The organism is Emticicia fontis, from assembly GCF_054779675.1.
This window is the reverse complement of the sequence record NZ_BAAGXU010000037.1, coordinates 230,686-287,680: the sequence shown is the minus strand read 5'-3', so window position 1 is coordinate 287,680 and position 56,995 is coordinate 230,686. Positions and strand designations below refer to the sequence as shown.

Below are 56,995 nucleotides of genomic sequence, written 5' to 3'. Positions count from 1 at the left end.
GGCTTATGTGGTGCGAGGTCTGGGTCTGTTAACTAAAGAAGAAGATATTGAGAATATCATCATCGAAACGGTAAATGGCACGCCTATCTATGTAAAAAATGTCGCACAGGTAACCGAATCGAACTTTCCAAGGGTAGGACAGGTAGGGCTAGGTGATGATGATGACGTGGTAGAAGGAATTGTAGTGATGCGCAAAGGAGAGAATGCCAGCGAGGTGCTAGCCAGAGTAAAAGAGAAGATTGATGAACTGAATAACAAGACTCTGCCATCGGATGTAAAAATGGTTACGTTCTACGACCGTGATAATCTGATGAAATTCTGTACTGAAACCGTTCTGCACAATCTGGCAGAGGGGATAGTTCTGGTAACAGTCATTGTATTGTTATTTATGGCCGACTGGCGAACGACTGTGATCGTATCTATAATTATTCCATTGGCGCTGCTGTTTGCGTTCTTCTGTCTGCAGCTAAAGGGTATGTCTGCCAACTTACTTTCGATGGGCGCTGTCGATTTCGGAATTATCATCGATGGAGCAGTAGTGATGGTAGAGGGGATATTTGTAGCGCTCGACCATCTATCTCATAAAGTGGGTATGGAGAAGTTTAACAAGCTTTCTAAAATGGGGCTAATTAAAAAAACCGGAGCCGAAATGGGGAAAGCCGTTTTCTTTTCTAAACTGATTATCATTACCGCCCTGATGCCTATTTTCAGTTTTCAGAAAGTAGAAGGCAAAATGTTTAGTCCATTGGCCTGGACATTGGGTTTTGCGCTTTTAGGTGCTTTAATATTTACTCTCACATTAGTGCCTGTTTTATGTTCGATTTTATTGAAGAAGAACGTTAAAGAAAAGAATAATCCTATCGTACGTTTCTTTGATAAAGGTATTTCCTCGTGGTTTAACTGGACTTATGCCCATAAGCGTTTAAGCGTGTTCATATCCTTTATTTTTATGGGAGTTACATTTGCATCTACTGTTTTGTTAGGAACAGAGTTTTTGCCGCAATTGAATGAAGGAGCCTTGTGGGTAACAGCCAAAATGCCCATGAGTATGTCGCTCAACGAAACGGTAAAAATGGTACATACTTTGCGTGATAAGATAGAAAGATACCCCGAAGTAAACGCGGTATTGTCACAAACAGGTCGCTCGAATGATGGCACAGACCCCTCAGGATTCTATTTTGCTCAAATGCAGGTAAACCTGAAACCAAAAAAAGAATGGTCAAGGAAAATCAGCCTTGATGGATTGATTGAGGAAATGGATAAAGAACTAAGACAGTTTCAGGGTGTCAATTATAATTATTCACAGCCAATTATCGATAACGTAGCAGAAGCCGTAGCAGGTATCAATGCCTCTAATGCCGTAAAGATTTTCGGGAATAATCTGGAAGATTTGAATAAGTATGCCGATGAAGTGCTGAATGCCATTAAGGACGTACCAGGGATTAAAGATGTTGGTATTTTGCGAAATATCGGGCAACCCGAAATGCAAGTAAACCTGAATATGAAGCGTATGGCTTTCTATGGTGTACAAACCAGCGATGCACAGGCGGTAATAGAAATGGCCATTGGGGGCAAAACCGCTTCGATTATGTATGAAGGCGAACGCAAATTCGACATCAGAATCCGCTACCTGCAAGAGTACCGCAAAGACGAAAACGATTTAAGCAGTTTGCTGGTACCCACTACCAGAGGTACCAAAGTGCCATTGAAAGAGATTGCCACTATTGAAACTGTAACCGGCCCAGCCTTTGTATACCGTGATAAAAACAAGCGCTTTATTGGCGTAAAATTCTCTGTTCGCGAACGTGATTTGGGCAGTACCATTGCCGAAGCACGTGCCCGTGTAGCAGAAAAAGTAAAACTTGACAGAGATACCAACATTGAATGGACAGGAGAGTTTGAAAATCAGGTACGCGCCAGTGAACGTCTGGGGCAGGTAGTGCCATTGTGTCTGGCAGCTATCTTCGTGATTCTGTTTATCATGTTCGGCAATGCCAAAGATGCGGGGCTGGTATTAGTCAATGTACCTTTTGCTTTGATTGGGGGTATTCTGGCGCTACATACAACAGGGACTATCTTTGGGATTTCGGCAGGAGTAGGTTTTATTGCTTTATTCGGGATCTGTGTTCAGAATGGGGTAATTCTGATTTCGGTCTTTAATAAGAATCTTTCTTCCCGAATGTCGTTGGATGATGCTATCCGGGAGGGAGTGAAATCCAGAATACGTCCGGTGGTGATGACAGCCTTGATGGCTGCTATTGGTTTATTACCTGCGGCTATTTCGACGGGTATTGGCTCAGAAACGCAAAAACCATTGGCAATTGTAGTTATCGGAGGATTGATTTCAGCAACGATTTTAACATTGCTTATTTTCCCGATTATCTACCGATTCTTCTATCGCCACAATGTGCATACGCTGAAGGATTTGGAGTAAAGCAAATGTTTTTAATCACGGAGATTAACTGTGTGACCAACTCCTAATTAATCTCCGTGATTAAAATTCAATATTTCATTTAATACTCTTTCACTACTGATACATAATAAATGGCAACTCAAACACCAATCAAGCCGTATGATAAATTCCTTACAATATTTTCGATAAAAATGGCGTAATTTGTACAATAATGTTGATTCGTTCATTCAATCTCCATATATAGGCCATTCAATAATTGAAAAGTATGATTAATATTCTTGCCTTTTGTCTAAACCTTCTGATATTTCAGAAGGATACTTCCGGCATTACTTATGAAAACTATCAGAGTGCGATTAACGGTTTTAAACCGCTTTTGGTTGATATTCGTGAATATAGAGCAACACCTGAAGAAGCCCGCAGTCGTTTCCAGCAAATGATGCATATTTTTAAACAGGCAAACCCAGCAGTTTCTTATGATTCTTCGCAGGTGAGTATCTTTTTCCCATTAATGGGCTTTGATTACCGGGCTGTTGGCGGAAAAAACGGCAGTGGTTTCCATGCATCAGGTTATGATTTATTCGACCAGAATGCCAAAGGCAGCCATCCGGCACATGATATTTTTATCAAAGACAAAAATCAGGATTGTAAAGACGATAGAACCGGAGATTATGTAAGTATTTTATCTGTAAGCGATGGTGTTGTGATAGGTACAGAAAACAACTGGCAACCGGGAAGCGAATATAGAGGGGGTAATTATATATGGGTATATGATACTACTACAGGCGGACTCTGGTACTACGCACACCAGAAAGAAATCTACGTAAAAACAGGCGACATGGTGAAAGCAGGGCAAAAAATCTCTATCATTGGTCGCACAGGCTATAATGCAGCCATGAAACGTTCGGACACGCATCTGCACTTGACTTACCTGAGAATCGATGAAGAGGGCAATCCAACTCCTATTAATACATATGGTTGGCTAAAAAATGCCGCTACTCTTCTCGACCCTCGAATTGCCGCAGATTTAAAACCGCTGGCTTATCATTGGAATATCAGACCGATGAAGGTGAAGGCTAAAGTTTTTCCAAAAATTATCTATGAATTAGCATCCAAAGAAAGTAGTTCAAGTGTTGATCGTTTATATTTTCCTTCTAAGAATGAGAAGAAAAAAAGACGCTCGAGAGTTTAGTTCTTAGTTAACGTAAAACTTATGAGGCGCCTGTAATGGAAGATTTTGAAATAAAATATGAAGTAGAAAATGCACAATCTTATCTTGCCAAAGGTCAGTCGCCCATACAGGTACGCAGGGCTTTGATTGAGAGCGGGATTGAGAAAGAAATGGCTACTAAAATCTCAAAAGAGGCGTATATCAGATTTCTACAAAGCAATGCTAGGACCAAAATAATCAGAGGTAGTATCTGGTTTGGTGCCGGATTAGCCACTTCAATCATTCTCTTCCAGATTGGCAATAAATTCTCCTATCTGGTTATTGTAGGTGCCATCTGGGGATTGATTCAGGTTCTTTCGGGAATCTCTAATATCAAAAGTACTAAGGAGCTATCGAACAATTTATTTATATAGATTCTGAACCGAAACGTGACCAATCATAAAATCAGCGTCTAACATATTGTGTGATGCATTAAATTGCATTTATGAACAAACATTCGAAAGAGAGAGGTCATTCACCTCTCTTTTTTCTCTCAATCAATCGTCCTTTTTCATTGCTTCTAAATCCGTAGAAAATATTTAATACACCAGGAATCGCGCATACAAAAATAGCCCTCGGTAAGAGGGCTATCTAGTATTCTTTTGCTGATATTTTAAACCGCGAGTAGTGGTGTTTCTTCCATCAGGTCCCTTAATGTGGTGTGTTCATAAACTGCCAGGTTGGCGTCTCTTACTTTCTCCATAATCGGTCTGATGCGGCAGGTTACTTCATCTGTACAATCATCACATTTACCATAAAAGTGTAATGAAACGCACAACATCGGTGCGATAGGCCCGTCTACAATCCGTACTATTTTGGCTATTGTTACTTGCTCAGGTGGAAGCCTTAACTGGTACCCCCCTCCTTTTCCTTTCTGGCTATGCAATATGCCGTTGTTTCGCAGTTCGAGCAATATGGCTTCCAAAAATTTCTTTGGAATATTTTCTTTTTCGGCTATTTCAGCAATAAGAACCGGTTGCTTTGATTCGAACCTTTCCGAAAGGAGTTTCAAAGCTTTTAGTGCATATTTTGCTTTTTTAGAAATCATTTATTAGTATGCTGACGTGAGTTTTGCTTGATTCTTTTTCGGCACATATTTACATATATACTCAGATGAATCAAACAAAAGTAAAATTTTTTCTTGGTTTTGCAATAAATCTACCTATTCAGCTTCATTAAAATCATATGAAGCCCATATTTATAGCTAAGATAACTATTTTTTTACTGAATAACTACTTTTTGCCCGCACAGGCATCCCAAGCAAAGCCATACCTTCCAGCCTTATATCAACAGTTGTTTCTGCATTTGTGTTGAAAAACGAAAGCGTGGCTTTACCGTTTGCACTGGTTTTTACGGTTGGAGCCCAATAAATAGTAGACCTGTAATCAGGTCGGGCATTTGCCTGAAAATCCTCCATACGAGCTTCGGTATAATTAGGCGAATAAAACTCTTTGGCTACCGAATAGCCATTTATCTCAATCACTTCTATGCCTAGCGAAGGGCCATTACTACTAGGGCTTCCTCGTTTTGTTAAAACTGATATGACCCCATTCCCTCCTCTTGACCCATAAATAGCTGCATCGGCACCTTTCAATACATCAATCCTGTCAACATCAAAAACCGGAATATTGAGCAAGGTCATTTTATCAACGGCCATTCCATCTAATAAAAACGTTGGTTCAGAAGAGCCAACAAATGAACTAACCCCTCTTACAATGACTGATGGGTCCATTCCGCTACCTGTAACCTGCACGCCTGGTATCCTTCCTCTCAACAAGTCTATTACATTACCATAATTTCCCATATCAGGAGTAACTTTCAACGTATTAGACGCATGAGAGTATAATACTCTGTCTTCTCTTTCGGCTTGTCTTTTGGCTTTTACAGTCACTTCTTGCAGCATTTTTTCTCTACGATCTTTCAATATTTTTTTAATTTCCAGGTCTTCTTTCGTTCTTTTCAGATAATCAGCTAAATCGTTTTCATCAAACATAATCGGATTAAACGGAATAGGATTTCTGTCTAATTTGGGTGGCTGTGGTTTATTGATAAAAATCTTGGTATTACGATTCAATTTTCCAGCCACTGCCTGAACCAGTATTTTACCTGTGCCATTAAAATCAAGGTTATGCAATCCAAAAGTTCCGTCAACGGCCGCTTCACCCATACCAAACTGACGATTATCGTCTTCTAGCCACATCATGAAAGTGAGGTTCACAGGTTTTTCAAATACCTTCCCATTTTGCCTTGTAATTTCACCAGAAATGCTCAGGCCGTTCTCTAAAGCAAAACGTGGCTCGGCTAAAGTTGGTTTCAGAATATCGTCCCATTTAAAACGTCTCCAGCCTTGGGTCATCAGCAGAATATCCATGTGTCGACGCACCTCTGGTTTGGTCTGAGAGAAATAATAATCCGGCTGTTCTACCTTGCCTCTTACATCTGAACTTAATAAGAGATAAGTAAGGATATTTTCTTCATGTTGAGGCATTAATACTTGCTTGCCATCTGACACAACGACCGAGAAGTTACCAGCCACTGGTTGCCCGTCCATATCTTTGGCCTCTATTTCCAGTTTTACTTCTTCTTTAGGTAAATAAACCTGTTTATTAGGTGTGATGCTCACATTGATAAAGTCTTCTTTATAGACATAGACCAATCGCTCACACCTTGGGCGACCCGTTTCATCAAAAACAGTAAATTGTGCAACTCCTTCCGGGAATTTGTCTTTAGGAATCTTCACCAACATGGCCTTATTGCTTGCCGGAGTCCGGGCTACGTAGCAGATTCTTCCCTGCGATTGCCCCACTACCACAATCTCGCCACTGCCTTTGGGTTTATTATAATTGTTTCCTACATATAGCCGAATCGTGCTTTTATCAACCACTGCTTCTACACCCATTACATATCCTTGTTTCTCAACAGCCGGCATAGGCACTTCTTTTTCGAAGATATTGCGGTATTTGATTTTTGCTGTATAGGTTTCTTCCGGCAAAGCCTTGAAATTGAAAACACCCATTCCCAGATGCTCACTTTCAAAAGTCATTACGGTATCTCCTTTCCCTGATACAATAATTCCACTCACGTCTATCCCATTCCCTACTCTATCGGTGGCCTTGAAAGCCATTTTATTATCCATGCCCTCTACAATCTGTCCGCCTTCAGGGAAAAACTGGAATTCTATATCCTGCGGATTGAATTTGGTTGGCTGAATATCTTCACCAATTTTAAGTACTTTAAAATCTTTGCTGAACATCAGGTTTTCGTCAAAATTTCGCATCCAGTTGGTATAGGCTCTTAAGCTATAATACCCTGAATGTAGGCTATCAGGCAAATCAAAATCACCTGCAGCCATTCCACCTTCCAGTTTCAGCATTTTCTTACTGATTACCATCCCTAACTGATTATCAATCAATTCGACATTGAGTGGAATACTTGCAGTATCTAACACATTGGTAGCTGCTTCTATCAGGTATGCTTTCAGCCAGATGGTTTCTCCGGCAGTATAGTAGGGTTTGTCGAGATGCAGATAGGCTTTTTCTTGTGGATACGTCCCAGCATATTTGTTAAATTGATTCACGATGCTTTCAGCCAGATCTTCATTGAAGGTAAAGGCAAAAAGCATGGCGGCAGCAGCAAAAATCGACAGTAGTTTTTTCATAGTCATCAGGTTGAATGTGTGTATATTATAAACTTTTTTAGTCGGCAAATTATTACATTTTCATCAGCGCTATATAAGTTTCAATACCATTCCAGATATTCTGAATCCGGATATTTTCGTTCTCGGCATGCTGGTTATTGTCGTGGTTGGCAATTGGTACCGTAATAGTAGGTGTTCCTAAGTACTTTTCAAACAAAAATAAGGGTAAACTTCCGCCCAGACTCGGCATGAGTACAATTTCTTCTTTTACGGTCGATTGTATGGCCTTAATTACATTCTGAGCAATCGGTAAATCCATTTTAGTGCGCTGAGCATTATAGCCTTTTCCTACTTGTACACGGGCAATCATCGGATATTTCATTCGCTCTTCGTCAGTGATACTTTCATTCTGTGTTACATAATACCCTTGTGCTTTTATATGTTCTATTACCTTCTTTACCTGTCTCTGCACATCATTACCTAAAACCAACCGCAAATCTAAAGCCGCAGTAGCCGAAGTAGGAATCACATTAGCGGCCATCTTACCCACATTGGCACTGGCAATGCCATTGATATTAAGGGAAGGCAAATTGATTAATTCTACCAACGATTTCCCTCCACCTTCGGGTTTCATAAAACCTAATTCGTTTCGCATTTGGTCATCAACAGACGGAACACGGGAAATGGCATTCCTTTCGGTTGCGGTAAATGGTACTACATCTTCATAAAATCCTTTAATCAATACCTTTCCTTCATCATCTTTCATAGAGGCTAATAACCTAACCAGCATCATAGCCGGATTAGGCGCCCAGTTACCATAATGCCCACTATGCAAAGGTCTTTTAGAGGCATATACTTTCACCTCCATATTTACATCTCCTCTCACACCAAATACTACCTGCTTGCGGCCTGACTGATGCACAGGGCCATCGCAGATAATCCAGAGGTCTGAACGGAGTTTATCGGTGTGTTTCTCTAATATTTCGGCCAGATGGGTAGAACCGGCCTCCTCTTCTCCCTCAAAAAAGAATTTAATATTGACTGAAGGCTGGATATTCAGGTTTTTCAATATCTGATATGCCGATAAAATGGCAAAAACACCTGCTTTATCGTCAGAAGCACTCCGGCCATAAATTCGCCATTCGGGGTTAATGCCTTCTGTGGATTTAGGTGTAGGGATAATCTTGCCTCCTTTTTCTAAGGGCGCATCCAGAAATACTGATTTGAACGGTTCAATACCTTCTGCCCATTGGTTTGGATTGACAGGTTGCCCATCGTAGTGCGCGTAGAATATCACAGTTTTAGTAGCATCGGGCACTTTTACTTCACCATATACTGCCGGAGGCACACCTTTGGTTTTGGCATCCAGTAATTCTGTTTTTATTCCCCTCTCCTCCATCATTTTTACTATATACGCAGCCGTTTTCTGAATACCTACTGTATCATAAACTACATTAGGAATTGACAACAAACCCATGAACTCAGTCAAGAAAGTGTGTTCGTTGGCCTGGCGGTATTTTCTAACCTGCTCGATAAGTGGACTTTGGGCAAAAATGGGCAATTGAGCCAACAATAAGAGGGCAAAAAGGCAACGTTTCATAAATATTCGTTTGTGTGAAGCAAAAATAGAAAATTGGTTTAGAATTTGCTTGATAATCATTAAAATGTATGCATAATTCATATAGTCATTTCTGCATCTGTTTTGCAAAGAAGAAGCCTAAGAAAGAGCAGATAAACAACTGAAAGTCAATTACTTAAAATCCTGATATATTTTAAACAAAACCAGGTTAAACTGTCCTTTTTTTAGCAATTAGGGACCTTTATAAGATACGGTAGTTCATATATAAACGGCAATGCTTTGAGATTCAATGAGTTATATATCCGTCTGAAAATTTCTTTAGATTCTTCTTGACTGGTATTATTTTTTTCACTAGGTTAGTTCAAAGATTAGTTCTTTGAAAACTCAGATTCATGGATTCAGTTATGACAAAACACAACTTAGATGCCTGAATTGATGAATTTGGACAGTTAATTTATTTTTTAACTTTAAATGAGTAAGTTATGAAGATTCATGTGCATGCAGTACATTTTGATGCTGACCCACGATTGGTTGGTTTCATTCAAAACAAGTTAAATAAATTAGACACCTTTTACGACCGTGTAACCAATGCCGAAGTGTTTTTGAAATTAGGAAAGGGTGAAAAAAGTAAAGTTCATAAAAAGCACATCGAAGTTAAACTAAACGTTCCAGGCCAGACAATTTTTGTAGAAGAAAAAGGAGATACATTTGAAGAAGCTACAGATTTAGTATTAGAAGTGTTAAAATCCCAGATTAAAAAATTTAAAGACAAGAAAAATATAGTTGAGCATAAAAAACCTGAATTAGAAACCGTAACGGAAGAGTTGGTTGAAGATGAGTATTAATCAGGTTTTCAGATAAAAAGCGGCAGTCTCTCAGGAGGCTGCCGCTTTTTTTGTGGGGTTTTCCAACATTTACTTCAACTTAAATACCCCTTTCAGTGTAACACCATAAATAGCGCCATCGCTGTCAATAGTCCAACTTGGGGTAATGGCGTTTGGGTTCTCAATATCCCATTGATTGTTTGTACCTAAGCCTAGATAGTAGTCGGGCAGGCTCACTGTCCAGAGCAGCGTTCCGGTTTTGCCATCAAAACCCTGCAAGCGGGTATCTTTCCATTGATTATTGTCACTTAACAGACGTTCGCCCACATAAAAAACTCCACCGGAAGAGGCCATTAACTGAGCGTTTTGTGGTAAGGGTCTAAGCCATACAATATTTCCGTCAGCAAGGTTAAAACTCACCAACTCACGTGTATTACCAGTTTTTAGCTCGGCTATTAACCTATTACAAGCCACTACACGACCAGCTACTTCCATCATCGAACCAGACTTATTTGTACTGGTTGTCCACAAAATCTTGCCGGTGTGCATATCAAGGGCTCGTAGAGCTGAGGTGTATTGTACTCCTCCTCTATCGGCTCTAATTCTGATTATTACTTTGTCATCTGCTACCATAGGAATACCATCGTCTGACCGATAGGTTTTACTGCCTCGTTTGGCCATGTCGGGCTGGTCGGTATGTCTCCAAAGCGTTTTACCTGTTTTTAAATCAATGGCGTGCAATTGCCGGGTTGGTGGCTCAGTCTGGTCTTTGCTTCTGGCCGTTTGAAAAAGGATGCCGTCAGAGATGGCAGGTGCGGTGAAAGTAGGTGTATAGAATGGATCGAGCTTATCTGGCATAGCCAGCCGGAAATCTTTGTTTTGCCAGAGAACAGTGTTCAAATCTGCACTAAGGGCACTGATATAACTATACCCTTCATTTGAACTTTGATTGAGTACAGTAAAGACTCCGCCTCTACCTCTTGTAGGTCCTATTTTTACAGGTACAAGTGTTCTTACAATACGGCCTGCTTTTACGTCTACGACATAATAGTCTGTGGGTTTTCCATCTTCGCGTGGGTATATCATGAGTACTTCTCCTGAAGGAAGTTCGTAAAAAGTTATATAGCCCATAGACCCTCTGCGATTGCCAGTAGTGCAAATATTGCTGATTCGCCAGACTGTTTTCCCTGTGTTTTTATCTATTGCCGATAATCCTGCATTGCCATCATTGTTGCAGCTGCCTGTCAATATCAGATTACCTACCAGAAAAGGTGGCCAGACACCCCACCATCCCGGATTTGTTTCCCATTGTTTTTGTGGTGCTCCCAAAATTGGTGCCGCCTGAAAAGCCCGACTATTGCAACTTGTGCCATAGGGAGTACTCATTTTAGCCGCATCATCGCATACAATACATGGCGTAGCATTTCTCAGCCTTGCAATAGCTGCCTCCCTTGCTGCGGGCGAATCGTCAGGCACTTGTGCTATCAGCCTTGCTTGTGGCAAAATGCCAGATAGGAGGAGGAACAAAAACAGAGAGCGGAAAACATGGAAAAGATTCATGGCAAAGCAGGGATTTTATCAAGTTGGAGATGCAAGTCGTTATGATATTGGTCAGATGCTGAAATAAGTTTGTGTAAATTTATTCCAGAATTATACAGCTTTAACTAAACCTCTTCTGCCTTCCATAATTGCTGCAAATCTATTTTTGCTTTCAAACTTTCTGAATTAAATTTATACAAAGTGAAGATATAAGAAAAAATTAATAGGGTTATGAGGAATAGTGTGATAAAATCAAAAGAGTTTATTGAGAGGTTTTTAAACAATTGAATTCCAATGAGTATACTCCATATACCTAGCGCTATCATTTGAAGAATGGGAAGTCTCATTTTGAGACTTATCCTCCTTTTATCAAGGTCATTTTCAACCTCGCCGATAACCATTGGGATATTAGTTCTGATATTAGTAATTCTTCTTATTTTAAACCTGAGCTTGTCTATTGTCCCTTCATAAGGTCTTTCTCTTTTTTCATAAGAAATTAACCTGAATCCGAAAATATCTTCCGGTTCGATAAAATCTGTCAATCTACTCATTATCTCTTCTTGAGTCAGTTTTGTTTGCAGGGTAATTGTTTCAAAGGGTAGAAATTTCATTTTTTAGACACAATTATTGGTTTATAGAAAACTTTAGTTTCGGGTATCAATATAAGTGATAAAATCCAGACAATAATTAATAATAAATTAATTCAAAACAATTTCTTCTTTATCATATAAGCAGTTCAAAATCATTTCGTTATCTTTCGGAAGATTTCAGTTTATTTCTATTATTTATGAGCAGAAAAAAAGACATTCCACGTCTTGCGTGGTTCATCTTGCCTGCTGTTGTAGGTTTAATACACTATTTTCGTCCTTCGTACAACAACTACTCCATTTATAAGGGTGTATTCTATCACCTTATTGCCCAAACTAACCTCTATAGCCTTTATCCAAACGAATATTTTGACAGTAACCATTACGGGCCTTTATTTGGCTTGATTGTGATGCCATTTGCTGTTTTACCGGATTATATTGCACTTGTTCTCTGGACAACCTTTCATGCTTTTGTGTTATACATGGCTTTCAAGACACTTCCGCTTAAAGATAATAATTTGTGGATAGTGCTGATGATTTGTATTGTTGACCTGAATACCTCTTCGCACAATGTTCAGGTGAATCCGAGTATTGGTGCATTGATTATTCTCTCATGGTATTTTGTGAAAGAAGAAAAAGATTTCTGGGCGCCTTTATTTGTGATGATTGGCTTATTTGTGAAACTCTATGGTATTGTGGGTCTGGTTTTCTGGCTATTTTCAAAGCATAAATTCAAATATATTTACTCGTCAATCTTCTGGGCGGCAGTACTTTTTGTATTGCCTATGGTTATCAGTTCTCCGGCTTTTGTAACTCAATCTTATGCAGACTGGTATAATAGTCTGGTTGAGAAAAACCTCTCTAATCAAACCGGAAGCCATGGTATTGGCAGTTATCAGGATGTGTCGATGATGGGTTTATTCAGACGTGTAGGTGGACTCAACCTTTCTAACCTGATTTTTATTGTTCCGGGTCTGCTTTTGCAATTAGCCCCTTTGTTACGGATTAATTATTACACTAATCTCGTTTTCCAATTACGTTATCTGGCTACTATCCTGATTTTCGTAGTTATCTTTTCTTCTTCTTCCGAATCCTCTACTTATATCGTAGCCGTTTCGGGGGTGGCCATCTGGTTTATTACACAAGATTACCCCATTAAGCGTTGGGTATGGGCATTGTTTGGCACTGTGCTTGTCTTTACCTCGCTTTCAGCATCAGACCTTTTTCCTTCCAATATACGGCACTTATTTATCATTTATTCAATCAAGGCATTTCCTTGTTGTATCTTATGGTTTGCGTGCATTTACCAATTACTAACCGACAAACACTCCCTAACCGACAAAAAATGGATATTTCAAGATTAAAAATCTGTATTCTGTCAGCAGCTTATAACGAAAACGAAAACGTTCTCGTTTTTTACAATGCCGTTAAAAGTGTCATTGACAGGCTGCCTTACACTTTTGAATTCTGCTTCGTAAACGATGGTAGTACTGATGGTACTTTGCGTATTATCAGAAATCTGGCAAGCGAAGATAGTTCGGTAAAGTATCTCTCATTTTCAAGAAACTTCGGTCAACAGGTTGCCCTGAAAGCAGGTATTGATTCGATTGATGCTGATGCCATCATCATGATGGATAGCGATTTGCAACACCCGCCTGCGATGATACCGGTGTTGATTGAAACATGGTTACAGAAGCGAGTAAACATTGTGAATACGCTTCGGGAAGAAGACCGTGATTTATCATGGTTTAAGAAGAAGACAAGCCAGTATTTTTATAAAGTATTAAATAACCTGAGTAACTTATCTCTAGAACCAGGACAAGCAGATTTCCGACTGATAGACAGACAGGTTGCACAAACCCTGAAAAACTCGAAAGAGCAGGATGTTTTCTTACGTGGCATGATTCAGTGGATTGGCTATAAGCAAATCAATATCCCTTATAAACCGCATAAACGTTTTTCTGGTGAAAGTAAATATACCTTCAAGAAGATGTTTAGGCTGGCTATGGCGGGTATTACCTCTTTCAGTGTAAAACCGCTTCATGGAGCTATTTATCTGGGTCTTACGATTGCCCTTGCGTCTTTTTTATATCTGCCTTATGTATTGTATAGCTATCTTAGCGGACAAGCAGTTGATGGCTGGAGCTCAGTATTGATGACCATTGCTTTTTTTGGCGGATTAAACTTATTTATTTTAGGAATTATTGGTTTGTATATCGGCAAAATCCTTATTCAGAATAAAGAGCGCCCATTATACATTGTTCAGGAACATAATATTTATGAAAACAGCTATTCTCAGTTTTGATGTAGAAGAATTTGATATGCCTTTTGAGTATGGCGGTAAGCCAGCCATGGAAGAGCAAATCACTACCTCAAGCACGGGTCTGGAGCGTGTAACATCCATTTTAGACAAATACGAAGCGGCAGCCACTTTTTATTGTACAGGGGTATATGCCAAGGCACAATCTGAGAGTATCAAGGAATTGAGCAAGAAGCATGAAGTGGCTTCGCATAATTATTACCATTCGAGTCATAAAACCGAAGATTTAAGAGCTTCTAAGCAGGTTTTAGAGATTATTACGCAGAAAGAAGTGAAGGGTTTCCGTATGCCGCGCATGGCACCTGTCTCAGATGCTGATTTGCTGGCGGCCGGTTACACCTATAATGCTTCTTATAACCCAACTTACTTGCCGGGCAGATACGATTACAGACATATCCCGAGAACAGTTTTTCAGCAGAATGGCTTGGTCCATGTACCGGCTTCAGTATCGCCTAAATGGCGTTTGCCTCTGTTCTGGATAGCCTTTCATAATTACCCTTTAGCCTATTTCTGCTATTTATGTAAAAAAGTAGCTGAAGCAGATGGGTATGTACATCTCTATTTCCACCCCTGGGAATTTACAGATTATACCGATTTACCTAACGGGGCTCAATATCCTTTTTATTTAAAGAGAAACAACGGGCAGAAAATGCAAAAGCGATTCAATGAGTTGATGGCTTTTTTGCAGCGTGAGGGGTTTTCTTTCAAAACCACTTCGTGGTTAATAGAACAATCCAATTTGTTTCCTGAGCTGGTATTAAAAAACGCATAGGCTTGGCCTATGCGTCTATTTTAAAAATCTCTTTCAGTTCCTTAGCTTCTTCTGGCTTCATTCTGCCTGCCAGAACTAATCTCAATTGTCGGCGACGAAGTGCGCCCGCATATAATTCTTTTTCTTCGATGGTTTCAGGTTCAACTGGTGGTACTTCAATTGGTCGACCTACCTGATCGACAGCCACAAAAGTCATAAAGGCTTTATTGGTGTAGACTTTTGTTCCTGCCGGAATATTCTCTGCCCACACATCAATCCCTACTTCGAGCGATGAATTGAATGCTCTGGTTACTTTGGCCTGTAAGGTAACTACTGAGCCTAATGGGATGGCTTCTTTGAACGAAACATTATCAACCGATGCGGTCACAACAATCCGATTACAGTGTTTCTGAGCAGCAATAGCGCCTGCTATGTCTAATAATCTCATCAGGTTTCCTCCCATCAGATTTCCCAGTGTATTGGTATCATTCGGAAAAACCATCTCTGTCATTACTGTAAGCGACTCTTGTGCTTTTCTGGCTTTTTGCATAAAACTATTCTAATATGATTTGTTGATTAATATGCGTTTACAGATTATTAAGGGCGATAGACACGGATAAACAATTCGTTTCCCGCTCGCGGAGGAATTGAGTTAGTGCATCTCTCTAAAATAACAGGTTGAAAATAGGGTGCAAACATAGCCAGATATTCTTCTTTTGAACCACCAAAAGGCGGGCCTCCTTCAAACGGAAAATCAAAAATCACACCCACCAGTTTGCCACCGGGTTTTAGCAAATAATGCATTTGTTCGGCGTATCTTGGCCTTAAAGAAGGGTCAAGTGCCGATAAAAAGGTTTGTTCAATAATCAGGTCGTATTGCCCCTGATGGAAGAAGAAATCCTGATGAATTACCCGACAGTTACCATTTTCGATGTAAAATTGTAAATTTCTTTGCAAACGTTCTACTAAAACTGCCGAAATATCAATCAGCGTAATATTCGTGAAACCATGTCGAATCAGATATTCGGCCTCATAAGAGTTTCCACAACCCGGAATCAGGATCGCAACTGACTTATCTGTCAGCTGGTCAAAGTACTCTTTTAATGGGGTAGATACATAGCCAATATCCCAGCCTGTTTCTCCATCGGTATAACGCTGGCTCCAATAATCATCATTCAACAAAGCATCCATTTGTTTTTTATTTTATTGAGTATGAACCGTAAATAGTGGGTAAATGTTAGCACAACGAGCCTATTATTAGCATATTTACCCTAAATACAAATATATCAATAAAATGAAAGCCGTTGCCGACTATCTACGCCAGACTTTACAAGAAGTTTTACCTGCCCTGCAAGCTATTTCAGAAGAAGATGCCAGTATTAAGCCTCTACCTCATAAATGGTCAAAAAAGGAAATATTAGGCCATCTGATAGATTCTGCCACAAACAACCATCATAAATTTGTGCGGACTATGGCGCAGTCGCACGTAGAGTTTGTAGGTTATGCACAGGATTTCTGGGTAGAAGAGCAGCATTATAATAGTAGAAGTTGGCAGGATATTCTCAGATTCTGGTATGCTTATAATCTGCATCTTTCCCACATCATCGAATCCGTGAATCCGGCACATCTGCAAAATACGATAAGCATCGAAGGAAGTAAACCTTTTACTTTAGCTTTTATTATGGAAGATTATGTGGAGCATTTGAAGCATCATTTAAAAGTGGTTTTGCCGGAGGCGAATATTACGAGTAAGTTTGAGAATATATATAATGCATAGGCCACCGTACTACGTGTATCCTCCTCGAACGAATATGCGTGTAGTACGGTTAGGCACTGAAAGAACTATCTACCCCTTTCTTTTGGTATTATAAAATTTAAGACCTCTCAGTGCTTAACCGTGCCACCCACGCGGTGGCCGGAGCTTTTACGGATGAGTATACGCGTAGCACGGTAGATCAATGGTCATAACTTGCTACACGTGTAATCTTCCAGACTCCATTTTTCTTTTGCCAGATATGCATGAATTTAAAAGTTCCGCAATCGTCTCTGCCATTTTCTTTGTGGCAGAAAGTATGTTCACCTATCTGAATAGCACCGTAATCTTTAATGGGATAGACTTCCATACTTCCCTCAACCAATTTTCTGTTTAATCCATTATTATTGGCAAAGAGATTCTTAGTTGCAGCAATATTTTGTGTATAATTGGTGAGTCCGCCTTTGTCATGATAAAATTCAAGGCTTTCATCAAAAGTGTTTTTTATAGTCTCTTGGTCCTGTGCATTAAACGCGTTAAACATGACGCTATCCATATGAGCAATTTCATTGTAGAGGACATCACCTTTAGGGCTTAAGGCGAATTTGGTATTTACCAGATAATCCAGTTCCTGTATCATTTTCCATTTACCATTCTGCTTTTGCCACACTCTGGAAAATTTTGATTCTTCTACCAGTTTCTCCCCCATATAAAAGCGTTGTACACCTGTTTGTGTAGTCTTTTCTTTACTGACGCTGATTACCTGTAAACTACCTTGAACTAATTGTCTTTTGAGTTTAATACCCTTCTCACAAAAGTTTTTTTGTATCCCCGATTTGAATTCAATAAATGTCTGACCTGTTGTAACGCCCATGAGGCCGTTATCATGATAAAACATAAAATCTTTGCTTAAGATACCGTCGAGTTTATCTACCTCGCAATCATATACGACTTTGAACAGCATGCTGTCTTTTCTAGCTAATTCATTAAAAACAGCTTGATTATTAGGGGTTGTTTGCGCTTGTAGATGTGCTGAAGGGAAAAGAAGATTCATCAGGCAGATTACTGCCCATAAGGTACTGTGCTTTTTCATTGTATAATTTTGTGTTTTAAAAAATTAATCTTTAATCTTTCTGTCAATAAGAAAGTGAGCAATCAGGCTAAGGCCGCCGAATAGGAATATCATGGAGAAAAAGGCTACTCCTCTGTTTATATCAAGGTTATCATTAAGAATATTACCTATCAGAATACCTATGGCAACTCCTACAGCCAACATTCCGAATTTAAGCGTTTGTAGCTGTAAACGGCCTCTTGAGTTAAAGAGTTTTGAAGCATCTGCTCCACGCTCTATCATCAACATCCGTTCACGGTTGCGAGCTGTCAGATAAACATAGACTATACCGAAGATTCCTGCAAAGGCAGCAATTGATACCAGTGCGTCTCTTAATATTTCATCCATTTTTATAGTAGTTTTAAATAATTATTGAACCAATACCCATAAGACATGAGCTGATGAAGTTTGGTTACAGAATTTTCCAAAAATTAATTCTCTAAAAAAGACGCATTATCTGTAACCACCGTCTATGGATTCTTGTCTTACTATACAACAAAGACTACCTTATAATTAATGTATACAGAAGAGCAAGCCTATATAGAGCGAGTAAAAAAGGGAGATTCGGCTTCTTATGCATTTCTTGTGAATAAATATAAGAATATGGCTTTTACGGTAGCCTTAAAGATTCTGAATAACCGGGAGGATGCGGAGGATATTCTTCAGGAAAGTTTTCTGAAAGCCTACCAGCAGATTCACACATTTGAGAATAAATCGAAGTTTTCAACTTGGTTGTATACGATTGTTTATAGAACAGCACTTAATAAATTGCCCAGAAACAAAGTAGAATTGCTGACGATTGATGATGAAGCCCACCAGCATTATGCGATTGATGAAACAAGTCCGCCGTCGGTATTGTTGGAAACAAAGGAAGAACAGCAATATGTAAAAGAGGTGATTCAGCGATTACCTCAGATAGAGGCATTATTGATTACCTTGTATTATCTGAACGAAAACTCGCTGAAAGAGATTGAGGAGATAACTGGGTTGGCTGTAAACAATATCAAAATCAGGTTGTTTCGGGCAAGAAAAAAACTAGAACAAGAATTACATTTTTTGTTATAAACACTCAGGAAGATGGCGCAGGATAAAAAAGATAAGCTAAAAAAACTGATTCAATCGGTAGAACTAGACCAACCAAAAATAGATTTTACGGCTATAATCATGCAAAAGATTGAAGCAAAGGAATCGCTTGTGACTAATCCTGCTTTAGACTCTTTATTGGAAAAGCATCTGATTGAAACGCCTTCGGTTGATTTTACTCAAAAGGTAATGCTAGGCATAGAGAGACTTGATAAGAAGGTAGTTTACGAGCCTATTATCAGAAAAAAGGTCTGGTATGGCGTAGGGATAGCCGCCGCTTTGGTTATAACTTTAGTTAGCTTTTTAGGTAAGCCTTCTGAGACTACTGTTCAATCGCCTCCTCTAGCTTCGCATATCAATCAGGTTACAGGTCATATTATTACACAAATCAATTCTCTTCCTATCTTCGCATTGGCTTGTTTGTTTGCGGTTAGTGCGTTGGTTGTGTTAGAATATATGTTTTCGAATAGGAAGAAATACCAAATGTGATTTGAGTGATAATCAATTTTGTAGTCTATTGAAATATAGTTAACCGAGACAAATTCTATTCAAAATGGGCTCTGCTAACCCTGCCATGGCCTTACTCGGACGAGTATAGCCATGACACAGTGGGCTTAATCTTCTAATACACCCATTAATCCCAATTCATAATCTTCTATGGCCTGTTTTAATTCGGCTGGATAATTCATTACAAAAGGCCCATAAGTAGATAGTGGCTCCATGATAGGCTCACCTGCCAGAAATAATAATTTACCTTTGGTGATGGCTTCAAAATCAATCCCCTCGCCTTCATGGTCGAATGTGGCCATATTCAGTTTCTCTATATTAGTGCCGTTGGATTTTATCTCTCCATCAAGTACATAGACCAAAGCATTATAAGAGCTCGGTAATTCAAAGAAAGTTTTGGCTCCTGCTTCAAAATGCACCATCATTGCCAATATCGGTGAGAAAGTAGAAGCCGCTCCTGTCTGTCCTTTATAGTTTCCTGCTACCAGTTGTAACGCTAATCCGTCTTCTTTGATGACAGGCATTATATCTGTGGTCAGGTGCTGATATTTAGGTTCAGTCATTTTATGCGCCCGAGGCAAATTCACCCACAATTGTATCAGCTCAAAATTACCCCCTTCATGCATAAATTCTGCTGATGGGCCTTCTGAGTGGATAATTCCCTTTCCTGAAGTCATCCATTGCACATCTCCGGCATTTAAGAATCCTTCGTTACCTAAAGAATCTTTGTGATGGATTTTACCCTGAAACAAAAAAGTAACGGGCTCAAATCCGCGATGCGGGTGAGGACTTAAACGTGGTTTGCTGGCATCAGGGCTATGATAAGTTGGCCCTGCATGGTGCAATAAAATAAATGGGCTCACCTGCCTGATATTGGTGGTAGGCAAAGGTTGTTTTACTCGCATGGGTCCCATCTGGACTTCATTTGCAAAACTGCTGTTCTGAACATTACGAGCTTTCATTGTTATTTATTAAGTGTTTCCTTAACACTAAGCATGGGGTTGTAATACTTGTTCTTCTTGTCTGGCTGTCACTTTATTTACCAGCCAGATGAATTCGTTGGTAAATAATTCAACAGATTTGAAGAATGTCGGGTCGGTTAAGTTTCCTTCGACATCGAATTTCTTGTCTACGGTAGGCACAATTAACATATGTGGAGAAGCAATACCAAATAAAGCAGCTACCAGACTTATTACCTGCTGACTTGCTCTCATACCACCCATCACTCCCGGTGAAGCAGTTACGATTCCAAAAGGTTTATGTAATTGTTTTGGAAAATGGTCTAGTAAATTCTTCATGGCTGGTGAATAACTACCGTTATATTCGGGTGTTACCAGAATAAAGGCATCTGCCGAAAACACACGTTCTGCTAAGTATTTCCAGTCTGTAGGAGCTGCGTCGATGGAAGTCCATACTTTTTGCACAAAAGGTAATTCATACTCTCTCACATCAATAATGCCTACTTCAGCATCAGTGATTGTACTTAAATGTTTTTGTAGGTAAGTGGCTACTCTTGCCGTAAGGCTTTCTTGTCTTGGGCTTCCTGAAATAATTTCAATTCTCATTTTTCTCTGGTTTAAGGAGCATAATGCTCATGTATCGGTTTAGAATGACATCGGAACATCTATCAAGAGAATTTCCGATTCTGTATTGGCTTTAATTATAATTTCATTGGTTTCGCTGATACCTAAGGCATCTCTGCGACTTAATACTTGTCCGTTTATTTCAGCTTCTCCCTCAATCACAAAGGCATAGACCCCATTGGTACTTAATTTTGGAGCATAGTTTAACTCTTTTCCTTGTTCAAGATTGGCCAATGAAAACCAGGCATCCTGATTCATGCCCATGCCACCGTCTTTAGAACCTAAAGGTGATATCAAGGTCTGAAACTTGTTTTTTCTACCTTCAACCGGAAAAGCCTTTTGGTCATAACGTGGTTTAATATCTTTCAACTTAGGAAATACCCAGATTTGCAAAAGCCTGAGTGCCCTATCGATGTTTTTATTTCGTTCAGAGTGATAAATTCCCGTACCAGCCGACATCACCTGCACTTCTCCTTTGCCAATGGCTCCGGTATTACCCATACTATCTGAATGTTCCAAATCTCCCGAAAGCGGGATAGTCACAATCTCCATATTATCATGTGGGTGCATGCCAAAACCTCTCCCACCGATTATCATATCATCATTTAATACCCTCAATGCACCGAAATGCACTTTTTCAGGATTCTGAAACCCCGCAAAACTGAAAGAATGCCAGGCATCTAACCACCCATGATTGGCATGCCCTCTTTCACTCGCTTTATAATATATTGTTTTCATTTTTTCTATACATTTACAATTAATGTATATACATATATATTTGCGAATTAGTTCATTTTCATTCACTAAATCACTCAATCCTTCTCACCCCTTTATTGCCCGATTCAAGAATTCAACGAATGGGTGCATGGCTTCGAAGCCTGATAAGATAGTAGAGGCAAAGTCTTTTTTGAGTGCCTCTGATACATCGAAGGTATTGGAAACAGTGAAACTCTTGAGTTTTAAGAGTTCTATGGCAGGATTAGTTTCATCATATCCTTTCGGCGGCCGAATGGTAGCGGCTTCTCTGTCAAGCCCGTTAGGGAAGTATTTTCTAAAATTGTCAGCGTCGATGATGGTCTTAATTTCTTCGTAGTTATAGTCAATTTCGTCACGAATTTTCTTCAGGTCGTTAGTCTCTGGCATCCATACACCACCGGCACAAAAACACTCACTGGCATCGATATGGAAATAATACCCTGCACCATGTGCTTTTTTACCGCCTCCGTTAAACCAGGCACCAAAATTAGTTTTATAAGGCGATTTATCTTTTGAAAAGCGCACATCGCGGTTGATACGGAAGATACAATCTTTTACCTGCAAATTGCTTTCTTCGATGCCTTTATCAAATGTGCTAATGCCTTTGATGAGGTCTCCTACCACTTCACCAAAATTTGCTTTGGCGGTTTCATAAGTTTTGCGGTTGGCATCAAACCAGGGTTTGTTATTATTGGCCTTTAAATCTCCTAGAAATTGTAATGTTTGTGGATGAATCATAGCTTGTAGTATTAAGTTCATTTACAGAATCATTTCATCAATAGTAAAAGTTCCCGACTACTTTACTTCATTTATTAAGGCTATTTTATGCTCAAAGTCGCTTATATTCTGCAAAGTGGTAATGGCAATTTGAGTCAATGCTTCCTCAGTCAGGAATCCCTGATGCGAAGTAATCAGCACATTCGGAAAAGTCATCAACCGAGCCAGGGTATCATCCTGTAAAATCTGTTCTGATAAATCGTTGAAGAAGATATTTTCTTCCTGTTCATAAACATCAATGCCCAGATAACCCACTATTTTGTTTTTGAGTGCTTCTACCACTGCCTGGGTATCAATCAATGCACCTCTGCTTGTATTTATCAACATTACTCCTTTTTTCACTTGTGCCAAAGCCTCTGCATTTATCAGATGCCGGGTACTTTCTGTTAATGGGCAATGCAAGGAAACTATATCAGACTGTACCAATAATTCTTCAAAACTTACATAATTTACACCCGCCGAAGCCAGATGTTCATCCGGAAATTTATCATAGGCTATCACCTTACAGCCTAATCCTAACATAATTCTCGAGAAAACTCCACCTATTTTACCTGTGCCTACTACGCCTACGGTTTTATGATATAAATCGAAGCCTGTAAGTTTTTCCAAGGAGAAATTGCCTTCGCGCACACGGTTATAGGCTTTATGAGTTTTTCGATTCAGGGTCATAGCCAAAGCCAATGCATGTTCTGCTACGGCATAAGGAGAATAAGCAGGTACGCGCACTACATTGATATTGGCATTTCTGGCAGCTATTAAATCTACATTATTAAATCCGGCACATCGGAGAGCTATTAACTGAACCCCTGACTTTTGCAAGGAGTCTATCACCGAAGCATTCAGTTTGTCATTCACAAAGACACAAACTGCGTCGGCTCCTTCTGCCAGACGAACGGATTGTTCGTTTAAGGCAACTTCATAGAAACTAATCTGATGTGCCTGATTATACTTTTCAAAAAATTCTTTGTCATAAGGTTTTGTACTAAAAAATGCGATCTTCATGATGATTTCGGTTGTGTTTTACCTAATTGATAAGCTAATGTAAGATGATGAGAAAAACCTAAAATTGAGTGACTACTGGCAGCGTAATCAAAAATGAACTGCTTTGCCTGAAAACCAATCCCAAAATGCACGTTGCTCAACTTAGAAGTTATGCCTGTACGAAGATAAAAATTTTTGACTATCTGATATTCCAATCCTACTTTAAATAAAGTTGGTAGGAGTATATCTTTTTCTGCTTCTCCTATCAAAAGCAATTGTTTGGTCGGTTGATATGATAAACCTAGACGAAGTAAAGTAGGCACACGTTGTGAGAGATAAAGTCTGGCCGCCGTAAGGTTATATGCATTAAAACCTATAAACATCGTAGAACTCAGTTTGGCCATTACGCCGAATTCAGTCAACAGGGTATTTTTGACAGAGAAATTCTCAACAGCCGCTTGCAGGTAAGATACTTTTACACCCAAAGAAACTCTGTTGGTGCTTTTGGCTAATGCCAGACCCAGTTTTTCTTCATGATAGAGTTTATCACCAAAACGCTCTACTGCTAGCCCTACATTAACCCATTTCGTATTGTAGTTGCCTCCTAGAGAAAAAGTATTGAGCCCGGCAACAGTGTAGCGGTTATGATAGGACGTACTGATAAAATTATCAGTCAGAAAGCCTAATCCGGCTGGATTATTAAAGATAGATTGTTTGTCGGCGATAGCTACGGTGGCATTACCTATGCCCCAGCTTCTGGCTCCTATCGGAAATGGCTCACCCGAAGCCTGACATTGAGGAATAAAAAAAAAGGAAATGAAGCAAACGAGAATCAGGCTTTTGCACTGAAACGATAAAACCCCATATTTTACTTCTTTCTTAGCCAAGGCAGCATACGATTTTGAAGCAAAATACGGGGTTCAGAAGAAAAAGGCAAATCGTAATTGATTAATTAAATCTGCGCTTTACAATTTCTATAAATTCTTCGGCCTCTGCCCCTGTAATATCCCATAGGTAGCGTGGCACATATTTTTTCAAGATCAACTCTTTGGCTTCGCTGAAATCCTTACACAATTCAATTTCATCCAATGCATTCGAAAAAGCCTGTATATTTCCACCAAATAGATTATTGGTAAAAAGGAATCTTTGATTCAAAGATATAGCACTATTGATACCTTCAATACGATTATTCTGATGGTGGTCAAGAATCGTTCTGTTGGCTTTAGTCTGGTCGTTTAAGCTTTTTTGTTCACTTGCCAGTCGTTCATTCAATCTCATTTCTTCCTGCTCTTTTGACGGCGACTTATCATAAGGGAATTCATTTACTTTCGATGTTACTGTATTCAATTTCTGCTCGAATACAGGTACAGGCCTTTCAACTACTACCTCTTTGGGAGGTTCCGGCTTTGGAGGCTCTACATATTTCGGTAGCTCCACGTAGGTATTGTATTCCGGCGCTTTAGGTTCAGGAATCACTACTGGAGGAGGGATTACTACCGGAGGAGGTGTATATGGTTTTTCTTCTGCCACAGGCTTACTCAATTCTAAATCAAAGAAAGAAGAAGAAGCCGGATTGCTGATTATCTCTGAAACAGAAACAGCTTTACTGGGTACCAATTCGTCAGGAATGGCTACTTTCTGCCCAAAAAGCGCCAAATATTTCTCAGGATTTTCCGCAGTAATCGGCATCTCATCAATCCATGCCATGGCTTGATTGGCAAATACAAATTCCTTTCCGTTCAGTTTTTCAACAAGTCCGGGAATCACTTGCTTATTAATTTGAATATATTTAGAAAGGGGAGCGACGTTTTCCTGCGTAAATCTGAAATTAGGCAGGTCGCGCATCAATTCTTTATAAAAAGTCTGTGGTTCAAGAATTAATACAAGGGTTTCTCCTACCGAATCGACCAATAAAGACTCAAATTGCTCACGTTTCACAGAAATAAATTGTGAAACTATATTCATAAAATTCTTTAATGCTTGTTGTACCTCCGGTGCAGTAAAATCAAAATATGGGCTACGTAGGCGCTGCGTATCTCCCTGCCATTTCTCAAACAAAGCCCTTATAGTCAATAGGTTAACCTGTTGCACATTACATAAAGAAAGTATTTGCTTACCCGAAATCGTATTATTCTGGGCAAAAAACTCATCACACACACGGGCTGCATAAGCCTTACTGTACCGTTCGACGGCGGACAAATTCAATTTGTTCGACATTCTGAAATTTATTTGTTTTGTAAGTTAAATAGCTTTAAATTATGACTGGAAGCTAAGGTTAGCACGTCATGTGGAAGCATCATTTCTGCTAAACAACAGTAAATTTACTACAACTTTTTTGCCAGTTTTACATAGAACGAAAAAATTACAAAAATAATGTTTATTGAACCAAAAAGAGGTAGAGGACAAGGACATAAGACAGGCTGGGTTGAAGTAATTTGTGGCTCAATGTTTTCGGGTAAGACAGAAGAGTTGATTCGCAGACTGAACCGTGCGAAGATTGCACAACAAAAAGTGGAGATTTTTAAGCCTTCTATTGATGTTCGTTACCATGAAGCCGATATAGTTTCCCATAACCAGAAAGCTATCCGTTCTACACCAGTAAACGCATCAGAAGAAATTCTGCTGATGTGCAGCGACTGTGATGTGGTTGGCGTTGATGAGGCACAATTCTTTGATATGGGCATTGTTGAAGTGGTCAATAAACTAGCCGAACAAGGTAAAAGAGTAATCGTAGCAGGTCTGGATATGGATTCGCGTGGAATACCTTTCGGCCCGATGCCTAATCTGATGTCTATTGCTGAGTATGTAACTAAAGTGCATGCAATATGCGTAGTATGTGGCGATATTGCCCACTATTCATATCGAAAAACAGCCGATGGGCCACAAGTATTACTCGGAGAGTCTGAAAAGTATGAAGCCCGTTGCCGTCGTTGTTATCATTTAAATCTGTGAATAGTATTTAAAGAAAGATTTTTGTAGTTTTGCGCTCTGAAATTAAAGAATAAAGTATAAGTTCCCGTAGCTCAATGGATAGAATGCGAATGGTCGCCCCGTCAGATTCCGGTTCTGATGATGGGGGTTTGGACTTGATAAGCATATTTTAGTAAAATTAAAAATTATAAGTTCCCGTAGTTCAATGGATAGAATGTCAGATTCCGGTTCTGATGATGGGGGTTCGAATCCCTTCGGGAACACAAAATATAGTCTGTTCTGCTAATTTACTACTCTCTTCTTTTTTGTCTGAAAAATAATATCAGATAAGCGCCCACTGTAATTAATAAATAAATAACCAACTGTAGGTTATCGATAGGATTTGTTACTTTTCCTTCAATAATAAAAATTCCACTTCCATTCTGGCTCTCATGTCTTGGAAATAGCACCTGCGCAAAATTCCATCCCCAATGCAAACCTATCGGTAAAGCCAGATTACGGGTATTTATATATGCCTGGCCATAAAGTAATGAACCAACACCTGTTGAGAGTATCATCAATACTATTTCATTCAGGCTCATACCTATATGAAAATGCATAAATGCAAACGGAAGAATAATTGCCAACTGCGCTACCCAATCTCCATAATGATTCATCAATATCTGGAAAGGATAACCCCGATAGGTAACTTCCTGGATAATTGAGGATATTAAAAAGATGATTGCTAAGGTCAGTAGATTAATTACACTGAAATCATGATTGAATCGCCAGTGTTGACCAACTAACAAAATAACAGGAACAGCCACCATTAATAGCATAATTATGCCAATTAAAGTACCCACAAACAATTGCCAATAATGCAGCTTACTTTTCAGGAGTAGATCTAAATTTCCCCAGGTTTGACCAGATAACCTTAATAATAGCCAGGTTGCTAATAACGAAGCGACAAGATAAGTAAAGAAACCATCCAGTTCAGGAACAGCCCAGGCAATGGCGGTAACAGACCAGATAATAATAAAATAGATGGTAACTTTAACCCAGGGTGTTAGGAAGATATTCTTGAGAGAGTTCATGCTTTTTTCATATAAATAGAAAAGATTATTTAGCACCACCCAATTCTTTTCTACCAGCATTTGTATATCTCCAATCAATCACTACTTTTTTGTAACAAATATTCTGGCAATACGCATTTTATATTCTGAGCTTATTAAATAGGTTTTCACGATAGCTTAGTCCGATAGGAATCTCTTCTTGCCCCATATCAATCATGTTACCCTGAATTGCTTTTAATTTGCTGATATTTATAATAAAAGAGCGATGTACACGTACAAACTGTTGCTTAGGTAACCTATTCTCAAATATTCTCAAGTGCATACTTGCCAATAGTTTTTTATCTGTGAGATAAACCATACAATAGTCTCTTTCTGCCCTAATATATTGAATATCAACGTAATTTACCTTTACTAACCTGTTGTCTTGTTTAATAAACAGATAATCCGGTTCTTCTATCAACTGATTAGCAACACTCATTCGCTCCAATACTTTTTGAGTAGCCTGATAAAAGCGTTCAAATGTGATTGGTTTTAATAAATAGTCGACACAGTTTAATTCAAATCCTTCCACAGCATATTCTGAATAAGCAGTAGTCAGAACGATTAATGGCGGTTTTCTTAAAGAGCGAAGAAATTCAACTCCAGTGATAACTGGCATCTTAATATCCAGAAAAATCAAATCTATCTGAGATTTATATAAACTTTCATAGGCTTCATTTGCATTCTGGCAACTATTCAGCAAGATTAGTTCAGGTACTCGTTCGGTGTAGGTCCGTAAGAGTTCACGGGCTATAGGCTCATCATCTACAATCAAACAATTTATTTTCATGTCAATTGAATCATTAATTTTACTGAATAAATATTCTCCGCAATTTTTAATTGGTAATCATGTAAATCCAGGTACGAGATAAGAAGTCTTTTTTGCAAATTAATCAACCCGATCCCTCCTGCCTGTGCATTCACATAATCTGGGTCAAAATTATTTTCAACAATAAATACCAACTCCCCGTTAAGCACTTGTAGTTCTATTTTTATATAAGATTGAGCCTCATCTGTGCAAAATTTAAAGGCATTCTCTACCAATGGCATTAATAGCAAGGGGGTAATAGTATAAGCCTGATTATCTATAGAAAAATTAAATTCCACCGCTATTTTATTTAATCTCACTTTTTCTAAAGCTATATAATCCTGAAGCAGTTTTATTTCTTTTTGCAAAGGCATTGTTTCTTTATCCGAATCATACAAAATATAGCGCAATATCCCTGAAAGCCTTGCAACCAAATCAGCTGATTTCTCTTTATTATCTGTTAAAATCAGCCCATAAATATTGTTCATGGTATTGAACAAAAAATGCGGGTTAAGCTGAGATTTTAAAAAATTCAGTTCCAGTTGTAAATTTTCTTTAGTCTGATTCAGACTTTTGATATGAATACGATAAAACTTTAAAGCAAATTTAATTAGTAGTGGTAATCCAAGGGTTAATAGCAAGCTAATAGGTAAAGCTAAAGTAACGAGCCGTATAAGCAAATTATTAAGAATATCAGAGTTCAATAACTGATAATAGCCAATTTGATTTTGCTTCAATAAAAGCAGGCATTCTTCACATGGTTGGATGATGAGTCGTTCGAATATTATGTCACATAAGGCATAAGTAGTCAGAATGAATAAGAAAGCGAGCAAGCTTGCTATGTATCGTTTTTTGGATAGGAGCTTTCTCCATACAAAGTCAACCAGCAAATAATAGCAAGTAGCGGATAATATTATGGTGTAGAAATTTATAAAAAAGAGTGTACCTAACGGAAATCCATTATGCACATTAAAGGTAATTTGAGAGAGGTAAAATCTAACACTAAAAAAGACTGACCAAAAAAATAAATGCAGACCAAACCTTAAAGATCTGGTTGGGTAAAGCAGATGTTGAAAAACAGAACTTATCATTGTATAAAGTTCTTATTTTATCGTTCAGTTTACAAAATATTCTACGAAGATAGTCATGCAAGCAATTAACGCCGCTTTTCAGGCAACCAATACCTATCCCTTCAACAACCCCCGAATAGCCACCAGATGCGAAAACAACACTATCGGTACAATACAAGCAGGCAACCAGTTGAAAGGAAAATATAAAACGGCAATGTTCGGTTGCTCAAAGGCTAATTGCTGAAAAGGAAATGGGGCAGATAAAATGGCAGTGCTGACAATATTTATCAAAAGCACCAGACAAATAAAATTCCAGACGAGCAGAATGCCCGTGCCGATATAATCTTTTACGTAGAGATAGTATACAATTGGCGCAGTAATACCCGATATAATATCAAAATTCTGTCCTTCAAAAGTCATGATTTGGGGTATTGTTTTATGTAAGAATAGCCAGAATAAAACCAGTTCTACCGGAATCCTGACTATGTGAATGATTGTCAGCGTTTTGATATTCAGACCGTCTATAAAATGCCTTCCGCTTTTGGTAGCAAACAAGGTGATGATTAATACCAAGGGTGGCGCAATTGCTAAAAGGAATTTTGGTGGCATAGATTGGGTATTGGTATAGAAGCCCCTAACACCTAAAAGAGTCTGTATAATTAACCAGACAGTGGCTATAATAAAAATACGAGTGGTATATTTTGAAGAAGCCTTAGCTAAAAAAAAGACAGACAAAAGAGTACTAAACCCCATTACAAGCGAGATATAAATAGGAAGATTTTCCATTTGCATACAATATTTAATTTATGGCAAAGAAACAGTAGAAACATGAATTAATTCTTGTCATTTGGCAAGTTTTTCAACCTTTACTCTTGTTTTTTGCATACTCTTTTCTGATTCTGCTCAAGGAAGTGTCAGTTACACCTATATAAGAAGCAATCATTTTTAGAGGCACGTGTTTAAAAATCATGGGGTTAGCTTCCATTAGTTTTGCATATCTGGCCTCTGCGGTTTCTTGCAGGGTGGAAAGCATTCTTTGCTTGAGTTGTGCATAGGAATTTACCAGAATCATTCTGCCAAATTCACGAAAATAAGGCATGGCATGAAAAACGTGTTGCAATTCATCAAAAGTGATATACCAGACTTTGCTATCTGTCAATGTCTGAATATATTCCTGCGCAGGGATTCTCTTAAAAAATGATGATATATCACAAACGATTTGTTTGGGCGAATATAAGCCTGTAGTTACTTCATTACCCTTATGGTCGTAAGTATAAGCCCGCATAAAACCTTCTTCTATAAACCCATAAAGATTACATATCCGGCCTTCTTCCAATATAAAATCATTTTTCTGAAACTCTCTGTATTTAAAATACTCTACTACCGAAGCCAATTGCTCTTGCGACATCGGATAGATTTTCAAAATAAACTCGCTGATTGAGGCTTTTTCGGCAGGTATCATGGGTAATAAGGCTTAATCTTTGCAAGTTAAGCAACAATCCTAAAAATGCTATTGCAATGCTATAAGCAACCCGTTTTAATCTTTCTGCGTCTATCTCAACAAATACCCTTTTTAACACCAACATGAAAAAACTGCGATTCATATGGCCTATGGCCCTGATACTGCTTTGGGTTGCAGCCTGCAAGCCAAAAGAAGAAGTAAGTCCTACTGTCGCTACCAATCCTGACTGGACAGCCGAGTCACATGGCAATGAGGTTGCTCCCAACTATGCCTTAGTCTTTCCGCAAGAGGCTGTCAATTCTTTAGAAATCACCATCCGCAAAACACAATGGGATAGTATCAGAACTGATATGAAATCTAAATTTGGCAACGACTTTGGCACTGGAGGTAACATTAGCGGTGGAGGCATGGGAGGTGGTATAGGCGGTGGTGGAAATGGCGGCGGCGGTGCCGTTTCTTTTGGCACAGATGAGCCTAATTACTTTGCAGTTATGATGAAATTCAACGAGAAGACCTGGACAAATGTAGGTTTTCGGCTGAAAGGTAATTCGAGTTTGGCTTCTATCTGGCGTTCGGGTATTTATAAGCTCCCTTTTCGTTTGAATATGGATGAGTTTGAAGACCAGTTTCCTGCTATTAAAAATCAACGTTTCTACGGTTTTCAGGAATTATCCATGTCGCCCGGCTATGGAGATAATTCTCTGATACGAGAGAAAGTAGCTGCTGATATTTTCCGTGAAGCTGGCGTGCCTGCTGCTAGAACGGCTTTCTATAAAGTATATATTGATTTTGGCGAGGGCAAAAAATATTGTGGCATCTACACAATGGTTGAGGTAATAGACGATACCATGGTAAAAGACCAGTTTACCGACGACCCGCAAGCCAAGGGTAATATTTATAAGCCGGAATCTACCTTCCAGTCTTTTACAGAAAGTCAGTTTGAGAAAAAGAATAATAAGACCGAAGCCGATTATAGTGATGTAAAAGCATTTATCACTGCGCTCAATGCAACGAATCGAACCACAGATGCATCTACCTGGCGGGCGAATCTGGAAAAAACTTTCAATGTTGACCATTATCTGAAATATCTGGCAGTGAACAATACGATTGTAAACTGGGACGTATATGGAGCTATGGCGCATAATTATTACCTGTATAATTCGCCGACAAAAAAGCTTACCTGGATTCCGTGGGATCATAATGAAGCCATGAAAAGCAGTGGGAGAAATATCGTTTCATTAGCTATGACAGAAGTTGCCAGAACATGGCCTTTGCTCAGGTATGTGGCAGATGATGCAGTATATTTTGCTAAATACAAACAATATGTAAGCGAGTTTACCAGCAATGTGTTTACAGTAGCCAAAATGGGTACGCTTTTTGACAAATATTCTAACCTCATAGCTCCTTTTGTGAACGGAACTGAGGTAGAACAGAAACCTTATTCTAATTTGACGAGCACAGCATCTTTTCAAACTGAAGTGGCAGCACTCAAAACGCACGTGAGTACACGTAACCAAGCTGTAGTAACATTTTTAAAATAGTAGAATTTTCCGTAGATTAACAGGCTGTTTTTAAATGACGAAGACCTTATATGATTGACCTACAAACATTTGAAAGTATCTCTTTAGCTGAAATTGAGGCTGTAAAGCTACTCAATAGGATAGATAGCAAGTATATTTTTCATAAAAATGTATTGTCAGAAATTCTGGAGGAAATCAAGCCTTATTATCATATTCTGGAAATCAATCAGAAGCGCTCGCATAGTTATGAATCTCTGTATTTTGACACTGACGACTACGAACTCTATTACCAGCACCACAATGGCAAGCCGAATCGTCTGAAAGTGCGCTACCGTCGTTATTCTGACACTGGACTGGTGTTTTTTGAGGTAAAAAAGAAAATCAGCAATAGTCGCACCATTAAATTCAGAGAAGAACGCATCAGCCTGAATAAAGAATTACAAGACGACGATTATCAGCTTTTTAATCGTTTTCTGCAAGACCCGGCGCGCCTTCACAACCAGCTCTGGATATATTTCGACCGCATTACCTTAGTCAGAAAAGACTTCACCGAACGTCTGACTTTAGATCTGAATCTGGTGTTTCAGAAGAGAGAATTAAGAAAGGCAAATCAGGGATTGATAGTAGCCGAAATCAAGCAGGATAAAGGTTCGGTTTTTAGTCCGATCGTACAGAGTTTCAAAAAAAGGCATATCGCACAATCTAATTTCAGCAAATATTCAGTTGGAATTGCCACTCTGGAAAACGTCAAACGTAATTCTTTTAAGCCAGTTCTGCGAAAGTTGGATAAGATATTGAGTGATTTAGCGAATGAGTGATTTATTGATTAATTAATAAATTGCTGAATGAAAAACTGGTCTATTATAGTCTCAATTACTCTTTCTATAATACAAATCACTGCGTTGTTACTTCCTAATCACTCAATCACTAACTCGCTTAATCACTCAATAAAATAATCACAAAACCACTCATTCACTCAATAGATTTTTATGGAAGAACTCGAAGGCTCATCGCACACCATTAATCAATTTTTAGGAGATAGTTTAGCCATAGAATTTGGCGTAAGGTTTCTCCTGAATATGATTGTTATTCTGATACTCGTGCGAGGTATTTATTACAATCGTTATAAGAATAAAGACTTTGTTTTTACCTTCTTTTTATTCAATGTTGTTAATTTTCTGATATGTTTTCTGCTCAGCACTACCAAGCTGAAAATGGGATTTGCCTTTGGACTTTTTGCTATCTTCTCAATTATCCGATATCGTACGGTAACAGTACCTGTGCGTGAAATGGGTTACTTTTTTGTCTGTGTAGCTATTGGCCTCATTAATGCGCTCACACCGCTTAATATGAGTCATTATGAATTGATTTTAGCTGATATAGTATTGGTAGCTTTAACTTTTGGTTTAGAGCACGGCCTGAATATCAAACATGAGAATTTCAGAGAGATACGCTATGAGAAAGTAGAGCTGGTAGTGCCCGAGCGTAGAGAAGAAATGATAGAAGACTTAAGAAAAAGAATAGGCTTACCGATTCATAGAATAGAGATATTGAATGTGGATTTCCTGAGGGATGTGGCTCGTATTCATGCCTTTTATTATTCAAATGAAAACGAAACCAAAAGTGCAGCTTATGGAGGTGGCGATAGCGATGATTAAGAAAGGGCTCCTGATTATTCTTGTATGTATATGTACAACCGGCGCATTTGCTCAAAAATCAACACAGGATTTTCAGACCTGGTATGATGCTGAATTAAAACTGAATCTGAAAAAAGGTTGGGAACTGAGCGGGCAATATCGGACGCGCTTTGATGAAAATTCTTCGCACTACAAAGGCTCTTATTTCTTTCTGAGTGGAGAAAAGAAACTTAATAAATATTTCAAAGTATTGGGTAATTACCGTCTGGCTTTAGTGAATGGGAATAACTACCATCGCCTTTTGATTGGCGCAAATGCACAATTCAAGGTGAATGATTTTACTTTCTTTACCCGCCCAATGGCGCAGACACAGACAAAGTATTTTGCGGGTGATGATGAAAACAGAAACGGCGTTACCAACTATCTTCGCTTGCGAACAGGTGTAAAGTATAAAATCAGCAAACATTGGGATACTTATGTATATGCCGAGCCTTTTCTGCCTTTTAAGGAAGGGAAACTTTCTGAAATAAACTTCTGGCAAAACAATGCAGGGATTTCTTATGAATACAAGAAAAACAAATCTGTAACTTTGTATTATAGCTGGCAACCCGAAGTCAATAAGAAGCACCCCGATACCATCAATGTATTAGGTTTAAGTTTTGATTTTGAGGTGAAGCCCAATAATAAGAAAAGTAAGAAAGAAAAAAAGTCGAAAGATGGCTGATGCACCAAAATTAGAAGTATGGCTCCGTGGAGCTCTTCCGTATATTCCTGCCTTATTACAACCCATTGCACATGCAATATTGCAGGCGCAGGAAGAAGTGCATGCCATGCTGACTGATTTTCCCGATAGTCTTTTGTGGGAACGCCCCTATAATGTAGCCTCTCCGGCTTTTCATCTGCAACACCTCACGGGTGTTTTAGATAGATTATTCACGTATGCGCGCGGAGAATCATTAAGCACTACGCAATTAAGTGCCTTGACAGCAGAAGGGAAGTTTAATGAAACGATTACGGCAAAAGAACTAGTATCAGCACTCGACTGGCAGATTGAAAAATCGATTGAGGCACTAACCAATACTGACCCAAATACTTTAACACAAGCCCGCGAAGTGGGCAGGGCAAAACTACCTTCAACAGTTATAGGACTATTAACCCACTCCGCAGAGCATACGACCAGGCATGTTGGACAGCTACTTGTTACAGTTAAAATCTTGATGAATAAGATAGATTAATCACGAAATCAAACTAAAGATTCCTCAGGTGTTAGCAACCGGGATTTGATAACAAACCTGACACCCAAAGGAATCTCTAAAGAGAAACTGGCACCTCTTCCTTTAACTACATCCAAAGTCAGGTGTGTATGTTTCCAGTACTCAAACTGATCTCTCGACATATAGAACGGGCATCCGGCTACATAGCCTAGTAGCACATCATTATCATCAATATACATTTCGCCTTTCTGAAAACACATGGGCGCCGAGCCATCACAGCAACCTCCACTCTGATGAAATATCAGGTTACCGTAGTCTTTCTTTAATTTATCGACTAGTTGAGTGGCTTCCGGGCTTATGTCTACTCTTTGTTGATTCATGGTATTTTTGTGCTTTAAGACGAAACCCCACCCCTAACCCTTCTCTCCATTATTGGACAGAGGGGTTGGGTGAGGAGTTTTATCAAAAGAATCCTAATTTATTCTTATCATAAGAAATCAGCATATTTTTAGTCTGGCGATAATGTCCTAGCATCATTTTGTGGGTTTCACGGCCTATACCTGATTTCTTGTAGCCACCAAATGGTGCGTGAGCCGGATACGCATGATAGCAGTTTACCCATACCCTACCCGCTTTAATTTCTCTTGCCACTTTATAGGCTTGATGCGTATCACGCGTCCAGACACCCGCTCCCAGACCGTATAGCGTATCATTGGCAATAGCCAGCGCTTCGGCTTCATCTTTGAACGTAGTTACACAAACAACTGGCCCAAAGATTTCTTCCTGAAAAATGCGCATTTTGTTATTACCTTTAAATATAGTTGGTTGGATATAGTAGCCGCCTTCTAAACCTTCATTATATGCTGTTCCGCCACCTGTTAATACTTCTGCCCCTTCTTCCTTGCCGATTTCGATATAATTAAGGATTTTCTCGTACTGGTCGTTCGATGCCTGTGCGCCCATCATAGTTGTTGGGTCAAGCGGATGACCTAATTTAACAGCTTTTGTCCTTTCAACCACTCGCTCAATAAAGGCATCGAAAATGCTTTCTTCTACCAATATTCTTGATGGACAGGTACATACCTCTCCCTGATTCAAGGCAAACATTACGGCCCCTTCTAAACATTTATCAAAGAATTCATCATCAGCATCCATAATGCTTTTGAAGAAAATATTCGGTGATTTTCCACCTAATTCTAAAGTAACCGGAATGATGTTTTTAGACGCATATTGCATAATCAATTGTCCGGTGGTGGTTTCTCCAGTAAATGCAATTTTATTGATACGAGGGTTCGAAGCCAATGGTTTACCTGCTTCAATACCAAAGCCGTTCACCACATTCAGTACACCCGCAGGAATAATATCTTGTATCAATTCCATCAATATCAGAATCCCCACAGGTGTTTGCTCAGCTGGCTTCAACACTACGCAGTTACCTGCGGCCAATGCCGGAGCCACTTTCCAGGCTGCCATTAATAAGGGAAAATTCCATGGTATTATCTGACCCACCACGCCCAATGGTTCTAAGATATTCATTGAGACTGTATTTGAATCCAACTCACTTACCGAACCTTCCTCAGCTCTGATAACCCCTGCGAAATATCTGAAATGATCAATCGCCAATGGTAAATCAGCAGCCATCGTTTCTCTCACTGGCTTGCCATTATCCCAGGTTTCTACTTTTGCCAATACTTCTATATTTTTTTCCATTACATCGGCAATCTTCAATAAGATATTGCTTCTTTCAGCAGCTGATGTATGATTCCAATGCGGAGCAGCTGCCCAGGCAGCATCTAAAGCTTTCTCAATATCTTCTTCTGTTGACCTTGCCACCGAAGTAAAAACTTTGCCATCAACCGGAGAAACATTGTCGAAATATTGTCCTCTAACAGGTGGTACCCATTGACCACCGATAAAATTCTCATATTGATTTTTAAATTTCGGAGCTGCCAAATGCACTCTCTCTTTTTCAAGCAATTCTGACATAGTTTTGGTCGTTTAATAGTGTAAGAGATAAATCCTGTGCAAAACTATCTTGTCAAATTCATATTTATTTCACCTTTTCTCCCAAAAAGATGAACTATCCTCTCATTATTTAAATGGGTATTTTTTTATATTTATTAATATTCTATATTTGAATAGTGATATTTTAACCCATGAAAAATGATGGAATTAACAGAATCATTTTTGAAGAGCCGGAGAATTGAGACGTTGGTAGAGAACAGGTCTATTTTCACGTTAGACCATACCGAACTGAGTATTTTTGAAACACATCAGCAAGCGGCAGATGTGTACCTGAAATTTTCAGACCCCGTGCTGGCCAGTATGCTGACAGGGAAGAAAGTGATGCACCTGAACCAGCATATGGATTTTGAATTTCTGCCGGGTGAGTCGGTTATCTTGCCTTCTGACGAGGTAATGTGTATTGATTTTCCGGAAGCGACGATGAAGAATCCTACCAAATGTCTGGCGATGGCATTTGAGCAGGAAAGACTGGATAAAATTATTGATAATCTGAATGAGCTCAGACCCAAAATAGATAATCAGGAATGGAAGTTTACAAACACTAATTTCCATTTCACGAATGATGTAGCTATTCACCATATTCTGCAACGCCTGATTTTCATCTTCACCGAGCAACACCCATCAAAAGATATTTTTGCTGATTTGATGATTCAGGAACTAATAATCAGAATTGTTCAGACGGAAACCAAGACTTTTTACTCAAAAAACTCGCAAAAGCTAGCTTCTAATAATCGCATTGCCAATGTGGTCAATTTCATCAAAGAAAATATAAGAGAGCAGATACAGGTGGAGCAATTGTGCAAAATTGCCTGCATGAGTGAGTCTAATTTTTATCGGGTATTTAAAGAAGAGTTAGGTATTTCGCCAATCGAATTTATTATTGAAGAGCGGATAAAACTGGCTTCGAGCCTGCTTAAAAATCCTGAATTCAGAATCAAGGATGTATACTTTGAAAGTGGCTTCAACAGTCTTTCTTATTTTAACCGGATGTTTAAGAAGAAATTCAAGGTATCGCCCAGCGAATATAAACATCAGGCTGCTACGATTGATTAAAACAATAATGAGCCATTGGTTACCCAATGGCTCTCATAAAAGTGTGCTTCATCAGCTTTATAATATACTCTTAACCCTTCTATTGAAAATGGCTTTCAGAACAAAATAAATTACCAAAGCTGATAATACACCTGTCAGAAAGTCTGTTACTGGCACCATAATAGCCGTATATATCATCATGGCCAACTCAAATTTGCCCGTATGCTTCACTTCTTTTATTTCGGCAGGCTTTATCATATTACTGGCTACCCAGATGAGAATACCACCGATACAGGCCATAGGAATCAGCTCCAGGTATTGCGCCAGATAAAAAGCCATGGCTAATTTCAGAATCGACTTGAAATAACCCGCCAATGGCGTGGTAGCTCCTGCCTTTATGCTGGTGGCTGTTCGGGCCAAAGCCCCTGTGCATGGGAAACCCTGAATCAATGGCGTGATTATCTGCACTAATCCTTGTCCGAAAAACTCCTTATCAGGATTAAACGGTGTTCTTGTATTCTTTGCCAACCTATCTGCCATTGAGGAACAAAGGACACTTTCTACACCCGATACGAATACGATGGCACCTACAAAATAGAAGATGTCTATCATAACCCGTGTAGTCATATCTGGTAAGGATGGTGGTGTAAACACAAAGAAATTATTAGGGATAGACCCATAAATATCTTTTACTAAAATAACTCCTTTATCAGCGAAGACAGTAGCAGATAATAGTGTGGATACTCCAATGGCAATAATTGGCCCAGGAATAAAAATTGAAATACGTAATAGCCCTTTGGCAAGAGTAAAAGTTAATAAACCCAGAAAAATCGACCAGAGATTGACCTTAGTAATATTCTTAAAAGCACTTTGCAGATTATGCAGAATTCCTCCCTTTATTTCCTCATCCTGCCCAATCAGGTCTTTGAAAGATTCAATACCTAATACATCTTCCAGATTGGTGAGTGCAATGGCTACTGCAATACCCACCGTAAAACCTACGATGATGGAATTTGGCACCAATTTGGCAAAGCGGCCAAAGCCATAAATCCCCATAATGATCAGGATAATGCCTGCGATAATTGAAACCAATACTAAAAAACCATGCGCCACCTCAAACGTTCCTCCACTGGCTGGGCCATATTTGGTAAACAAGGCCGCAATTACCGGAATAAAAGCTGCCGTAGGGCCATATACCTGATATTTTGAACCACCAAAGGTGCGTCCGACCAAACAAGCCATTGCTCCGGCTATAATCCCGTTTTCGGGTCTCATGCCCATTGCCATAGCAAAGCCCATTGCCATCGGGATGGCCGTCATAGCCACAATCAACCCGGCACTGAAGTCTTTGTAGGCTACTTTAGCCCAGTTATTTTTGTTAATATCTTCCCAGCGGGAATCAAAGAAAGTAAAGAACAACTTTATCCTTCCAAGCGGTGTGGTAGGAAATGAGGTTTTGCTCATGGTATTTTATTGGTTAAATAGATATTCGAGATGGTCTTTCTCTGAAACATCGCTATAATCCTGAGACCAATCTATTTCCTGATAGTCAAGGAAAGTCTGTCTGATAATGCTTACCAGATCAAAAGCCTTTTTAGGCATTTTTAAGCGATATGTTTGCGGAATATAAATAGCATCAACCTGATTGTTTTCGACGAAGTGTCGCAGACCTCGACGACTACGGTTATGAAAAAGCTTAATTTCTAAGTCTGAAATCTGATACTCAAATCTGTTTCTTAATACCTCAAGTGCATTTTTAAATTCGGGCGTAATCTTGCTGGCTATTTTACTTTCAGGTCTGTAAAATAATAATTCTGAAATAGAATCGTCCAGAAACTCTGCGTAGATAAGTATAACTTTGTGTGGTTCTCCGGAGCTTTTTTCAAGCGCAAATTTCAAGGTATTCAGCGAAGCTACGCGGAAATCAATTGGAATCAATATAGTCTTTTGCATGCCTAATGAATATGATTATTAGGTGCAAAATTCTATTAACCGTATTAGTCTGGTCTAAGAACCAAATTAGAATTCAATAAGAGAGATTAAAATCAGATTAGAAAATCATTTAGTGAGTTTAGCCAAAGGGAAATTGATTTGCACACTTGTGCCCTGTCCGGGCTTTGAAGTAACCAGAAGTGTACCATTATGAAGTTTGATAATGTTTCGAGACAATGGCAAACCAATACCATACCCCTCAAACAACCGGGTATTAGAAGCCCGGAAGAACGGATCATAAATAAAAGGCAGTTCGCTTTCAGGGATACCTATACCCTGGTCTTTAATAAACAATAATACCTGTTCCTGGCTGGCGCCAATATGAACTGACACAGGCTTATTTTGTGAATACTTACAAGCATTGTTCAATATATTAGCTAATGCCAAGTGTAATAATTGTCTATTACCACTGATTTTGAGTTTCTTAGGGTCTTCAGGCAATAGACTCAAATCCAGCATAATTTTGTTATCAGGATTCAGACGGTCAATCAGTGCTTTTACTTCCCATATCAATTCATCAGTCCGTACTATTTCAAAAACTATTTTCTTGCCTTTATAGCCCGTTTGTGCCAGAAAAAGTAAAGACTTCGTTATTTCATTCAACCTTTCTGCCTGTGTCACCACGTTCTGCAACACCTTCTGATATTCTTCGGGTTTGCGTTCTTTAATCAGAGCTACGTCGGCCTCACCCATAATGGCTGTCAGTGGAGTTGCCAATTCATGAGACGCATTACTGATAAAGTTTTTCTGGGTTTCAAAGGCAGTTTCTATCCGGTTCAACAAATCATTAAAAGTACTCGCTAATTCACTGATTTCATTGTTATTCTCAGGTTCTTTGAGCCGCATGTGGATATTCTCGGTACTGATTTGTTTTACCTTATCAATCATCTCTTTGATTGGGTCAAAGAAATGTTTGGAGAAATAAATGGAAAGATACACTGTAACTATTACAATAAACAAAAATCCCCAGAGGAGTATATTTCTTAGAAAAATCAAATGGTGAGAAACGAAACGACTATTGGCCGAGACAATAGATAGATAGGTAGCCTTATTGTGCTGAATTCTGAGCCCTGCATAAAAGATACTCCCATCCTGATGCCTTGCTCTGCCATCTTTTACCAATGCCTCTAACAAAGATAATGGGACATGATGTGTTTCAGCCTGTTGTTCTAATGAAACCATGGGGTCAATTTTAATGATGTATTCTTTTTCTGACTCCAGTCTTTCCAGATGCTGTTCTCTCACTTTCTTAAAAGCTTCGGCATTGGCACTATCAATTTTCAGGTTGTATTTGGCGCCAATATTCGCGCGGGTTTCCAGTCGTTTGTAGAAGTCAATATAAGAATATTCGTTGAGAAAGAAGTAAATACCGATGCCAAACAATAGCAAAAGGGCACTATTGAATACTATCAGAGAAACAGCTATTTTGGTTTGTGTTTTCATGCTTCTTTCAAAACATATCCCATACCGATGACCGTATGGATGAGTTTCTGTTTATTTTCGGTGTCTATTTTCTTACGCAGATAATTAATATATACATCCACTACGTTTGTTCCCAGATCGAAGTTAATATCCCAGGCACTTTCCAGTAAATCCATTCTTGATAGTACTCTTCCTCTGTTCTTCATGAGGGTTAAAAGCAGGCGGTATTCGGTGGCAGTCAGCGAAACTGGCACACCTCCCCTTTCAACGGTTTTGGCATCATCATTCATTTTCAGATCTGCCATTGTATAAATATTCTGTGCAGATTCGCTCACTACCTCATGCTTGCCAACTGACCTCCGTAAAAGAGCTTTTATTCTGGCACTGAGTTCGATAAACTTAAAGGGTTTTACCAGATAATCATCAGCACCTGTGTTTAGGCCTAATGCAATGTTTTCAGAGGTTCCTAAAGCCGTCAGGAATAAAATAGGCGATTCTATATCCTTGGCCCTGAGTTCTTTGCATATCTCCAGGCCATTTTTATCGGGCAGCATAATGTCGAGAATGATTAAATCAAATTCGTTAGCCAAGGCCATGCCAAGACCCGTTGTGCCATCTAAGGCTACCGAGACCTGATAATTCTCTTCTGAGAGACCACTTCTGATAAAACTCACTACGCTGATTTCATCTTCTACCAAAAGTATTTTTTTCATAAATGGGTATATATCGTAGGTGGAGTAATTTCATATCTATTGTGTATGCGTCTGCAAAGATAGCAAATAATTGATTGATGTTGATTTGTTGCAAATGGTGCTGATTCTGTTCAACTCACTCATATCAAGCATTATATATTATACAACGTTGCTGCCGTCCGCCCAGTAACATTTAGGGTTAAAATTTCTGATAATGGAGCCTTTTTATGTATTTTTGATAAAGTTTACATTTATTTATCTCATTTAACTAAATAAGAACCATGAAGAAACGTCTCCATGCTATTTTATGGGTTTGCTGTATTGCTGTGGGTTTTTATCTTCCCTCTCAGGCACAAAGCGTAACCATAGACCCCAACGATGTGAATCCCGGAGGCATCATCAATGCCAGCTCAGGAAAAAAAGGATTAATTATGCCACGCATGACAGAATCTCAGCGCTCGGCTATCACTAGCCCTACCGCAGGTACACAAGTGTATTGCACCAATTGTTCAGGTGGTGTTGGCCCATATACTTATAATGGTTCTGTGTGGTTGCCGATGTTCAATATCGAAGGAGTTACCTACACTATAGGCCAGAGTGTCTTTGGAGGAAAGATATTTTATCTGGATGAGTCATTGCAACATGGTTTAGTAGTTTCTACAACTGATTATGCCGGAGATTTCAAATGGATAACTGGGAGCAATATCAATACCAATGCGGTGCGCTCAGGTATTTATGGTGGCGAGTACAATACCAAGTTAATTAATGAGATACAGGGAAATGGAAATTCTGCTGCTATAGCTGCCGCCCAACACAATGGTGGCAATTATGGAGACTGGTACTTACCCTCAAAATTAGAATTACTGTTGCTATATAATCAAAGAAATGCTGTTGGCATGGGGGCTGTCACAAATACCTATTGGAGTTCAACCGAAGTACCGGCAGCTTATGGCAATGTTTCAGAATCTGCCAATTATCTGAACTTTAATACGGGAGCTCAGGGTACCTCTGCCAAAAGCACTCTTTACAGAGTAAGACCTATCAGAAGATTCTAAATTCTCCATTTATCTAAAAGACATTTCTTATGAAAAAAATATCCATTTTATTGATTATGCTATTGGTCTCTGTTATTTACTCAGCAAAGACCTCAGCACAAGCTACCCGCACCTGGGTTTCGGGTGTGGGCGATGACGTGAATCCTTGTAGCCGTACAGCCCCTTGTAAAACCTTTGCCGGAGCTATTTCGAAAACTGCCACAGGTGGTGAAATAAATGTATTAGACCCTGGAGGGTTTGGTGCTGTTACGATCACAAAATCGATAACAATTGATGGAAAGGGCACAATGGCCCATATTCTCTCTTCCTCTACTAATGCTATCAATATTGCTAATACAGCTGGCATGACGGTAACTATCCGAAATTTAGCCATTAATGGGGCAGGTACAGGTTTAAATGGCATAAAAATACTTGTTCCATCAAATGTTCATATTGAGAATTGTACAATCAGTGGAATTATTGCTCCCGGCGAGACTGCAAATGGTAATGGTATTCTAGTAGACTATACTACTCCTGGTAGTGGAACCCTTACCGTTAAAAATACTACTATTACCGGTCCGGCTGATATGAATGGTATAAGTGTGAAGTGTAGTACTGCTGTAGCAACAGACAAAGTAATTGCTTTTATTGACAATGTGCATTTGCAAGATATTGGCACTGGTATTATAGCTAAAGCTGATACTGAAGTCAGTGTAGTAAATTCATATATTTCTAATAGTATTATAGCCATTTCTCCTGCAGCAGCAGGGTCAATTATCCGTCTTTCCAATAATAGTATTATGAATAATGGTACGGGTATCGGTACAGGGCCTGGTAAAGTCATTTCATTTGGCAATAACCAGATTACGGGTAACACTACTAGTGCGCCACCAACAACGGTCGTTTCGTCGCAGTAAGTAATTGGTAACGTTTTATTTACCCGATTGTCAAAATATTAAGAATGGGTCCTTTAATAATTAAAGGACCCATTCTTAATATTTATTAATTTCATATTAAGCAACAGCCTTAGATTTTTTCAACAAATAAGTTCTTAATTGATTAATACTTTTAATGGCTGCTTTCTTATTATCTTTCAATAATAAATCATAGATACTCTGAATCTGTGCTTTAGCTTCCTGTGCTGAACTCAGATTAGCAGCTGCTACTTCCAGTTGATACAATAATCCATTTATCTGCACCACATCGGCATCCATCAGGATGGCAGCTCTTAGCTGACTGGCGTTTTTTTCAAATTCTACACTGTTCTCATATTCTGTGGTTTTTTCTATCGAATAGCTTTGCCTTTCGAAACTCTCTTCCGGAACTCCATTAAAGGCGTAGTAACAAATGATTAGCATAAAAACGAAAACAGATAAAAAATTCTGAAAGTATGTCTGACGTAAAAGAAGCATTGCTGAAAATTAAGATTTTTATTACAAAATAGCCTATTTAAGATTAAATAGAGTTTACCCGAATATTAAGAAAAAATAAAGTTTACAGGGCCGTTTAATCATATTTCCAGCATTTCGGGCATTAAAAGCTTGGTGTTAGCAGTTTCTTAATATTACGGCAATATTAAGTTTAAATCTTAATCCGACATTTGTGGCATCAAAATGAAAGTAGATATGAAAAAAATACCCTATCAATTAAATCAGTTTCACTGGAAATACACAACGAGAATAGTGAATGGGTTCAGTGAAGAGCGCATCTATGAAGATTCAGACGACGAATTATTCTATGAGGAAGCATTTGATGGCGATGAGTTTGATGAATCTTATGAAGACGAAATCTCTATAAAAGAGATGAGATTTGCAGCATAAAAAGAAGTTTATACATACGTTATTTATAGTTTGTTTAGGTTAATTGATTGAAGATTAGCAGAGGAATTTTTCTTCTGCTTTATTTTTTTGTTTACATTTTGGTAATATCCTCTTAATCAACAATTTACAATCATTGCCGTAATTTGTTGATATGAATAAAGGCAAACACTTTCGGACAATAGTGCTTTCAGACCTCCACTTAGGAACAAGTGGTTGTAAAGCGAAAGAGGTAACTGAATTTCTCAAACAATACCGCTGTGAACGGCTGATTCTTAATGGAGACATTATTGATGGCTGGCAACTAAAAAAATACGGTAACTGGAAGAAAAAACATACCGCGTTTTTTAGGGTTGTGCTAAAAAAAATGGATAAACATGATACCAAAGTAATCTATTTACGTGGTAATCATGACGATTTTCTTGACCAGATTCTCCCATTAGTAATAGGAAAACAATTCCAGATACGTAGAGATTATATCTTGAAATCGGGTGATAAACGCTTCTATGTAACGCATGGAGATGTGTTTGATAGTATCACAACTAATATGAAATGGTTGGCGCATCTGGGCGATTTAGGCTATACATTTCTACTTTGGCTGAATAAAAATTATAATAAGTACCGTGAATGGAGAGGGCTACCTTATTACTCTCTTTCACAGCAAGTAAAACAAGCCGTAAAAGCGGCAGTTAGCTATATCAATGATTACGAAGAGAAACTAGCAGAATTGGCAAGAGCCAAAGGTTGTGATGGTATTATTTGCGGTCATATTCATCAACCTGCTATCAGAGATATTAATGGTATTACTTACCTTAATTCTGGCGACTGGGTGGAAACAATGTCTGCATTGGTAGAAGATTTTGATGGTAACTGGAGTCTTGTTTATTATTCTGTTAGCGACTGCCAGACATTAGCAGATGAGCCGGAGGATGAAGAAACAGAAGATACAAAAGAAGAAAGATTTGTTTTACCAAGAATAGCAGCAACTCTATGAGGTTTTTGTTAATTGTACAAGGAGAAGGGCGCGGACACTTGACCCAGGCCATTTCGTTGACCGAAATATTAGAAAATAATGGCCATACCGTAGCAGGCGCACTTGTTGGCACTGCAAACGGGCAAGAAATACCGACTTTCTTTTCCGAAAACTTCAAAAAACAGATTATTCCATTTTCTAGCCCTTATCTGGCTTATTGCCAGAAAACAAAGGCTTTGGATATACCCAAAACCATCAGCAATACACTCCTCAACCTGTGTGGGTATATACGCAGCCTAAAAAAAATCCAAGTCCACACAGAAGAACTGAACCCTGACGTTATCATTAATTTTTACGATGTTTTAGGCGGCTTGCATCAGTTTTTGTTCCGTCCTAAAGTGCCAATGGTTTGTATTGCACACCAATATTTATTGCTTCATCCCAATTTTCACCACCCAAAAAATCATTGGTTAGACAAAATTCTGGTCAACACCAATACGCGTATCACAGCCTTAGGTGCAACAAAGAAACTGGCACTCTCATTTACCCCATTCGACGACGATAAAAACCAAAAGATCTTTACTATTCCACCCTTGCTTCGGTCAGAGATTTCTCGTTTAACTACCAATGCCCACAATTATCTGCTGGCTTATGTAACGCAATACTCATTAGCCGAGCAGATAATGGCATGGCACAATAAAAACCCTGATACAGAAGTACACTGTTTCTGGGATAATCCGAACTATACCGAAACATTCCACTATTCACCCAACCTACATTTTCATAAAATCAACGGCAAGCAATTTCTGGAAATGATGCAGAATTGCCGTGGATTAGTAACCACCGCAGGATTTGAGTCGGTTTGTGAGGCGATGTATTTAGGCAAGCCTACGCTGATGATTCCTGTACCTAAACATTACGAACAAGCCTGTAATGCCATAGATGCCAAAAGAGCAGGGGCGGGAATCACAGATACAAGTTTTAATTTAACAGCCTTTATTAACTATCTGCCTACATATAAAGACATAAGCCCCGAATTTCAGGCCTGGTATGGTCGTGGAAGCTTTATCTTCCTGAGAGAGATGGAAAGCTTGTTTAACACGCCAAAACGCCACACAATTCGCACCACATTCCGTCGTCTTGATGTTGTGCCACAAGTAATCAAACGCTTCGCCTTAGCGCTTGTATCACCTCTCACAAGAAACTAATATATATTGTAGCAACTGTTCGATTAACATTCTATGAAAAACAGTTACTATGTTAACGTATGCAGTGTCCCAATAGAAAATGCTGATTGACCATAGTCATGAAAACGACACATTTAAAAGACGAGCGAATGGCTTGTCTTTTTTTTTTGAGTGAATTAGTCAAATCTATTGAGTGATTGAGCGATTTAGTGAATGAGCGGCGGCTACAGTAAATATTATAATTATGAATTGTAAATGGAGATTTACTACTCTAACAAATAGCACCAATACTTATTAAATTAATATTTCATATATTCGCTAATTCGCAATTAAACAATCGCTCATTCACTAAATCACCTACCACATGGAAAAGACCAGACTTGCGCAACCTGTGGCTCAATTTTCTTTAGAAAAACAGAAACACCCTTTACTCCGAATATTCACTGGATATTTGCAGAAGATGTGGATGCCAGCTATCTGGAATTAAAAAACAAAGGAGCTGATATAATTGACGATATAGAAGATAAACCCTGGAATCAACGCCAATTTACAGTCAGAGACTTAAACGGGCATCTTTTTTACATTCATCATGATATTTGAAATCATTGAGTGATTATTGTCTTGAACTGTGATTTAGCTGATTTGTGTGATTTCACAGATTAATTATGATAATCATTTAATTTTTTAAAATTCATTATCAATCAGGTTAATCAAAGTTCAAGACTAATCTTTTATTTCATCACTGTAGGTATCACCTTACCAATTTCTTTTCCATTCTGAAAATCGAAGCCCAGAAATTTGGCCGCTGTTTTAGCTATCTGATTCTGGAATAATTGGCTATCAGTTTTCATTTCACCTAAGGCTGGGGTATCAGGCCCGATAACTGCAAACCAGATCTGGTAGCAGTCAGATACACGTTGCCCATGGCTTGTCCATTGCGCTTTGTTTTTGTCGCCTCTGCCGTGGTCAGTTGTGATGATAAATGTTGTTTTGTCTTTATATTTCGGATTACTCTGGCAATATTTCCATAAATCACCTATAAATCTATCTACTGTGTTAGCAGCAAAAAGGTATTCATCATATTTAGCTTCGTGTGCAAACTCATCAGTTTCGTCAAATGATAAAAAGAATACTTTAGGATCATTTTTCTTGATATATTCTTTCGCTAAGAAGTAAGTAATGAAATCGTGACGATCACTAGCCAAGCTTTCATAATTCGACTGAATTTCGTTCAGCATAGCCTCTTTATCTGTAATATTACCTTTTACTAATTCTTTACCCGAATTAACCGGGACACCACTGCGTTCTTCATTAATAATATATGGGAAAACATCCCACGTAGAGTATGCTGCTACTTTACCTTTTAATCCTTTTTGCTGGTTCAGGAATTCTAGTACTGTAGTATTTGCATTCAGTTTTTTATCGTTAGAATTCACCTTATCATCCGGGTATCCCGTCAGAATTTCGTTATACCCCGGATATGAGAACCAATACGGATTCAATACGTTTACCTTATTATTTTGCCAACGGTTACCGTATAATTGTCCTTCTTTGGCAATTGTATTCCAGAAAAAAGGCAATAATTTTTTTCTTCTTTCTTCTAAATCATCAGACCCGAAAGTAGTATTCAGACGGTCTCTGTTTCTTGTAAATTCTTTTTTATTTAACAGGGCTGAGTCCATACCACCAAAAACTTCCTGCCAACGAAAACCATCAGTAGTGATAATAAATACGTTCTCGGTTTTATTCTGGGCAAATGACTGAACAGCCAGTAATAATAATACAATAATTTTCTTCATTGTAGTTAGATGTTTTTTATGGTATTGTGCGAGGAAATGATAAACAAGCTGATTGTTTGATGGGTATGATTGTGATTAATTATTCTGTAAATAATCTTCACAGATTTTCAGAAAATGGTCTAAATCCGGTAGTTGTTGGTGCTCTACTTTGGCGGCTTCGTCCCATCGGCGCATTCTGATAATGACGTCGAAATAAATATTCTTTTCGAACGCCTCGGCTTCTTCTTTTTCCATCTTTCCGCCTTGAAACTCTAAAGTTTGTCTGCTGGCTTCAGATAGATTATTATAATAAGATGGGTTGGCATAGCATAGATAACGCTTAGCATTTACGTGATTCTCGACTAAAACGGCTATTTTCTCAGAAAAACCTCTGTCTCGTAGCCAATCTGCGGCTACGCCTTCATGGTCTTTTCTGCCATAATTGGCCATTAGTTCTTCTTCTGAGGCAGCGGGTAACAGATGTCCGATGTCGTGCAAAAAAGCCGCTATCTGCACATCCTCATCAAAGCCTGATTTCTCGGCCAGAATCGCAGATTGAGCGGCATGTTCATACTGACTAACTGGTTCGCCATAATATTCTTCATCTCCCTGAGAGAGAAATATTTCACGAATCTCATCTATAACTTTGTTAATCTCTTTCATTGGTGTTATTAGATTAAAGATGGAATTAAAAAGTAGCGGAACACTGCTCCGCTACTTTCAATTCTTACCTATGATGTACAAAAACTACTTCATAATCCAAACAGTATCGTTGATGTCGTCTTTTCCGCCATATTGGCTGCTGATGGCATCATTATAATTTTTGGTGTTTGTAGTGCGCTCAGAAAGTGGGTATTGCCAACGAACTGCGATACGGTTTGAGTTTCCGTTACCTACACCCGTTTCAAATTTAGGGAAGCCTGTACGTCTCCAGTTAAAATAGGCTTCCATACCCGAATTCATAAAGAATGCTGCATATTTCTGGTCCATAATCTGTTCTAAACCTTTTGTGGTTTTACCGTCATATTTTACCATATCTTGTGCATAATATGTATCAAAATTAAAGTTTACTGTGTAGGTAGCTAAGTCGGCTGCTTCTCTACCACCAGTTTTAGAGTAAGTCATGGTATTAGTACCATTTACTACTCCGTAGAAATTCAATGACGCCTGGATACCTTTTTTGTACCATGCTTCGCCGTCGCCGGTTGCCCAGCTTCTGTGCAAACCTTCTGCAATATTGAAACACATTTCAGGGTAACCTACGATGAAAGTGTTTTCGCCGGTATAGGTACGGTAATAACGGAAACGGTTCTGGAATGAATACAAACCAGGAGCAAAACCTGCACCGTTGTTTCTTCCTGCTTTATCACTCATGTCGGCTAAATCTTCTGCTGAGCTTGCACCTACAAATGCCGAGTAATCTGATGGCAATTTACCAGCTTTCAACTCTCCACCTGCAGGTTCGCAAGTAATCATTACACGTGGGTCTTTCAAACCTGACAACAAACCTACATAAGTTTTCGCCATGTTCTGACGAGTTGCATCAAACCCAAAGTTATCAGGATTTGACGGATATTTGTTAAACTGATTGTATTTATACTCAAGGTTATCTTCTAAACCACCTAATATTGGAAATTTAGTTGGATTACCAATCATTTCAGCAAAACGAGCTTTGATGTTCAAATCGCCTTCAGCTTCTTTTTTGCTCAACGAAATCAATACTCTTAATTTATAAGCGTTTACCGCTTTTTGCCATTTACGAAGATCTCCACCAAAGTAGAAATCACCCTGTACAGTCTGACCTTGTGCAATTAAAGAAGCCATGTTATCATTTGCTTCATCTAACCATTTCAAAATCTGTACGTAAACTGCTTTCTGTGAATCATATTTTGGAGTCGTGTTTGCAATACCTTTTAACGCCTCTGTTACAGGAATGTCGCCTACACGTTTCGACATTTCATCAATGAAATAAGCACGGAAAAACTTACCAAGAGCGGTGTACCCATTAACCTCAGCCAAACCAGCACGTTTAGCTTCTTCTTCCATTTTCACTACGTTTTTCAAGGTATTATAGTGATTAGGAGTGGTTGTCCAGGTATACTCGTTATTAGCGTAGTAGTTATAGTTAGAACAATAGTATTGGTTCCAACGCATTTCTGCACTGAACGGACGACCCGTGTTATTGGCTAAGTCAGACTCAACGCCTTGCAATACAAGAGAAGCAGGTACGTTTACCGGACGGTTCGGGTCTTTTTCAAGGTCTGCAAACGATTTTTCGCAACTGCTAAGGGCAACAGATAATACTGTAAAAGCCCCTGCGAATAAATGATTTATTTTCATTTTTAAATATTTTTATCTGAATGATGTTGAAATAAGGCTCAAACAATGAGCATAAATTATATCTTCTGATTAGAAAGTAAAGTTCAGGTTAACACCGTATCTTCTGGTAGAAGGTGTTTGAAGTCCTGAGCCACCGTCGTTGATGTATTGGTTCAAGTCGATGTCTTTCTTCGCAGCAAAATACAATAAGTTTCTACCTACTAATGATACCGAAGCATTTTTCACAACGCCACCAAACCATCTTTCTGGTAACGAATAACCAATTACTACCTCACGCAACATAGCGAACGAACGGCTCATTAAGTTACCTTCGTCGGTATTGTAGTAACGGCTTACGTAGTCTTGAACGAATTGTTTAGTATCGTTGGCTTTGTATTGTAATTCGGCGTAGTTAGTTACTTTACCGTCAGCATCATATTTAATAGGCACACCATTCGATATTAACACACCTTCACCAACATAAGCTTTCACACCCAAGTAATCTTGCTCACGTGCCACGCCCATAGCACCTTCTGTGATACCGATATGACGACCACCACGGTAGGTCTGACGTTGGATATAGTTAGAGATTACACCACCGATACGGCCATCAAACTGGAAGCTGAAAGTCAAGTTTTTGTAGTTGAATTTGTTATTGATACCAAATACAAACTTAGGATTAATATAACCTAAGAACTGAGCAACAGGCGTAGTGATCGGACGACCAGAAGCATCGTTAACGATTTGTCCGTCTGGCGTTCTTACAAATGCCGAACCATAGAATTTATCAAGACGGTCGCCCACTTTAAAGAATGTATTCAAGCTTTCAACACCTGGATAGATTTCTGTTAATCTCTCTTGATAAGTAGAGTAGTTTACAACTACATCCCAGTTAAATCCACCTGCGTTTTTGATTGGAGAACCTGTCAAGGCAACTTCCCAACCTTTTTTCTGTGTTTTGATACCATTTACTAAAGCTGCCGAATAACCAGTAGTAGTAGAGATAGGCAACGAGAAAATTCTTGGACCTTCGTTTGAGATAAAGTAAGTTACATCTAAACCGATACGGTTTTTCAATACTCTGAAATCAAGACCCACCTCTGTTTGTGAAGTTGAACTTGGGTTCAAACCAGGGTTGTTCAAAGTACCTGTAAAGTAAGCTGATGGTTGGTTGTTATAAGAGAATGGTGTAGAGTAAACTGCAGCATTGCTATAAGCAGGACCATCATATGGAGAATAATATTGGTCACCGTATCCAAGTGGGTTACCATCACCTAAACTAGGTGTAGTACCGATAGTAGAACGGGTTAAACCATCTTTCACGTTTGCATACGAACCTCTCAATTTGAAGAATGAGATTACCGACGGAAGAGTAATATAATCAGATAAAACTGTTGAAGCTGATACTGACGGGTAGAAGAATGTATTGTTACCTGATGGTAAAGTTGACAATTTATCTACACGACCAGTTGTTCCGATGGTTACAAAGTTTTTGATAGTAAAGTCAGCAGAGTAATAAGCTGAATTTACACGCATAGCCGAATTAAAGTTGGCTGTACGAACCGGATTAGCCGAGTTACTGAAGTTGTATAAACCAGGTACGTTCAGATAATCAGTCGAACCGAATTGTGAGCTATATTCAAAAGTACGGATATTACCCCCTGCCCAGATTTTTGCGTTTAAACCTCTTACGATGTCTTTATCAAATTTAATCAAGACGTCAGTATTGTTTTCGAACAGGTTACGACGGTCTTCACGGTAGTCACCACGACGCTCGTCACGACCATAAGCACCAGCTGAATAAGGCATTTTTTCGTTACGGAACAAGTTCCATGTCGTGATTTGCGAACGAAGCGTAGCTTCTAAATAATCAGTGAATTTGTAAGTTAAAGCCGCCTGACCAATAATATCAGTTTTTTGGTGACCTCTCAACCACTCATAACTCATGAAATATGGGTTGTTGTAACGTTGGTACTCAGCATAAATTTGTTGGATACCTTCTTTACCTTTTTGCCAGTAGTTACGCATATCGTCTACATCCCAGTCAGCACCTGCCCAAAGTGTCATATTATAAATGATTGAGTTAGGACCGTAGTTAACGTCAGGGATATTTGGCGTATACTGTCTGTTATACTGTAAGTTCGAAGTGAACGAAAGTTTGTCAGAGAATTTGTAATCAGCCGCGATATTGAAGTTACTGATATTCAATTTAGTGTTTGGCACAATACCACGTTGCGAAATCTGTGAAGTAGAGAAACGCAAGTTATACTTTTCGCCTGATGCAGAAACTGCAATATTGTTAGTGGACAAAATACCTGTTTGCAAGAAACGAGCAAGGTTATCTTTACCACGGGCAACCCAAGGAGTACCTTGTCTTACACCAGTTACAGGATCAACCGGACTATCGTATTGAGGAATTAACTGACCTTCAAATTTAGGTCCCCAACCACCATCGTAGTCACCGTCGTTCAATCCACCACCTTTACCATCAACGAAAGCATAACGACCGTGGTCACCCGGGCCATATAAATCTTGTGTTTTCGGAATAGCGTAAAAACCTTTATCAAGCATAGTTGAAGAGTTTACCTCAACCGAGAATCCGCGTTTGTCTTTCGAACCACGTTTAGTAGTAATCAGGATAGCACCGTTTTTACCACGGAAACCGTAAAGCGCAGAAGCAGAAGCTCCTTTCAATACTGAATAAGTTTCGATATCATCCGGGCTGATGTTCCAGGTATCAGAGTTGATAGGTACACCGTCTACTACATATAAAATCTCAGTATTACCACGTAAAGAGATATTTGGTTTACGTAATAATTCTGGTTGTGCACCAATGGTTAAACCTGCCACTTTACCTGCCAATGCATTGATAGCATTTGGCTCACGGGCTTTAACGGTAGAAGCTCCATCGATTGACTGGATAGCTACCCCAATACGACGAATATCTTTTTTAATACCTAAGGCTGTTACTACTACCTCGTTTAAGGTTTTAGTATCTTCGTTTAGTGTTACGTTTAATGTAGATTGGTTACCTACTGTACGCTCTTCTGTTAAAAAGCCGATGGCCGAAAACACAAGAACGGTGTTTGAGTTAACATTGCTTAATCTGAAATTTCCGCTGGCATCAGAGTTAGTACCCTGATTGCTGCCTTTTACTAACACGCTTACGCCAGGGATACCTTCACCTGTGGCAGAAGATATTTTCCCACTTACTGCATTCTGCGCATACGTTGCTTCGCTGATAAACAAGCCAATCAGAAAAACTACCATGCATAATAGGAGATTTTTTTTCATAAACTTTTGTTTTTGTTTGATTTCGAAAGAGTTAGTCGTTATAAATTTTATAGTGATTTGGCATGATTTTCAGGATGCAAAATTACTGTTATTAAATTCGTTGAATGTTAAGACGTAATTAAGCAATTGTTAAGTAAACATCAGTTTTTGCTATTTTTTCAGCCTTTTTTGTGCTAAAACATGAAAAAACTGGGCTTTTTCCAGAACTGAGTACTTTTACTCATGCAAGACATAGTGCAACAGATGCACCGCTAACAGGCAAATGCATAACCAGACCTTGCTGGTACGAAAGGAGGTAGTAGGCTCGGTATTTTTTTTGAGTCTGAAGAAAAGTTTAAATGTGTGTTGGTGTTACTCTTAGGCTATACGTTTAAAAGAGCTTAACAGCCCGTAGAATCGGCAAAACATTGGATTTCCTTTTAGGTATAATTGAATGGCAATAAAATCAAAGATTAATACAAACAATGATACCAATTGAAAAAAAGAATCAGGATGAAGTACAAAAGGGTGCGTGTGTTGCTTTCATAAGGTGGTGTTTTTTTGTAATAGAGATAATAGGATACTAACAGATTTATATGGCGTACGGCACTAAATTTACTCACTTTTATGATAATCCCAACTATCTTCTTAATTTTATTTTAAGCTTTTCTTAACATTGAATCAGGGTTTGTTTATAGTGCCTATTATTTGATTAGAAAATGGAAAAACAGCGTTTTTTTTATTCACCAAATCCGCTTAATTCAATAAGACTGTGCTAGTTAATTTTTAGCCCTAAAAACTCTTTAAATAGTACTTTTAAAATTCTGTTATCTGGCAGATTTAAAGTATATTTGTAGACAATAAAATGGTAATAGAAATAGTTTCTATGCTGTGTATTAAATAGTAGAAAAATCTGTTGATGATTGTAAACAAAGGCTAAGGTTTGATAAGAAAAAATTAAAAGAGTAGTTTAGAGACTCATAGGTTCTTCCGATAAAAGTAGATATATTTTTGTAATTTAGATAATAATAGGGTTTAAAGAGATTTAGTAGAATATCCGGCAATCATTCAGTAGCTGTGCTGATAAAACTGTGTCTTTACTAGTCTTTTTTAATCTTTTCTTCATCTTCGGTTACAGGTCTATTTTGCCTCTTCTATTCGGTCAGAAGAAAGTATCTCCTTTTAACTTCTGCGTTACAATTCCTTTACCAAAACATAATATAACAATAGGCTTTTAACTATTAGATTTGAACTCTAATCAACTCACGAAAATGCTGAATGTATTTGAATCGAAAACTTTGGTTCAACCCTTAATCGATAGAGCGTTTAATGAAATAAAGCATTATCTCTATCCGTCATACCGCTATCTGCAGGGTAACTGCCACTGCAACGCTCATCTGAGCTCTTTGCTTCTTAAAAAGCATGATATTCCGCACAAAAAAATATGGGTTTTCGCTCCTTGTCGCTATTCAGAGACGTCAAATGAAGTATTCCTGATTAAAGACCATAATCAAATGGCTCCCAAAGGTCATATCCGTTGGGGGTATCATGTAGCGCCTATTATTCAGCAAGGCAATCAGGAATTGATTTTTGATTTTAATTTTTCAGAACAGGCGCCACTCAGCCGCCAAGAGTGGTTATCGCACATGAATGCCAAAGCGTATCAATGTGTAGTTGAAGCCCCCGAAAACTTTCTGTTTTACTCTTCTCCCAGTGTTACAAAGCCTAATAAAAGCCTTTTTAACGGAGGTTTTTATCCAATTGAAGGCCTTTGCCTTGAAAACAGATGGTTTGAGAAAGGATTAGCCGCCAATGAAACTGCTTTAACCATGCACGAAGAGGTGATTAAACCTGCTATAAAAAACAATTCAGACGCTTCGCTTATCAACGATTATAAATACCTGATTGGCAGTATCAATAATTTTGAATGTGTTTTCAGAGATAAAGGATTCAATAAGAGAATGACACCTGAATTTCAGGAAAAATACCATAGTATAATCAATTACTATCGCGGTGTTTTTGAAGATAATGTAGAAAAATGGTCAAAACTCATACAAGACGTTGTATGAGTTTTGGTTAATTGTAGAAACATAACGTATATATAATATAGTTTCAACTATTTAATACTTTTCAATTCTTTCCCTGCTATATCTTCCCAACGGTATAAATGAAAGGTTCTGTCATCGCTCATGGCTATGAATAGACCTTTAGGGAAATTATTGTTTAATGGCAGGGCAATGGTTTCTGAGCCATCGCTTTGGTGTGCTTTTACCTGTACCACTTTTAATTCTTTGTGTTCGTATGGATTTT

General features: G+C 38.7%; 58 protein-coding genes and 1 tRNA gene (2 of these 59 running past the window's edge). 26 read left to right on the top strand and 33 right to left on the bottom strand.

What is annotated here, in order from left to right; genetic code table 11:
• The 3 genes from ACYVFA_RS17050 to ACYVFA_RS17040 form a co-directional block, all read left to right on the top strand.
• Positions 1–2,434, top strand: the 3' portion of a protein-coding gene (locus tag ACYVFA_RS17050) for an efflux RND transporter permease subunit (RefSeq protein ID WP_460473053.1). It extends 677 nt beyond the left edge of the window; the window shows 2,434 of its 3,111 coding nt (coding positions 678–3,111); its start codon lies off the left edge, out of view; its stop codon occupies positions 2,432–2,434.
• A gap of 244 nt (positions 2,435–2,678) precedes the next feature.
• Positions 2,679–3,602, top strand: a complete 924-nt coding sequence (locus ACYVFA_RS17045; RefSeq protein ID WP_460473052.1) for a M23 family metallopeptidase — start codon at positions 2,679–2,681, stop codon at positions 3,600–3,602.
• A 35-nt stretch (positions 3,603–3,637) separates the two neighbouring features.
• A complete protein-coding gene (locus ACYVFA_RS17040; RefSeq protein WP_460473051.1) occupies positions 3,638–3,994 on the top strand; it encodes a lysozyme family protein in 357 nt (118 codons plus the stop codon).
• 239 nt (positions 3,995–4,233) lie between these two features.
• Here ACYVFA_RS17040 and ACYVFA_RS17035 read toward each other — a convergent pair whose 3' ends face one another.
• The 3 genes from ACYVFA_RS17035 to ACYVFA_RS17025 all read right to left on the bottom strand — a co-directional run bounded on the left by ACYVFA_RS17035 (position 4,234) and on the right by ACYVFA_RS17025 (position 8,857).
• Positions 4,234–4,668, bottom strand: a complete 435-nt coding sequence (locus ACYVFA_RS17035) for an RrF2 family transcriptional regulator (RefSeq protein WP_460473050.1) — start codon at positions 4,666–4,668, stop codon at positions 4,234–4,236.
• Between the two features lie 165 nt (positions 4,669–4,833).
• A complete protein-coding gene (locus ACYVFA_RS17030) occupies positions 4,834–7,278 on the bottom strand; it encodes a TonB-dependent receptor (RefSeq protein ID WP_460473049.1) in 2,445 nt (814 codons plus the stop codon).
• A gap of 52 nt (positions 7,279–7,330) precedes the next feature.
• Entirely contained in the window at positions 7,331–8,857 is a 1,527-nt protein-coding gene (locus ACYVFA_RS17025) for a zinc-binding metallopeptidase family protein (protein WP_460473048.1), read from the bottom strand.
• Between the two features lie 461 nt (positions 8,858–9,318).
• Here ACYVFA_RS17025 and hpf point away from each other — a divergent pair, with 461 nt between their 5' ends.
• Complete coding sequence (hpf, locus tag ACYVFA_RS17020) at positions 9,319–9,681, top strand: HPF/RaiA family ribosome-associated protein (protein ID WP_460473047.1); 363 nt, start codon at positions 9,319–9,321, stop codon at positions 9,679–9,681.
• A gap of 69 nt (positions 9,682–9,750) precedes the next feature.
• Here hpf and ACYVFA_RS17015 read toward each other — a convergent pair whose 3' ends face one another.
• Together ACYVFA_RS17015 and ACYVFA_RS17010 are read right to left on the bottom strand one after the other, a co-directional pair.
• Positions 9,751–11,220 carry an outer membrane protein assembly factor BamB family protein gene (locus tag ACYVFA_RS17015; protein ID WP_460473046.1) on the bottom strand — a complete coding sequence of 490 codons (1,470 nt, stop codon included), beginning with the start codon at positions 11,218–11,220 and terminating at the stop codon, positions 9,751–9,753.
• A gap of 104 nt (positions 11,221–11,324) precedes the next feature.
• Complete coding sequence (locus ACYVFA_RS17010; protein ID WP_460473045.1) at positions 11,325–11,810, bottom strand: hypothetical protein; 486 nt, start codon at positions 11,808–11,810, stop codon at positions 11,325–11,327.
• 176 nt (positions 11,811–11,986) lie between these two features.
• Here ACYVFA_RS17010 and ACYVFA_RS17005 point away from each other — a divergent pair, with 176 nt between their 5' ends.
• From ACYVFA_RS17005 to ACYVFA_RS16995, 3 genes are read left to right on the top strand one after another with little or no spacing between them, the layout of a single operon-like run.
• Positions 11,987–13,150: a glycosyltransferase family 87 protein gene (locus tag ACYVFA_RS17005; RefSeq protein ID WP_460473044.1), complete on the top strand. Its 1,164-nt coding sequence runs from the start codon at positions 11,987–11,989 to the stop codon at positions 13,148–13,150.
• Positions 13,132–14,091, top strand: a complete 960-nt coding sequence (locus ACYVFA_RS17000) for a glycosyltransferase family 2 protein (protein ID WP_460473043.1) — start codon at positions 13,132–13,134, stop codon at positions 14,089–14,091. Before ACYVFA_RS17005 ends, ACYVFA_RS17000 begins: the two co-directional genes overlap by 19 nt.
• The gene (locus ACYVFA_RS16995) at positions 14,066–14,878 is read left to right on the top strand and encodes a polysaccharide deacetylase family protein (RefSeq protein ID WP_460473042.1); all 813 of its coding nucleotides are present in this window, start codon (positions 14,066–14,068) and stop codon (positions 14,876–14,878) included. Before ACYVFA_RS17000 ends, ACYVFA_RS16995 begins: the two co-directional genes overlap by 26 nt.
• A 7-nt stretch (positions 14,879–14,885) precedes the next feature.
• Here ACYVFA_RS16995 and ACYVFA_RS16990 read toward each other — a convergent pair whose 3' ends face one another.
• Positions 14,886–15,407, bottom strand: a complete 522-nt coding sequence (locus ACYVFA_RS16990) for an acyl-CoA thioesterase (RefSeq protein ID WP_460473041.1) — start codon at positions 15,405–15,407, stop codon at positions 14,886–14,888.
• 47 nt (positions 15,408–15,454) lie between these two features.
• Positions 15,455–16,048, bottom strand: coding sequence for a class I SAM-dependent methyltransferase (locus tag ACYVFA_RS16985; RefSeq protein ID WP_460473040.1), 594 nt, complete (start codon positions 16,046–16,048; stop codon positions 15,455–15,457).
• 103 nt (positions 16,049–16,151) lie between these two features.
• Between ACYVFA_RS16985 and ACYVFA_RS16980 the strand changes: the two genes are divergently transcribed.
• The gene (locus ACYVFA_RS16980; RefSeq protein ID WP_460473039.1) at positions 16,152–16,634 is read left to right on the top strand and encodes a DinB family protein; all 483 of its coding nucleotides are present in this window, start codon (positions 16,152–16,154) and stop codon (positions 16,632–16,634) included.
• A gap of 178 nt (positions 16,635–16,812) precedes the next feature.
• Here the strand turns inward: ACYVFA_RS16980 and ACYVFA_RS16975 are convergent, their stop codons facing one another.
• Together ACYVFA_RS16975 and ACYVFA_RS16970 are read right to left on the bottom strand one after the other, a co-directional pair.
• Positions 16,813–17,703, bottom strand: a complete 891-nt coding sequence (locus ACYVFA_RS16975) for a nuclear transport factor 2 family protein (protein ID WP_460473038.1) — start codon at positions 17,701–17,703, stop codon at positions 16,813–16,815.
• A gap of 24 nt (positions 17,704–17,727) precedes the next feature.
• Entirely contained in the window at positions 17,728–18,069 is a 342-nt protein-coding gene (locus ACYVFA_RS16970; RefSeq protein WP_460473037.1) for a DUF6249 domain-containing protein, read from the bottom strand.
• A 168-nt stretch (positions 18,070–18,237) separates the two neighbouring features.
• Here ACYVFA_RS16970 and ACYVFA_RS16965 point away from each other — a divergent pair, with 168 nt between their 5' ends.
• Positions 18,238–18,786, top strand: a complete 549-nt coding sequence (locus ACYVFA_RS16965) for an RNA polymerase sigma factor (protein WP_460473036.1) — start codon at positions 18,238–18,240, stop codon at positions 18,784–18,786.
• 12 nt (positions 18,787–18,798) lie between these two features.
• Positions 18,799–19,293 (top strand): hypothetical protein, encoded by a 495-nt coding sequence (locus ACYVFA_RS16960; RefSeq protein WP_460473035.1) that lies wholly within the window; start codon positions 18,799–18,801, stop codon positions 19,291–19,293.
• A gap of 125 nt (positions 19,294–19,418) precedes the next feature.
• On the opposite strand, the gene ACYVFA_RS16955 is transcribed toward ACYVFA_RS16960, so the two are convergent.
• The 7 genes from ACYVFA_RS16955 to ACYVFA_RS16925 all read right to left on the bottom strand — a co-directional run bounded on the left by ACYVFA_RS16955 (position 19,419) and on the right by ACYVFA_RS16925 (position 25,625).
• Entirely contained in the window at positions 19,419–20,273 is an 855-nt protein-coding gene (locus ACYVFA_RS16955) for a pirin family protein (RefSeq protein ID WP_460473034.1), read from the bottom strand.
• A gap of 27 nt (positions 20,274–20,300) precedes the next feature.
• Positions 20,301–20,876, bottom strand: coding sequence for an NADPH-dependent FMN reductase (locus tag ACYVFA_RS16950; RefSeq protein ID WP_460473033.1), 576 nt, complete (start codon positions 20,874–20,876; stop codon positions 20,301–20,303).
• A 39-nt stretch (positions 20,877–20,915) separates the two neighbouring features.
• Positions 20,916–21,632: a pirin family protein gene (locus tag ACYVFA_RS16945; protein WP_460473032.1), complete on the bottom strand. Its 717-nt coding sequence runs from the start codon at positions 21,630–21,632 to the stop codon at positions 20,916–20,918.
• 84 nt (positions 21,633–21,716) lie between these two features.
• Complete coding sequence (locus ACYVFA_RS16940) at positions 21,717–22,409, bottom strand: DUF2461 domain-containing protein (RefSeq protein WP_460473031.1); 693 nt, start codon at positions 22,407–22,409, stop codon at positions 21,717–21,719.
• A 36-nt stretch (positions 22,410–22,445) separates the two neighbouring features.
• A complete protein-coding gene (locus ACYVFA_RS16935) occupies positions 22,446–23,429 on the bottom strand; it encodes a 2-hydroxyacid dehydrogenase (protein ID WP_460473030.1) in 984 nt (327 codons plus the stop codon).
• Positions 23,426–24,295 (bottom strand): PorV/PorQ family protein, encoded by an 870-nt coding sequence (locus ACYVFA_RS16930; protein ID WP_460473029.1) that lies wholly within the window; start codon positions 24,293–24,295, stop codon positions 23,426–23,428. Before ACYVFA_RS16930 ends, ACYVFA_RS16935 begins: the two co-directional genes overlap by 4 nt.
• A gap of 61 nt (positions 24,296–24,356) precedes the next feature.
• Positions 24,357–25,625 carry a hypothetical protein gene (locus ACYVFA_RS16925; protein WP_460473028.1) on the bottom strand — a complete coding sequence of 423 codons (1,269 nt, stop codon included), beginning with the start codon at positions 25,623–25,625 and terminating at the stop codon, positions 24,357–24,359.
• Between the two features lie 156 nt (positions 25,626–25,781).
• Between ACYVFA_RS16925 and ACYVFA_RS16920 the strand changes: the two genes are divergently transcribed.
• Positions 25,782–26,360: a thymidine kinase gene (locus ACYVFA_RS16920; protein WP_460473027.1), complete on the top strand. Its 579-nt coding sequence runs from the start codon at positions 25,782–25,784 to the stop codon at positions 26,358–26,360.
• 170 nt (positions 26,361–26,530) lie between these two features.
• Positions 26,531–26,602 (top strand) — tRNA-Arg (locus ACYVFA_RS16915).
• A gap of 27 nt (positions 26,603–26,629) precedes the next feature.
• Here the strand turns inward: ACYVFA_RS16915 and ACYVFA_RS16910 are convergent.
• The 5 genes from ACYVFA_RS16910 to ACYVFA_RS16890 form a co-directional block, all read right to left on the bottom strand.
• Entirely contained in the window at positions 26,630–27,412 is a 783-nt protein-coding gene (locus tag ACYVFA_RS16910) for a lysostaphin resistance A-like protein (RefSeq protein WP_460473026.1), read from the bottom strand.
• A gap of 118 nt (positions 27,413–27,530) precedes the next feature.
• Positions 27,531–28,220: a LytR/AlgR family response regulator transcription factor gene (locus ACYVFA_RS16905; protein ID WP_460473025.1), complete on the bottom strand. Its 690-nt coding sequence runs from the start codon at positions 28,218–28,220 to the stop codon at positions 27,531–27,533.
• Positions 28,217–29,329 (bottom strand): sensor histidine kinase, encoded by a 1,113-nt coding sequence (locus ACYVFA_RS16900; RefSeq protein ID WP_460473024.1) that lies wholly within the window; start codon positions 29,327–29,329, stop codon positions 28,217–28,219. Before ACYVFA_RS16900 ends, ACYVFA_RS16905 begins: the two co-directional genes overlap by 4 nt.
• Positions 29,330–29,422: 93 nt before the next feature.
• Positions 29,423–30,094 carry a hypothetical protein gene (locus ACYVFA_RS16895; protein ID WP_460473023.1) on the bottom strand — a complete coding sequence of 224 codons (672 nt, stop codon included), beginning with the start codon at positions 30,092–30,094 and terminating at the stop codon, positions 29,423–29,425.
• Positions 30,095–30,167: 73 nt separating this feature from the next.
• Positions 30,168–30,770, bottom strand: coding sequence for a Crp/Fnr family transcriptional regulator (locus ACYVFA_RS16890; RefSeq protein ID WP_460473022.1), 603 nt, complete (start codon positions 30,768–30,770; stop codon positions 30,168–30,170).
• Between the two features lie 122 nt (positions 30,771–30,892).
• Here ACYVFA_RS16890 and ACYVFA_RS16885 point away from each other — a divergent pair, with 122 nt between their 5' ends.
• The 5 genes from ACYVFA_RS16885 to ACYVFA_RS16865 all read left to right on the top strand — a co-directional run bounded on the left by ACYVFA_RS16885 (position 30,893) and on the right by ACYVFA_RS16865 (position 35,162).
• On the top strand, positions 30,893–32,311 hold the full coding sequence (locus ACYVFA_RS16885; protein WP_460473021.1) for a CotH kinase family protein: 1,419 nt from the start codon (positions 30,893–30,895) through the stop codon (positions 32,309–32,311).
• 50 nt (positions 32,312–32,361) lie between these two features.
• Positions 32,362–33,108 carry a polyphosphate polymerase domain-containing protein gene (locus tag ACYVFA_RS16880; protein WP_460473020.1) on the top strand — a complete coding sequence of 249 codons (747 nt, stop codon included), beginning with the start codon at positions 32,362–32,364 and terminating at the stop codon, positions 33,106–33,108.
• A 171-nt stretch (positions 33,109–33,279) separates the two neighbouring features.
• Positions 33,280–33,948 carry a DUF4956 domain-containing protein gene (locus ACYVFA_RS16875; protein WP_460473019.1) on the top strand — a complete coding sequence of 223 codons (669 nt, stop codon included), beginning with the start codon at positions 33,280–33,282 and terminating at the stop codon, positions 33,946–33,948.
• Positions 33,896–34,651: a DUF2490 domain-containing protein gene (locus ACYVFA_RS16870; protein WP_460473018.1), complete on the top strand. Its 756-nt coding sequence runs from the start codon at positions 33,896–33,898 to the stop codon at positions 34,649–34,651. The genes ACYVFA_RS16875 and ACYVFA_RS16870 overlap by 53 nt, the downstream gene beginning before the upstream one ends.
• Complete coding sequence (locus tag ACYVFA_RS16865; protein WP_460473017.1) at positions 34,644–35,162, top strand: DinB family protein; 519 nt, start codon at positions 34,644–34,646, stop codon at positions 35,160–35,162. Before ACYVFA_RS16870 ends, ACYVFA_RS16865 begins: the two co-directional genes overlap by 8 nt.
• An 8-nt stretch (positions 35,163–35,170) precedes the next feature.
• Here the strand turns inward: ACYVFA_RS16865 and ACYVFA_RS16860 are convergent, their stop codons facing one another.
• The gene (locus tag ACYVFA_RS16860; protein ID WP_460473016.1) at positions 35,171–35,521 is read right to left on the bottom strand and encodes a DUF779 domain-containing protein; all 351 of its coding nucleotides are present in this window, start codon (positions 35,519–35,521) and stop codon (positions 35,171–35,173) included.
• Positions 35,522–35,603: 82 nt separating this feature from the next.
• Positions 35,604–37,127 carry an aldehyde dehydrogenase family protein gene (gene exaC, locus ACYVFA_RS16855; RefSeq protein WP_460473015.1) on the bottom strand — a complete coding sequence of 508 codons (1,524 nt, stop codon included), beginning with the start codon at positions 37,125–37,127 and terminating at the stop codon, positions 35,604–35,606.
• Positions 37,128–37,304: 177 nt separating this feature from the next.
• Between exaC and ACYVFA_RS16850 the strand changes: the two genes are divergently transcribed.
• Positions 37,305–38,219 carry an AraC family transcriptional regulator gene (locus ACYVFA_RS16850; protein WP_460473014.1) on the top strand — a complete coding sequence of 305 codons (915 nt, stop codon included), beginning with the start codon at positions 37,305–37,307 and terminating at the stop codon, positions 38,217–38,219.
• 57 nt (positions 38,220–38,276) lie between these two features.
• On the opposite strand, the gene ACYVFA_RS16845 is transcribed toward ACYVFA_RS16850, so the two are convergent.
• From ACYVFA_RS16845 to ACYVFA_RS16830, 4 genes are all read right to left on the bottom strand, one after another.
• The gene (locus ACYVFA_RS16845; RefSeq protein WP_460473013.1) at positions 38,277–39,662 is read right to left on the bottom strand and encodes a SulP family inorganic anion transporter; all 1,386 of its coding nucleotides are present in this window, start codon (positions 39,660–39,662) and stop codon (positions 38,277–38,279) included.
• A 6-nt stretch (positions 39,663–39,668) separates the two neighbouring features.
• The gene (locus ACYVFA_RS16840) at positions 39,669–40,151 is read right to left on the bottom strand and encodes an adenine nucleotide alpha hydrolase family protein (RefSeq protein WP_460473012.1); all 483 of its coding nucleotides are present in this window, start codon (positions 40,149–40,151) and stop codon (positions 39,669–39,671) included.
• A 105-nt stretch (positions 40,152–40,256) separates the two neighbouring features.
• Positions 40,257–41,633 carry a HAMP domain-containing sensor histidine kinase gene (locus ACYVFA_RS16835; RefSeq protein ID WP_460473011.1) on the bottom strand — a complete coding sequence of 459 codons (1,377 nt, stop codon included), beginning with the start codon at positions 41,631–41,633 and terminating at the stop codon, positions 40,257–40,259.
• Positions 41,630–42,325, bottom strand: a complete 696-nt coding sequence (locus ACYVFA_RS16830; protein ID WP_460473010.1) for a response regulator transcription factor — start codon at positions 42,323–42,325, stop codon at positions 41,630–41,632. Before ACYVFA_RS16830 ends, ACYVFA_RS16835 begins: the two co-directional genes overlap by 4 nt.
• Before the next feature lie 260 nt (positions 42,326–42,585).
• On the opposite strand from ACYVFA_RS16830, the gene ACYVFA_RS16825 reads away from it, so the two are divergent.
• Together ACYVFA_RS16825 and ACYVFA_RS16820 are read left to right on the top strand one after the other, a co-directional pair.
• Entirely contained in the window at positions 42,586–43,359 is a 774-nt protein-coding gene (locus tag ACYVFA_RS16825; protein WP_460473009.1) for an Lcl C-terminal domain-containing protein, read from the top strand.
• A 29-nt stretch (positions 43,360–43,388) separates the two neighbouring features.
• The gene (locus tag ACYVFA_RS16820; protein WP_460473008.1) at positions 43,389–44,255 is read left to right on the top strand and encodes a right-handed parallel beta-helix repeat-containing protein; all 867 of its coding nucleotides are present in this window, start codon (positions 43,389–43,391) and stop codon (positions 44,253–44,255) included.
• A gap of 96 nt (positions 44,256–44,351) precedes the next feature.
• On the opposite strand, the gene ACYVFA_RS16815 is transcribed toward ACYVFA_RS16820, so the two are convergent.
• Positions 44,352–44,750, bottom strand: coding sequence for a hypothetical protein (locus ACYVFA_RS16815; protein WP_460473007.1), 399 nt, complete (start codon positions 44,748–44,750; stop codon positions 44,352–44,354).
• A 213-nt stretch (positions 44,751–44,963) separates the two neighbouring features.
• On the opposite strand from ACYVFA_RS16815, the gene ACYVFA_RS16810 reads away from it, so the two are divergent.
• The 5 genes from ACYVFA_RS16810 (at position 44,964) to ACYVFA_RS16790 (ending at position 47,915) form a co-directional block, all read left to right on the top strand.
• Positions 44,964–45,158, top strand: coding sequence for a hypothetical protein (locus ACYVFA_RS16810; protein ID WP_460473006.1), 195 nt, complete (start codon positions 44,964–44,966; stop codon positions 45,156–45,158).
• A gap of 151 nt (positions 45,159–45,309) precedes the next feature.
• Complete coding sequence (locus ACYVFA_RS16805; RefSeq protein ID WP_460473005.1) at positions 45,310–46,149, top strand: UDP-2,3-diacylglucosamine diphosphatase; 840 nt, start codon at positions 45,310–45,312, stop codon at positions 46,147–46,149.
• The gene (locus ACYVFA_RS16800; RefSeq protein ID WP_460473004.1) at positions 46,146–47,336 is read left to right on the top strand and encodes a glycosyltransferase family protein; all 1,191 of its coding nucleotides are present in this window, start codon (positions 46,146–46,148) and stop codon (positions 47,334–47,336) included. Before ACYVFA_RS16805 ends, ACYVFA_RS16800 begins: the two co-directional genes overlap by 4 nt.
• Before the next feature lie 343 nt (positions 47,337–47,679).
• Positions 47,680–47,802, top strand: coding sequence for a hypothetical protein (locus ACYVFA_RS16795; RefSeq protein WP_460473003.1), 123 nt, complete (start codon positions 47,680–47,682; stop codon positions 47,800–47,802).
• Entirely contained in the window at positions 47,778–47,915 is a 138-nt protein-coding gene (locus ACYVFA_RS16790; protein ID WP_460473002.1) for a hypothetical protein, read from the top strand. Before ACYVFA_RS16795 ends, ACYVFA_RS16790 begins: the two co-directional genes overlap by 25 nt.
• Positions 47,916–48,046: 131 nt before the next feature.
• On the opposite strand, the gene ACYVFA_RS16785 is transcribed toward ACYVFA_RS16790, so the two are convergent.
• The 4 genes from ACYVFA_RS16785 to ACYVFA_RS16770 all read right to left on the bottom strand — a co-directional run bounded on the left by ACYVFA_RS16785 (position 48,047) and on the right by ACYVFA_RS16770 (position 54,706).
• Positions 48,047–49,114: an alkaline phosphatase family protein gene (locus ACYVFA_RS16785; protein ID WP_460473001.1), complete on the bottom strand. Its 1,068-nt coding sequence runs from the start codon at positions 49,112–49,114 to the stop codon at positions 48,047–48,049.
• A 75-nt stretch (positions 49,115–49,189) separates the two neighbouring features.
• Positions 49,190–49,756 carry an HD domain-containing protein gene (locus ACYVFA_RS16780; protein ID WP_460473000.1) on the bottom strand — a complete coding sequence of 189 codons (567 nt, stop codon included), beginning with the start codon at positions 49,754–49,756 and terminating at the stop codon, positions 49,190–49,192.
• A gap of 84 nt (positions 49,757–49,840) precedes the next feature.
• Positions 49,841–51,433 carry a RagB/SusD family nutrient uptake outer membrane protein gene (locus ACYVFA_RS16775; RefSeq protein WP_460472999.1) on the bottom strand — a complete coding sequence of 531 codons (1,593 nt, stop codon included), beginning with the start codon at positions 51,431–51,433 and terminating at the stop codon, positions 49,841–49,843.
• A gap of 69 nt (positions 51,434–51,502) precedes the next feature.
• Complete coding sequence (locus ACYVFA_RS16770; RefSeq protein WP_460472998.1) at positions 51,503–54,706, bottom strand: SusC/RagA family TonB-linked outer membrane protein; 3,204 nt, start codon at positions 54,704–54,706, stop codon at positions 51,503–51,505.
• 1,250 nt (positions 54,707–55,956) lie between these two features.
• Between ACYVFA_RS16770 and ACYVFA_RS16765 the strand changes: the two genes are divergently transcribed.
• Complete coding sequence (locus tag ACYVFA_RS16765; RefSeq protein WP_460472997.1) at positions 55,957–56,754, top strand: protein-glutamine glutaminase family protein; 798 nt, start codon at positions 55,957–55,959, stop codon at positions 56,752–56,754.
• A gap of 47 nt (positions 56,755–56,801) precedes the next feature.
• Here the strand turns inward: ACYVFA_RS16765 and ACYVFA_RS16760 are convergent, their stop codons facing one another.
• Positions 56,802–56,995 carry the end of a phytase gene (locus ACYVFA_RS16760; protein ID WP_460472996.1) on the bottom strand. The gene runs 904 nt beyond the window's last position, so the window shows 194 of its 1,098 coding nt (coding positions 905–1,098); the start codon falls outside the window, past its right edge — the gene reads right to left on this strand; its stop codon occupies positions 56,802–56,804.

Excerpts from the sequence above, each read along its gene's own strand:
- ACYVFA_RS17045 (WP_460473052.1), top strand. The coding sequence starts at position 2,679 with ATGATTAATATTCTTGCCTTTTGTCTAAACCTTCTGATATTTCAGAAG.
- ACYVFA_RS17040 (WP_460473051.1), top strand. The coding sequence starts at position 3,638 with ATGGAAGATTTTGAAATAAAATATGAAGTAGAAAATGCACAATCTTAT.
- ACYVFA_RS17035 (WP_460473050.1), bottom strand. The coding sequence starts at position 4,668 with ATGATTTCTAAAAAAGCAAAATATGCACTAAAAGCTTTGAAACTCCTT.
- ACYVFA_RS17030 (WP_460473049.1), bottom strand. The coding sequence starts at position 7,278 with ATGAAAAAACTACTGTCGATTTTTGCTGCTGCCGCCATGCTTTTTGCC.
- ACYVFA_RS17025 (WP_460473048.1), bottom strand. The coding sequence starts at position 8,857 with ATGAAACGTTGCCTTTTTGCCCTCTTATTGTTGGCTCAATTGCCCATT.
- hpf (WP_460473047.1), top strand. The coding sequence starts at position 9,319 with ATGAAGATTCATGTGCATGCAGTACATTTTGATGCTGACCCACGATTG.
- ACYVFA_RS17015 (WP_460473046.1), bottom strand. The coding sequence starts at position 11,220 with ATGAATCTTTTCCATGTTTTCCGCTCTCTGTTTTTGTTCCTCCTCCTA.
- ACYVFA_RS17010 (WP_460473045.1), bottom strand. The coding sequence starts at position 11,810 with ATGAAATTTCTACCCTTTGAAACAATTACCCTGCAAACAAAACTGACT.
- ACYVFA_RS17005 (WP_460473044.1), top strand. The coding sequence starts at position 11,987 with ATGAGCAGAAAAAAAGACATTCCACGTCTTGCGTGGTTCATCTTGCCT.
- ACYVFA_RS17000 (WP_460473043.1), top strand. The coding sequence starts at position 13,132 with ATGGATATTTCAAGATTAAAAATCTGTATTCTGTCAGCAGCTTATAAC.
- ACYVFA_RS16995 (WP_460473042.1), top strand. The coding sequence starts at position 14,066 with ATGAAAACAGCTATTCTCAGTTTTGATGTAGAAGAATTTGATATGCCT.
- ACYVFA_RS16990 (WP_460473041.1), bottom strand. The coding sequence starts at position 15,407 with ATGCAAAAAGCCAGAAAAGCACAAGAGTCGCTTACAGTAATGACAGAG.
- ACYVFA_RS16985 (WP_460473040.1), bottom strand. The coding sequence starts at position 16,048 with ATGGATGCTTTGTTGAATGATGATTATTGGAGCCAGCGTTATACCGAT.
- ACYVFA_RS16980 (WP_460473039.1), top strand. The coding sequence starts at position 16,152 with ATGAAAGCCGTTGCCGACTATCTACGCCAGACTTTACAAGAAGTTTTA.
- ACYVFA_RS16975 (WP_460473038.1), bottom strand. The coding sequence starts at position 17,703 with ATGAAAAAGCACAGTACCTTATGGGCAGTAATCTGCCTGATGAATCTT.
- ACYVFA_RS16970 (WP_460473037.1), bottom strand. The coding sequence starts at position 18,069 with ATGGATGAAATATTAAGAGACGCACTGGTATCAATTGCTGCCTTTGCA.
- ACYVFA_RS16965 (WP_460473036.1), top strand. The coding sequence starts at position 18,238 with ATGTATACAGAAGAGCAAGCCTATATAGAGCGAGTAAAAAAGGGAGAT.
- ACYVFA_RS16960 (WP_460473035.1), top strand. The coding sequence starts at position 18,799 with ATGGCGCAGGATAAAAAAGATAAGCTAAAAAAACTGATTCAATCGGTA.
- ACYVFA_RS16955 (WP_460473034.1), bottom strand. The coding sequence starts at position 20,273 with ATGAAAGCTCGTAATGTTCAGAACAGCAGTTTTGCAAATGAAGTCCAG.
- ACYVFA_RS16950 (WP_460473033.1), bottom strand. The coding sequence starts at position 20,876 with ATGAGAATTGAAATTATTTCAGGAAGCCCAAGACAAGAAAGCCTTACG.
- ACYVFA_RS16945 (WP_460473032.1), bottom strand. The coding sequence starts at position 21,632 with ATGAAAACAATATATTATAAAGCGAGTGAAAGAGGGCATGCCAATCAT.
- ACYVFA_RS16940 (WP_460473031.1), bottom strand. The coding sequence starts at position 22,409 with ATGAACTTAATACTACAAGCTATGATTCATCCACAAACATTACAATTT.
- ACYVFA_RS16935 (WP_460473030.1), bottom strand. The coding sequence starts at position 23,429 with ATGAAGATCGCATTTTTTAGTACAAAACCTTATGACAAAGAATTTTTT.
- ACYVFA_RS16925 (WP_460473028.1), bottom strand. The coding sequence starts at position 25,625 with ATGTCGAACAAATTGAATTTGTCCGCCGTCGAACGGTACAGTAAGGCT.
- ACYVFA_RS16920 (WP_460473027.1), top strand. The coding sequence starts at position 25,782 with ATGTTTATTGAACCAAAAAGAGGTAGAGGACAAGGACATAAGACAGGC.
- ACYVFA_RS16910 (WP_460473026.1), bottom strand. The coding sequence starts at position 27,412 with ATGAACTCTCTCAAGAATATCTTCCTAACACCCTGGGTTAAAGTTACC.
- ACYVFA_RS16905 (WP_460473025.1), bottom strand. The coding sequence starts at position 28,220 with ATGAAAATAAATTGTTTGATTGTAGATGATGAGCCTATAGCCCGTGAA.
- ACYVFA_RS16900 (WP_460473024.1), bottom strand. The coding sequence starts at position 29,329 with ATGATAAGTTCTGTTTTTCAACATCTGCTTTACCCAACCAGATCTTTA.
- ACYVFA_RS16895 (WP_460473023.1), bottom strand. The coding sequence starts at position 30,094 with ATGGAAAATCTTCCTATTTATATCTCGCTTGTAATGGGGTTTAGTACT.
- ACYVFA_RS16890 (WP_460473022.1), bottom strand. The coding sequence starts at position 30,770 with ATGATACCTGCCGAAAAAGCCTCAATCAGCGAGTTTATTTTGAAAATC.
- ACYVFA_RS16885 (WP_460473021.1), top strand. The coding sequence starts at position 30,893 with ATGAAAAAACTGCGATTCATATGGCCTATGGCCCTGATACTGCTTTGG.
- ACYVFA_RS16880 (WP_460473020.1), top strand. The coding sequence starts at position 32,362 with ATGATTGACCTACAAACATTTGAAAGTATCTCTTTAGCTGAAATTGAG.
- ACYVFA_RS16875 (WP_460473019.1), top strand. The coding sequence starts at position 33,280 with ATGGAAGAACTCGAAGGCTCATCGCACACCATTAATCAATTTTTAGGA.
- ACYVFA_RS16870 (WP_460473018.1), top strand. The coding sequence starts at position 33,896 with ATGAAAACGAAACCAAAAGTGCAGCTTATGGAGGTGGCGATAGCGATG.
- ACYVFA_RS16865 (WP_460473017.1), top strand. The coding sequence starts at position 34,644 with ATGGCTGATGCACCAAAATTAGAAGTATGGCTCCGTGGAGCTCTTCCG.
- ACYVFA_RS16860 (WP_460473016.1), bottom strand. The coding sequence starts at position 35,521 with ATGAATCAACAAAGAGTAGACATAAGCCCGGAAGCCACTCAACTAGTC.
- exaC (WP_460473015.1), bottom strand. The coding sequence starts at position 37,127 with ATGTCAGAATTGCTTGAAAAAGAGAGAGTGCATTTGGCAGCTCCGAAA.
- ACYVFA_RS16850 (WP_460473014.1), top strand. The coding sequence starts at position 37,305 with ATGATGGAATTAACAGAATCATTTTTGAAGAGCCGGAGAATTGAGACG.
- ACYVFA_RS16845 (WP_460473013.1), bottom strand. The coding sequence starts at position 39,662 with ATGAGCAAAACCTCATTTCCTACCACACCGCTTGGAAGGATAAAGTTG.
- ACYVFA_RS16840 (WP_460473012.1), bottom strand. The coding sequence starts at position 40,151 with ATGCAAAAGACTATATTGATTCCAATTGATTTCCGCGTAGCTTCGCTG.
- ACYVFA_RS16835 (WP_460473011.1), bottom strand. The coding sequence starts at position 41,633 with ATGAAAACACAAACCAAAATAGCTGTTTCTCTGATAGTATTCAATAGT.
- ACYVFA_RS16830 (WP_460473010.1), bottom strand. The coding sequence starts at position 42,325 with ATGAAAAAAATACTTTTGGTAGAAGATGAAATCAGCGTAGTGAGTTTT.
- ACYVFA_RS16825 (WP_460473009.1), top strand. The coding sequence starts at position 42,586 with ATGAAGAAACGTCTCCATGCTATTTTATGGGTTTGCTGTATTGCTGTG.
- ACYVFA_RS16820 (WP_460473008.1), top strand. The coding sequence starts at position 43,389 with ATGAAAAAAATATCCATTTTATTGATTATGCTATTGGTCTCTGTTATT.
- ACYVFA_RS16815 (WP_460473007.1), bottom strand. The coding sequence starts at position 44,750 with ATGCTTCTTTTACGTCAGACATACTTTCAGAATTTTTTATCTGTTTTC.
- ACYVFA_RS16810 (WP_460473006.1), top strand. The coding sequence starts at position 44,964 with ATGAAAAAAATACCCTATCAATTAAATCAGTTTCACTGGAAATACACA.
- ACYVFA_RS16805 (WP_460473005.1), top strand. The coding sequence starts at position 45,310 with ATGAATAAAGGCAAACACTTTCGGACAATAGTGCTTTCAGACCTCCAC.
- ACYVFA_RS16800 (WP_460473004.1), top strand. The coding sequence starts at position 46,146 with ATGAGGTTTTTGTTAATTGTACAAGGAGAAGGGCGCGGACACTTGACC.
- ACYVFA_RS16795 (WP_460473003.1), top strand. The coding sequence starts at position 47,680 with ATGGAAAAGACCAGACTTGCGCAACCTGTGGCTCAATTTTCTTTAGAA.
- ACYVFA_RS16785 (WP_460473001.1), bottom strand. The coding sequence starts at position 49,114 with ATGAAGAAAATTATTGTATTATTATTACTGGCTGTTCAGTCATTTGCC.
- ACYVFA_RS16780 (WP_460473000.1), bottom strand. The coding sequence starts at position 49,756 with ATGAAAGAGATTAACAAAGTTATAGATGAGATTCGTGAAATATTTCTC.
- ACYVFA_RS16775 (WP_460472999.1), bottom strand. The coding sequence starts at position 51,433 with ATGAAAATAAATCATTTATTCGCAGGGGCTTTTACAGTATTATCTGTT.
- ACYVFA_RS16770 (WP_460472998.1), bottom strand. The coding sequence starts at position 54,706 with ATGAAAAAAAATCTCCTATTATGCATGGTAGTTTTTCTGATTGGCTTG.
- ACYVFA_RS16765 (WP_460472997.1), top strand. The coding sequence starts at position 55,957 with ATGCTGAATGTATTTGAATCGAAAACTTTGGTTCAACCCTTAATCGAT.